Genomic DNA, 57,671 nt, shown 5'->3' with positions numbered 1-57,671 from the left:
CTCCCATACATCAAAGTTTCAACATCCGTCCGGGAGATAATCCGGTGGAAATGGAACTTCCGATGGGAAAAGAGTTTCTGACGTGGGATGAATTCAGTCCGGCACTTTATAAACTGACGGCAAAGCTGGTCAACGGCAAACAGTCTGATACGAAACAGGTACAATTCGGTATGCGTGATTTCAAGATCGAGGGAAAATGGTTCTATGTGAACGGTCGTAAGACAATGCTTCGCGGTACAGTGGAGAACTGTGATTTCCCGTTGACAGGCTATGCTCCGATGGATGTGGCTTCTTGGGAACGGGTATTCCGCATTTGCCGCAGCTACGGCTTGAATCATATGCGCTTCCACTCTTTCTGTCCGCCGGAGGCAGCTTTCATTGCTGCCGATCTGGTTGGTTTCTATCTGCAACCGGAAGGACCGAGCTGGCCGAACCACGGTCCGAGACTGGGTAACGGACAACCGATTGACAAATACCTGATGGACGAAACCATTGCACTGACCAAGGAATATGGGAATTACGCTTCATACTGTATGCTGGCTTGCGGCAATGAGCCTTCCGGTCGTTGGGTGGCATGGGTCAGCAAGTTCGTGGATTATTGGAAAGCAACCGATTCGCGTCGTGTATACACAGGAGCTTCCGTTGGAAACAGTTGGCAATGGCAACCTCACAATGAGTATCATGTGAAAGCAGGTGCACGCGGATTAAGCTGGGCAGGTGCGCAACCGGAAAGTGAATCGGATTATCGTACAAGGATTGACACGGTGAAACAACCGTATGTATCACACGAAACGGGTCAATGGTGCGTATTCCCGAATTTCAATGAAATCCGTAAATATACGGGAGTTAACAAAGCGAAGAACTTTGAAATCTTCCGGGATATTCTGAACGATAACCACATGGGAAGCCAAAGCTACGATTTCATGATGGCTTCGGGCAAATTGCAGGCACTCTGCTACAAACATGAGATTGAAAAGACCTTGCGTACTCCGGACTATGCGGGATTCCAGTTGCTGGCTCTCAATGATTATTCCGGTCAGGGAACTGCATTAGTCGGTGTACTGGACGTGTTCTTTGAAGAAAAAGGATATATCAACGCAGAGCAATTCAGACGCTTTTGCAGTCCGACCGTACCTTTGGCACGTATTCCCAAATTTGTATATACCAACAATGAAACATTCCATGCCGACATCGAAGTATCCCATTTCGGAGCTGCTCCCTTAGAAAGCGCAAAAACAGTTTATACCATTAAGGATAAATTCGGAAAGGTATATGCTCATGGAACTGTCGGTACCCATCGCATTCCCATCGGTAATCTTTATTCCTTAGGTAGTGTAGATATGACTCTGGAAGGAATCGATACACCGCAGAAACTAAATCTGGAAGTGCGTATCGAAGGCAGTGATGCCGTAAACGACTGGGATTTCTGGGTATATCCGGCACAAGTGGAACTGGTACAAGGAACAGTATATACCACCGACACCTTGGACGCCAAAGCATTGGCAGTGTTGCAGGACGGAGGAAATGTGCTGATTACGGCTGCCGGAAAGATACAATACGGCAAGGAAGTCAAACAATATTTTACTCCCGTATTTTGGAATACTTCCTGGTTCAAGATGCGTCCGCCACACACAACAGGTATTTTCCTGAATGAATATCACCCTCTTTTCCGTGAATTTCCTACTGAATATCATAGCAACCTGCAATGGTGGGAACTGCTGAACAAAGCGCAAGTGATGCAATTCACCGACTTCCCGGCAGAATTCCAACCTACGATTCAAAGTATTGATACCTGGTTTATCAGCCGGAAAATCGGAATGTTGTTCGAAGCAAAGGTGTTGAACGGCAAACTGATGATGACCAGTATGGATATTACCTCCCAACCGGAAAAACGGATTGTAGCCCGCCAGATGCACAAAGCAATCCTGGATTATATGAATTCGGATGCTTTCCGTCCGACAGAGAAGATAGCTCCGGAACTGATTCAGGCATTATTCACCAAAGTGGCGGGAGATGTGAAATCTTATACCAAAGATTCGCCTGACGAGCTCAAACCAAAAATTAACTAAATGGGAAATTATCAGGCACGGATTACACGGATTACGCTGTTACTCTATAGAAAGCGTAATTCTAAAAACCGTGAAATCCGTGTAATCCGTACCTAAATTCCATAATCAATATACTTTTATATTATTTACATGAAAACAACTATTATAGGTTTGCTAGTCCTGGCAACGGCAAATATCAACGCACAGGAGAAAGCCCAAACATACCAGTTGGCAGACGCTCCCCGTTACAGTGAGGAGACAGGATACGGATATGATCTCGTCGCTACTCCCGCAAAAGGCAGTAAGACACCCTTCTTCTTTTCTGTCCGTGTGCCGGATGGTAACTACCAAGTAACCGTTCGCCTGGGAAGCAAGAAACAGGCAGGGGTGACCACTGTAAGAGGCGAGTCACGCCGACTGTTCATTGATAACCTCGCGACCCAAAAGGGACAATTCGTAGATGAAACATTTATCATCAACAAACGCAATCCCCGCATTTCCGAGAAAGAATCCGTACGTATCAAACCCCGCGAAAAGACCAAACTGAACTGGGACGATAAACTGACGCTGGAATTTAACGGCGATGCACCCGTATGCCAGAGTATCAGTATCAAGCCTGCTGATCCGTCGGTGATTACCGTTTTTCTATGCGGCAACAGTACCGTAGTCGACCAAGACAACGAGCCATGGGCGAGCTGGGGACAAATGATACCTCATTTCTTCGGCACAGACGTTTGTATCGCCAATTATGCGGAATCGGGCGAATCAGCCAATACTTTTATTGCCGCAGGACGTTTGAAAAAAGCATTGAGCCAGATAAAGAAAGGAGATTATCTTTTCATGGAATTCGGACATAACGACCAAAAGCAGAAAGGGCCGGGCAAAGGAGCCTATTACTCTTTTATGACCAGCCTGAAAACATTTATTGATGAAGCCCGTGCACGGGGAGCATACCCCGTACTAGTCACTCCCACCCAACGCCGGAGTTTCGATGCCACCGGACATATCCGTGACACACACGAAGATTATCCGGAAGCCATGCGCTGGCTGGCAGCAAAGGAAAATGTTCCGTTGATCGACCTCAACGAAATGACCCGTACGCTTTATGAAGCCTTGGGGCCGGAAACGTCCAAACGCGCTTTCGTGCATTATCCGGCAGGCACTTATCCGGGACAGACCAAGGATTTTGCCGATAACACCCACTTTAATCCTTACGGAGCCTATCAAATAGCCCAATGTGTGATTGAAGGAATGAAAAAAGCCGTACCGGAACTGGCTAAACACCTGAAAATAGACCCATCCTATAACCCGGCACAACCGGACGATGTGAATGTTTTCCATTGGAACGAATCACCATTCACGGAAATAGAGAAACCGGACGGAAATTAGGAGATAAGTATTAGGTATCAAGTATCAAGTATTAAGTATCAGGCATTAGATAAATATGAAAACCAAAGGTATCTTTCCCCTGCTCCTACTAGCAGGCACACTTTTGACAGCAGCTTGCGCCACCCCAACGGCCAAACAGGCAGGAAACAACAGCTTCGAATGGGGGCAGGTTCCGCAGCAACCGGATTTGTCGTGGGCCGACAGTGTAGGCAGCCGGCAAATGCCCGGAAACAATGTAATTTTATCCGCTAATTCTTTTGGCGCAGTAGCAGACAGCACGGTGCTTAGCACGGAAGCTATCCAGAAAGCAATTGACAGTTGTGCCGTCAGCGGTGGAGGAACGGTAGTTCTCCAACCGGGATATTACCAGACAGGAGCACTGTTCGTAAAAAGCGGTGTCAACCTGCAACTGGACAAAGGGGTGACTTTATTGGCCAGCCCATCCATTCATCATTATCCCGAATTCCGTTCACGGATTGCAGGAATCGAGATGACATGGCCCGCGGCAGTTATCAACATTGTCAATGAAAAGAACGTTTCTGTCACCGGAGAAGGAACGCTGGACTGCCGGGGAAAAGTATTTTGGGATAAATATTGGGAAATGCGGAAAGAATACGAAGCAAAAGGATTGCGCTGGATTGTGGATTACGACTGCAAACGGGTACGGGGCATCCTCATAGAACGTAGCTCGGACATTACATTGAAAGGATTTACCCTGATGCGTACCGGTTTTTGGGGATGTCAGATTCTTTACTCCGATTATTGCACGATAGACGGACTGACAATCAACAACAATATAGGCGGACACGGTCCGAGCACGGACGGTATCGACATTGATTCTTCCTGCAATATCTTGGTCGAAAACTGCGATGTAGACTGTAACGATGATAATATCTGTATCAAATCGGGACGGGATGCAGACGGACTGCGGGTGAACCTTCCTACAGAAAATGTGGTCATACGGAATTGCATCGCCCGCAAAGGTGCCGGACTTATCACCTGCGGAAGCGAAACTTCCGGCAGCATACGGAATGTATTGGGATATAATCTGGAAGCAATCGGCACCTCCGCCGTACTACGGTTGAAAAGTGCCATGAACCGCGGAGGAACAATCGAAAACATTTATATGACTGAAGTAAAAGCGGAAAACGTCCGTCACGTACTGGCAGCAGACTTGAACTGGAACCCCAGTTACAGTTACAGCACTTTACCCAAAGAGTATGAAGGGAAAGAAATCCCGGAGCACTGGAGAGTCATGCTGACCCCGGTAACGCCTCCCGAAAAAGGTTATCCGCGTTTCCGCAATGTCTACGTATCAAAGGTAAAAGCGGAAAATGTGGACGAATTTATCTCCGCTTCGGGATGGAATGACTCGTTACGTCTGGAAAATTTCTATCTTTATGCCATCGAAGCGCAGACCGACAAACCGGGCAAAATCTGCTATACGAAGAATTTCAACTTATCTGAAATCACGTTAAAGACAGAAGAAAAGAATGTCATTGAACTAAAAGAGAATGAACAAAGTAATATCAACTTCAACTATGTTAAAACATCTCCTGACCATCGCACTGCTGGGAATCTTGCTCATTAAGGCGCAAGCACAAGCACTGACGCCACCTGCCGGCACTTTCCGGTTGGGTGTATCGAAGAAAGGAAACGAAAGCCACTGGCTAAAACCTGAAGAAAAGATACAGGGAGTGTCCTTCCAATGGAAAGCACTGCCCGATAGTCGTGGATTTATCCTGGAAGTAGAAGTCGCCTCTGCTCCGGAAGCCGATGCCCTATTTTGGAGTTTCGGCGATTGCCAACCGGATTCGGACATCAATGTATTCAGCGTGGAGGGACAAACCTTCACTTGCTACTACGGAGAAAGCATGAAGTTGAAAACGCTGCAGGCTGTCACTCCTACCGATGATATCCGCTTGAGCGACGGACATAAGGATGCAACTCCCCTGATGCTTTACGAATCGGGCAAACAAACCGACCGCCCTGTATTGGCCGGACGTTGCAGTCTCTCCCCGGCTTCTTCCCGAAACGAAGGAAACAAGCCTTTCCGGCTTTATTTCTGTTTCTACGAACAGAATGAAAAAGCGGATTACAACTACTATATGTTACCGGATATTTTTGCCAAAATCGACAAAAAATGAAAAGGATCTATTTATTATTCAGTCTGTTAATAGGTTGCATTTATCTACATGCAGCCATTTATAATGTAATGGACTTCGGAGCCAAAGCGGATGGGGAAACAATTGATTCGCCTGCCATCAATCGTGCGATTGAAGCGGCCGCACAGGCCGGAGGAGGCACAGTATATCTACCTGCGGGAGAATATGCGTGTTATTCCATCCGGTTAAAAAGTAACATTCATATCTATCTGGAACAGGGCACCCGCATCATTGCCGCCTTTCCCGGAAAAGAGGAAGGATATGATACCGCCGAACCGAATGAACATAACAAGTATCAGGATTTCGGTCACAGCCATTGGAAAAACTCTTTAATTTGGGGAATCGGACTGGAGAATATTACGATCAGTGGTCCCGGCTTAATCTACGGTAAAGGCTTGACCCGTGAAGAGAGCCGCCTGCCGGGTGTAGGCAATAAGGCGATCAGCCTGAAAGATTGCAGAAATGTGACCCTGAAAGATTTATCCATGCTGCATTGCGGGCATTTCGCCCTGTTGGCTACCGGAGTGGATCATCTGACGATTCTGAATCTGAAAGTAGACACCAACCGGGACGGCTTCGATATTGATTGCTGCCGGAACGTACGTATCAGCCAATGCACGGTGAACTCCCCCTGGGATGATGCCATTGTCTTGAAAGCCTCTTATGGATTAGGACGCTTCCAAGACACGGAAAATGTGACGATCAGTGATTGTTATGTCAGCGGCTTTGACAAAGGCAGTGTAATGGACGGCACTTGGCAGTTGGACGAACCACAGGCTCCCGATCATGGTTTCCGTACGGGACGCATCAAATTCGGCACAGAAAGTAGTGGAGGTTTCCGCAATATTGCGATTACGAACTGTATCTTTGAACATTGCCGTGGGCTGGCATTGGAAACGGTAGACGGAGGACATCTGGAAGATATTGTAATCAGCAACATCACAATGAGAAATATAGTCAACGCGCCTATTTTCCTCCGGTTGGGTGCACGTATGCGCAGTCCTGAAGGTACTCCTGTAGGCACCATGAAACGTATTCTTATCAGCGATATCAATGTATGGAATGCCGACAGCCGGTATGCTTCTATCATCAGCGGCGTACCGGGAGCCTGTATCGAGGACGTGACTTTCCGTAATATTCACCTTTATTATAAAGGTGGCTACAGTGAAGAGGATGGCAAACGCGTTCCGCCCGAACAGGAAAAAATATATCCCGAACCGTGGATGTTCGGCACGATTCCCGCCAAAGGATTTTATATCCGTCATGCACGGAATATTACCTTCGACGGCATTCGTTTCCACTTTGAACAGCCGGACGGACGACCGCTTTTTGTTACTGATGATGCAGAAAACATAGAATATTATAATACGCCGAACGAATGATGAATAAAAGACAATGGATAGTCCTTTGCCTGCTTGCCGCAGGTGGAGTAATGCAAGCACAGCAATGGCCGGATACTCCGGTGGAAGCACGTCCCGGTACCAGATGGTGGTGGTTGGGAAGTGCCGTAGATGAAAAGAACCTGACATACAATCTGCAAGAATATGCACGCACCGGAATGGGGGCGGTAGAAATTACTCCCATCTATGGTGTGCAGGGCAATGATACGAACGAGATTCAATTTCTCTCTCCCCGCTGGATGGAAGTTCTCAAACATACACAGGCGGAAGGAAAGCGCACCGGTATCGAGATTGACATGAATACCGGAACCGGATGGCCTTTCGGCGGACCGGAAGTCAGTATTGAAGATGCAGCCACTAAGGCTATCTTCCAGACATACAACCTAGAGGGAGGCAAAGAGATTGAACAAGATATCAACGTGACCGACCCTAAGCAACAGGCTTATTCCGTACTAAGCCGGGTGATGGCTTACGATGAGAAAGGTAAATGTATCAACCTGACCGCCCACGTAAAAAAAGACAAACTACAATGGAAAGCACCTGCGGGCAAATGGAAAATCGTAGCTCTTTATATTGGTAAGACACGACAGAAAGTGAAACGTGCCGCTCCCGGAGGTGAGGGATATGTGATGAACCACCTCTCAAAGAAAGCTGTAAAGAACTATCTTTCCCGTTTTGACCGTGCTTTCAAAAGCAGCAAGACGAGCTATCCCCATACATTCTTCAACGACTCTTACGAAGTGTATCAGGCAGATTGGACAGACGATTTCCTGGAACAATTCACTCGTCGACGGGGGTACAAACTGGAAGAACATTTCCCTGAATTTCTGGACGAAAGCCGTCCGGAAGTCAGCAGACGTATCGTATCCGATTACCGGGAAACGATTTCCGATTTATTATTGGAGAACTTTACCTGTCAGTGGACGGACTGGGCACACAAAAACGGTAGCATTACCCGCAATCAGGCACACGGTTCCCCCGCTAACCTGATTGATATTTATGCCGCCGTAGATATTCCCGAATGTGAGGGTTTCGGACTGTCGCAATTCCATATCGAAGGATTGCGTCAGGACTCCTTGACCAAAAAGAATGATTCCGACCTGTCTATGCTGAAATACGCCTCTTCGGCCGCTCACATTGCAGGAAAAACATATACTTCTTCCGAAACATTCACGTGGCTGACGGAACATTTCCGCACTTCTTTGTCGCAGTGCAAACCGGATATGGATCTGATGTTCGTTTCCGGTGTCAATCATATGTTTTTCCACGGCACTCCGTATTCTCCGAAAGAAGCCGAATGGCCCGGATGGTTGTTCTACGCTTCTATCAATATGAGTCCGACAAACAGTATTTGGCGTGATGCTCCTTCGTTCTTCAACTATATCACCCGTTGCCAGAGCTTTCTGCAAATGGGACGGCCGGATAATGATTTCCTGATTTATCTTCCGGTATATGATATGTGGAATGAGCAGCCGGGACGATTGTTATTATTCACGATACACCACATGGATAAACTGGCTCCTAAGTTTATCGACGCTATCCATCGCATCAACAACAGCGGCTATGACGGGGATTATATTTCCGATAACTTTATTCGCAGTACACGTTTCAAAGACGGCCAGTTGGTTACTTCGGGCGGAACGGGCTACAAAGCATTGGTAGTGCCTGCTGCGCACCTAATGCCGAGTGATGTATTGGCACATCTTTATGAACTTGCCAAACAGGGAGCTACTATCGTATTCCTCGAAAATTATCCGACAGATGTACCGGGATACGGTCAGTTGGAACAAAAACGCCAAAGCTACCAGCGTACGCTCCGGCAACTTCCGGCTGTTTCTTTCTCGGAAACAACCGTTACTCCAATCGGAAAGGGGAAGATTATCACAGGAACGGATTATGCACGCACATTGGCCAGCTGCAATATCTCTCCCGAAGAAATGAAAACCAAATTCGGACTACAAGCGATCCGGAGAGTGAATGATACGGGACACCACTATTTCATCTCTTCCTTGCAAAATAAAGGAGTGGACGGTTGGATCACATTGGGAACGAATGCAGCCGCAGCCGCTCTCTTCAATCCCATGACCGGAGAATGTGGTGAAGCTAAAGTGAGACAGGCAGACGGCAAAACACAAGTCTATTTGCAATTAAAATCCGGTGAATCGATTATTCTGCAAACGTATCAACAATCTTTGCAGACATCCAAACCGTGGAAGTATGTAAAAGAACAACCTTTCAGCCTTCGTCTGGATCATGGTTGGAAGTTGCACTTCACCGAAAGCAAACCGGAAATTCAAGGAACATTTGATATAGATCGCCCCTGTTCATGGACCCATATCAATCATCCGGCAGCCCAAACGAACATGGGAACCGGTGTTTATTCCTTAGACATCGAATTGCCGGCTTTGCAAGCTGACGACTGGATTCTTGATTTGGGAGATGTACGCGAAAGTGCCCGTGTCCGCATCAACGGACAGGAAGCGGGATGCGCATGGGCAGTGCCTTATCAACTAAAGGTAGGCGAGTTCTTAAAACCCGGAAAAAACCACATCGAGATAGAAGTCACGAATCTCCCTGCGAATCGAATTGCAGAATTAGACAGGCAGGGAGTGCAGTGGCGCAAATTCAAAGAAATCAATATTGTTGATTTGAACTATCGTCCGGCCAATTATGGGCATTGGAGTCCGTTACCCTCCGGCTTGAATAGTGAGGTACGGCTGATTCCGGTAAATGTGATACCATAGTTGAGGCATTGTCATATCATCATACTGCAACAAACTATTTTTTCAATCTTGTACTTAAGACTTTTCAGTGCAAAGATTAAGGGTTTTCAGTGCAGAGATTAGTAGTTTTTTATGCAGTCGGTAAGTCGTCCCGTTACAACGGGACAATAGGCACATTACAAAGTGACCAATATCACCTTATAAGATGATATTGGTCACTTTGTAATATGATTACCTGTCTTTGGAAAGATGGGAAGCACTAAAGATACAAAATTAAATAGTAAAAAGCAAGAGTGAGACAGGAAATATAGCTTTATCCCCTGAACGGATTGATTTCATTTCCGAACCGGGGAATGGAATAAAAAGACTACTTTAAATCCATTACAGCCTGCTCCAACTGTTTCAATGCTCTTTCCAGCGTAGCACGTGGACAAGCAACGTTCAACCGCATAAATCCCTCTCCTTCCTTACCGAATGTTGTTCCATCATTCAGTGCCAGATGAGCATCTTCTACAAAAAGACGATTCAGTTCTTCCTGATTGAGTCCCAATGCGCGGCAATCCAGGAAGATCAAGTAAGAGGCTTGCGGACGGATCATCTTGATAGCAGGAATATGTTCTTTCAAATACGTTTCAGTGAAATCCACATTTCCTTTAATATATGCTATCACTTGGTCCAGCCATTCTGTTCCATGACTGTAAGCAGCTGCAACACTTAAATAAGCAAAGAGATGTCCTTCGCTAAACTCGCTTGCTTCCATATATGTCCGGAAACGGTGACGAAGTTCGTCGTTCTCAATAATTGCATAAGAGCTAGCCAATCCCGGCATATTGAATGCTTTGCTGGGAGACATAAAGACAAGAGAGTTCATCCGTGCCTTCTCTGAAATCAAAGCAAAGGTAGGATGTTTGTATGGAGGCAGCGTTAAGTCAGCATGAATCTCGTCAGAGATAACCAATGTGCCGCTTTCATAGCAGATGTCAGCTATTTGAGACAGTTCTTCTTTCGTCCATACACGTCCACCCGGGTTATGAGGGTTGCTTAAAATAAGCAATTTGCATCCTTGAATATCTTGACGGAAGCGGTCAAAATCAATATAATATTGTTCATCTTTCAGGACTAACGGGCTGAATACCACTTCGCGCTCATTCTTTTGAGTGACCAAAAAGAAAGGATGATAAACAGGGGGCATTACCATTATCTTATCTCCTTTCTGCGTAAAACAGTGGATCACAAAAGCTAAGCCGCGGACAATACCGGGAGTGAAAGTCAACATCTCTTCATGGATAGTCCAGCCATGACGCTCCTTCACCCAGTTAATAATAGACTCCGACCATTCTTTGCAAGCAAATGTATATCCGAGTACTTCATGTTCCAGGCGTTTTTTCAAAGCCTCTATGACAAAAGGAGCTGTGCGGAAATCCATATCAGCTACCCACATTGGAATCAGGTCATCGCGTCCCCAACGATTCTCTACTGCATCCCATTTTACGGAATCTGTACCGTTACGGTTTATTATTTCATCAAAATTATAGTTCATACTGCATAATGTTTTTATGTTATGTGAGACAAAAGTAGTACATTTGTATTCAATTCAAAAAAGAATTTATGACGAAAGCTTTATTTTTTGATATAGACGGAACGCTGGTCAGTTTTGAAACTCACCGTATACCGTCTTCTACCATCGAGGCACTGGAAGCTGCCCGTGCAAAAGGGCTGAAGATATTTATCGCCACCGGGCGCCCGAAAGCCATTATCAATAACCTTTCCGAATTGCAGGACCGGAACCTGATCGATGGATATATAACCATGAACGGAGCCTATTGTTTCGTTGGTGAGAAAGTTATTTATAAAAGCGCTATCCCACAGGAGGAAGTGAAAGCAATGGGAGCTTTCTGCGAGAAGAAAGGTGTTCCCTGCATTTTTGTAGAAGAACATAATATCTCTGTCTGCCAACCTGATGAAATGGTGAAAAAGATATTCTATGACTTCCTTCATGTGAATGTAATCCCGACTGTGTCTTTCGAGGAAGCAACAAGCAAAGAAATCATTCAGATGACACCCTTTATCACGGAAGAGGAGGAAAAGGAAATCCGCCCGTCTATCCCCACCTGCGAAATTGGACGCTGGTATCCTGCCTTTGCAGACATTACGGCAAAAGGAGATACCAAACAGAAAGGGATTGATGAAATCATCCGTTATTTTGATATCAAACTGGAAGAAACGATGGCATTCGGAGATGGAGGAAATGATATCAGCATGCTCCGCCATGCGGCTATTGGAGTAGCCATGGGACAAGCTAAGGAAGATGTGAAAGCCGCTGCCGATTATGTTACAGATTCAATAGATGAGGACGGAATCAGCAAAGCAATGAAGCATTTCGGAATTATTTAATCAATATGCTAATATGAGCGTAGATACTAATAACGCCGCATTTCAGGATGCATTGAACCTAATTCAATATACCCGTCAATCGGTCTTTCTAACAGGAAAGGCCGGTACAGGAAAATCTACATTCTTGCGTTATGTCTGCGAGCATACCAAGAAGAAGCATGTCGTACTTGCACCAACCGGGATTGCCGCGATTAACGCCGGAGGAAGTACGATGCACAGTTTCTTCAAACTCCCTTTCTATCCGCTGCTGCCGGATGACCCGAACTTGAGTCTCCAGCGTGGTCGTATCCATGAATTTTTCAAATACACCAAGCCTCACCGGAAACTGTTGGAACAAATAGAACTGGTCATCATCGACGAGATTTCAATGGTACGGGCGGACATCATTGATGCCATCGACCGCATCCTACGTGTATACTCTCACAATCTGCGCGAACCTTTCGGAGGAAAACAACTGTTATTAGTAGGCGACGTATTCCAACTGGAACCCGTCGTAAAGAACGACGAACGGGAAATATTGAATCGCTTCTATCCCACTCCCTACTTTTTCTCTGCCAGAGTATTCGGACAGATAGATCTGGTATCCATCGAACTTCAAAAAGTATACCGTCAAACAGACCCCGTTTTTGTCGGTGTCCTCGACCATATCCGGAACAATACAGCCGGAGCGGCCGATCTGCAACTACTGAACACCCGTTATGGAAGTCAGATAGAAGAATCGGAAGCTGATATGTATATCACTTTGGCCACCCGCAGAGATACGGTAGACTCTATCAACGAAAAGAAACTGGCAGAACTTCCCGGCGACTCCATTACTTTTGAAGGAGTCATCGAAGGAGATTTCCCCGAAAGCAGTTTGCCCACTTCACAAGAACTCGTACTGAAACCTGGTGCACAAATCATCTTTATTAAAAATGATTTCGACCGCAGGTGGGTAAACGGTACAATTGGTGTCATTGCCGGAATTGATGAGGAAGAAGAAACGATCTATGTTATCACCGACGATGGAAAAGAATGTGACGTAAAGCGTGAGTCATGGCGCAATATCCGTTATCGCTACAACGAAAAGACCAAAGAAATAGAAGAAGAAGTCTTAGGCAGCTTCACCCAATACCCCATCCGGTTAGCTTGGGCCATCACTGTCCATAAGAGTCAGGGACTGACTTTCAGCCGCGTAGTCATCGACTTCACAGGTGGTGTATTTGCAGGTGGACAAGCATACGTGGCACTAAGCCGTTGTACCTCACTGGACGGTATTCAGCTCAAAAAACCTATTAACCGTGCTGACGTCTTCGTCCGCCCCGAAATCGTAAACTTTGCCGGACGCTTCAACGACCGCCAGGCCATCGACAAAGCTCTGAAACAAGCACAGGCCGATGTGCAATACGCCGCCGCTTCACGCGCTTTCGATAAAGGAGACATGGAAGAATGCTTGGAACAGTTTTTTCGTGCTATCCATTCCCGCTACGATATTGAAAAACCTGTTCCCCGCCGTTTAATCCGCCGCAAGCTCGGTATCATCAATACACTAAAAGAGCAAAATAAAAAACTCAAAGAACAAATGCGTGAACAACAGGAACGCATACGACAATATGCCCATGAATATCTATTAATGGGTAACGAATGTATTACCCAAGCCCACGATATACGCGCTGCCCTCGCCAACTACGATAAAGCCCTTAGCCTCGACCCTAATTATGTGGACGCCTGGGTGAGAAAAGGCATCACCCTCTTCAACAATAAAGAATATTTTGACGCTGAAAACTGCTTCAACATCGCAGTCAACCTCCATCCCGCAAACTTCAAGGCTGTTTATAATCGGGGAAAACTTCGATTAAAAACGGAAGATACAGAAGGAGCAATTGCAGATTTGGACAAAGCAACAAGTCTGAAACCGGAACATGCCGGAGCACATGAACTATTCGGGGATGCCCTGTTGAAGGTAGGTAAAGAAGGGGAAGCTGCTTTGCAATGGAGAATTGCGGAAGAACTCAAAAAGAAAAAAGGGAAATAAAACAGCCCCTTTGGCGAAGTTAATTCAATACCGAAATGAGGTAAATGCTCATTTATGAGTTCACCACAGAGGACACGGAGGACACAGAGGTTTAATATTTTTTATTCACTATAGAGTAACACAGCTTCTCACGTATTTATCGCTCTGTTTTACTTGTAGAAAGAGAGAAAAGAACTCTGTGTCCTCCGTGTCCTCTGTGGTGAAATTATTTAGCGAAGAGATATGCATTCATTATTTTTCTTTATATCCAAATCTTATTGTTGTTTAATAATGACATGTTTTTCAAGAGCGAGGTACTATTAATCAAAAACTTTTATTAGTTTTGTTCTTTGTAATATCTCAAACTCTTAAAATAGAAGCAAATGAAAAAAGGTTTGAAAATCGCAGCTATCACAGTAGGAGTCATCATCATTCTGATGTTCCTTCTTCCTTTCGCCTTCCAGGGAAAGATAGCCGACATTGTAAAAACAGAAGGCAACAAAATGCTTAATGCACAATTTGACTTTAAGAACCTTAACATTAGCCTGTTCCGTAACTTTCCACAGGCTTCTGTCACTCTCGAAGATTTCTGGTTGAAAGGTACTGGTGAATTCGCCAATGACACCCTTGTACAGGCCGGAGAAGTTACTGCCGCAGTCAACTTATTCTCTCTTTTCGGAGATAGCGGTTACGATATTTCTAAAATATTTATTGAAGATACACGGTTACATGCCATTGTATTGCCGGACGGACGTGCCAACTGGGATATCATGAAACCGGATACAACAGCAACTGCCGAAACTCCTGTTTCAGAAGAAGAAGCATCTTCTCCTTTCAAAGTAAAGCTACAACGGTTTGTTATCAAAAACATGAACCTGATTTATGACGATCAACAAGGGAAGATGTATGCTGATATCCGCGACTTTAATGCAATCTGCGCCGGAGACTTAGGAAGTGACCGTACTACTCTGAAACTGGAGGCGGAAACCCAATCACTTACTTACAAGATGAATGGAATCCCTTTCCTTGCCAATGCCAATATCTCCGCAACAATGGATGTGGATGCCGACCTTGCCAATAACAAATACACATTAAAAGACAACACTATCCGCCTCAACGCCATTCAGGCAGGTATCGACGGTTGGGTAGCCTTGAAAGATCCGGCTATCGACATGGACTTGAAACTTAACACGAACGATATCGGGTTTAAGGAAATCCTGTCACTGATCCCAGCCATTTATGCTACGGAATTCTCCAGTCTGAAAACAGACGGAACCGCTACGCTTACCGCAACGGCGAAAGGTATCTTGCAAGGCGACACCGTTCCTGCATTCAACATTGATATGCAAGTCAAGAATTCCATGTTCCGCTATCCGGCTTTACCGGCAGGAGTGGATCAAATCAATATCAGTGCCAACGTCCAGAACCCGGGAGGAAATATCGACCTGACTACGGTCAATATCAATCCTTTCAGTTTCCGTCTTGCCGGAAATCCGTTTAGTCTGACGGCTAATGTGAAAACGCCGGTCAGCGATCCGGACTTTAAAGCTGAAGCTAAAGGGATTCTCAACTTAGGCATGATCAAACAAGTCTATCCACTTGGAGACATGGAGTTGAACGGTACCATTGATGCTGATATGCAAATGTCGGGACGACTTTCCTATATCGAAAAAGAGGAATACGAACGTATGCAAGCTTCGGGCACTATCGGACTGACGGGTATGAAACTCAAAATGAAAGATATGCCGGACGTAGAAATCAAGAAGTCCCTCTTCACTTTCACCCCAAAATACCTCCAGTTGAGCGAAACAACCGTCAACATCGGGAAGAATGATATCACAGCCGACAGCAGGTTTGAAAACTATATCGGTTACGCATTGAAGGGTACTACATTGAAAGGGAACCTGAATATCCGTTCCAACTATTTTAATCTGAACGACTTCATGACCGCTTCTGCGGATGAAACGACTGCATCAGAAACTGCGTCTACCGACTCCGTAGCTACAGCTGCCACGGGTATTATGGAAGTTCCCCGCAACATCGACTTCCAAATGGACGCTAACCTGAAACAGGTGTTATTCGATAAGATGTCTTTCAATAATATGAACGGTAAGCTTGTGATAAAAGATGGCAAAGTGGATATGAAAAATCTCTCCATGAACACCATGGGTGGCAACGTGGTCATGAACGGCTACTACTCCACTGCCAACGTAAAGAAGCCGGAAATGAAAGCCGGATTCAAACTCTCCAATATCGGTTTCGCACAAGCTTACAAAGAGTTGGATATGGTGCAGAAGATGGCTCCTATCTTCGAAAACCTGAAAGGTAATTTCTCCGGAAGTATCAATGTACTGACAGATCTGGATGCAACCATGAGCCCTGTACTGAATACAATGCAAGGTGATGGCAGCCTTTCCACCCGTGATCTTAGTTTAAGCGGAGTGAAAGCAATCGACGAGATAGCCGATGCCGTTAAACAGCCAAGCCTGAAAGACATGAAGGTAAAAGATATGACACTGGATTTCACCATCAAAGACGGACGCGTAGAAACCAAACCGTTCGATATCAAGATGGGAGACTACACTTTGAATCTTTCCGGTAGCACAGGCCTCGATCAAACCATCGACTATTCCGGAAAAGTGAAGCTGCCCGCATCTGTAGGCAATATCTCTAAACTAATGACTCTTGACTTGAAGATCGGAGGTTCATTTACCTCTCCGAAAGTCAGCGTCGATACTAAAAGCATGACCAACCAAGCTGTCGAAGCTGTAGCCGATGAAGCTATCAGCAAACTCGGACAGAAACTGGGACTGGACTCTGCCGCTACCGCCAATAAGGACTCAATCAAACAAAAAGTGACAGAGAAGGCTGCAGAAAAGGCACTGGATTTCTTAAAAAAGAAACTCAAATAAGAAAGAAGGAGAATGAATTATGCTTCTGAAGCTATATGACAAAAATAATAACCCGCAGGATTTACAACGAATCATCGACATCCTGAATGACGGCGGACTGATTATCTATCCCACTGATACGATGTACGCCATCGGCTGTCATGGTTTGAAGGAACGTGCCATAGAAAGGATATGCCGGATCAAAGAGATAGACCCTCGAAAGAACAACCTGTCTATCATCTGTTATGACTTGAGTAGCATCAGCGAATATGCGAAAGTAGACAATAATATCTTCAAGCTGATGAAGCATAATCTTCCGGGGCCATTTACTTTTATTTTGAACGGAACCAATCGGTTGCCCAAAATCTTCCGCAACCGGAAAGAAGTGGGTATCCGTATGCCGGATAATAACATCATCCGCGAAATCGCACGCCTGTTGGATGCTCCCATTATGACTACCACACTGCCCTACGAAGAGCATGAGGACTTGGAATATATGACAGATCCCGAACTGATAGATGAGAAGTTCGGTGGCATCGTTGATCTGGTCATTGACGGAGGTATCGGAGGTATAGAACCTTCTACCGTAGTGAAATGTACCAACGACGAGCCGGAAATCATCCGGCAAGGGAAAGGATGGCTGGAAGAGAATTAATATCTTTCCACCGGAATAATCTTTCTATCAAAAAAAGGGCTGCCCTCCGTTCGATACGGAAGCAGCCCATTCTTTTGATGGAATCCATTCAGAGGATAGAATCTTACTTAATCAATGATTCCGGATCCAAATGAGCAGATTCGATATCTTTAAAGTAACGGTAAGTACCCACTTTCAATTCCGCCGTAGCAGCATCATCACAAACGATAATACCCTTTTCATGCATTTGCAATGCACTGATTGTCCACATCTGTGTGATAGCACCTTCTACAGCGTGATACAAAGCACGAGCTTTGTTATGACCATTTACAATAATCATCACTTCTTTTGCAGAAAGCACAGTACCCACTCCCACTGTCAAAGAAGTCTTAGGAACTTTGTTGATGTCATTATCAAAGAAACGGGAGTTAGCAATGATGGTATCCATTGTTAACGTTTTCTGACGAGTGCGTGAAGTCAATGAAGATCCCGGTTCGTTGAACGCAATATGTCCGTCAGGACCGATACCGCCCATAAACAGGTCAATGCCACCATATGACTTGATCTTTTCTTCGTAACGAGCACATTCTGCATCCAAATCAGGAGCATTACCATTCAGAATATTCGTATTCTCCGGTTTGATATCGATATGACCGAAAAAGTTATTCCACATGAAAGAATAATAGCTTTCCGGATGTTCTTTCGGCAATCCTACATATTCGTCCATGTTGAATGTTACCACATTCCGGAAGGAAACGATTCCTTTCTTATTCAGGTCAATCAAAGCTTTATACATGCCCAGAGGAGATGATCCGGTAGGACAGCCCAACACAAATGGTTTTTCGAGGGTTGGATTGGCAGCTTTTATTTTAGCGGCAACATAATGTGCAGCCCACAGAGATACGGACTGATAGTCCGGCTGAATAATAAGTCTCATAAGTCGATTGTTTTATAGGTTAGTTAATAAATTATCTCATTCACTGTTTTAACGATCTTTCTTCAAACGGTCTGCCATGGCACGTGCCAGATTTTCGCACTGGGTATAAGTCAGGTCTTTCATCGCCTGCTTCATCTCCACCGGATCACCGATCAATTCGAATTTACTCTTTTCAGCAAACTCCGCCAGACGTTTCACCGCTGCACCTGCCCATGCGAAAGAACCGAAGTAACCCAAATAGCGTCCCTTCACCTCACGCAGCAGAATCTTTGAAAGCAGCGCTTCCACCTCCGGGAATATCTGATTACTATACGTAGGAGAACCGATAATCAATCCCTTATAACGGAAAATATCCGCTATAATATAAGAAGGATGACTCTTTGTCACGTTATGCATAACGATATTCTTAACCCCCTGTGCAGAAAGCTCTTCAGCAATAGCTTCCGCCATCTGCTCCGTATTTCCATACATGCTTCCGTAAGCAATAACAACACCTTCATCCGCATCATAACGGCTCAAACGATCATATATACCGATCACCTTTGCAATATTCTCCGTCCATACCGGTCCGTGAGTAGAACAAATGGCAGAAATGGGAAGTCCGCCCAATTTCTGCAAAGCCTTTTGCACGGGGCTTCCGTATTTACCAACGATATTAGAGTAATAACGGACCATTTCTCCCCAATACTTATCTACATTGATCCGAGTATCCAGGAATCCGCCATCCACCGTACCAAAACATCCGAATCCGTCGCCGGAGAAAAGAACTCCATCCGTTTCATCAAAAGTCATCATCGTTTCCGGCCAATGCACCATCGGAGTCATATAAAAACGCAGTTTGTGACGTCCCAAAGCAAGGAAATCACCATCCTTTACCAGATATTGTTCACCGGTTACCCCATAGAAACCTTCAATCATACCGAATGTCTGCTTATTACCCACAATGATAATTTCCGGATAATGTTGTTTAATCAATCGGATAGATCCCGAATGATCCGGTTCCATGTGATTTATAATCAAATAATTAATGGGACGTTCTCCAATCACTTGCTTGATTTTACGCAAGTAGACTTCAAAATAACAGATATCTACCGTATCTACCAATGCCACCATTTCATCATCAATCAGATAAGAGTTATATGAAACTCCATAGGGCAATGGCCACATCGCTTCAAATCTGTGCTTGTTACGGTCATTTACTCCCACATAGTGGACATTTCCTTTAATTCTTGTTTTACTTTCCATCTTTCAAATCCATTAAATATTTCTTCCACTATTCTATACTCCGCAAAACAGCTGTTTATTAAGTGGTAAGTTTATCGTCTGCAAAAATAATCCTTTTTTCCGAATCCCTATACTTCTTACCTTGATAAGCACCTCTTTCTTTCATTCTTTTTTGTAAACGAGCTACAAATTCATAATTTTTCAATCCCCAGTCAGGAGCTATTAATAAATCTTTAGGAGATTGGGAAACAAAGCGTTCCACAACCATATCCGGACGGAGATGCTCTACATAATCAATCACCAGATCAATGTATTCCTCAACCTCACTAAACAAATGAAAGTCAGCAGGAGTTACGTCATACTCATGTGCCATTCGCGTACCACGGATCAACTGTAACTGATGAATTTTTAGCGTAGCTAAAGGCAGATCGGAAAGAATTTCCGCTTGCGCCACCATTGTATCATGCGTTTCTCCCGGAAGCCCGAGGATGATATGTCCACCTGTCAGGATACCACAGGCCGCTGTCTGGCACACAGCTTCTACTGTATCTGCATAAGTATGCCCCCGGTTAATACGTCTCAAGGTTTCATCACAAGTGCTTTCGATCCCATATTCTACCATGAGAAACGTATGTTTGTTCAATTCTTCCAGATAACGCAACAAGCTTTCCGGCATACAATCGGGACGCGTACCAATCACCAGCCCGACTACTCCATCCACCGCCAATGCTTCCTCATACTTACGCTTCAAGCCTTCCAACTCCGCATACGTATTGGTATAAGCCTGAAAGTAGGCTAAATATTTCATTTCCGGATATTTATGGGCAAAAAAACATTTGCCTTCTTCCAACTGGGTAGTAACAGATTTCTCTGTCCGACAATAATCCGGATTAAAAGTCTGGTTATTACAATACGTACATCCGCCCCATCCTTTTGTTCCATCACGATTAGGGCAAGTGAAACCTGCATTCAATGAAATCTTTTGTACTTTGTAAGGAAAATATTTCCGCAGAAAAGTAGGGAAATCATTATATAATAGCTGCGTAGACATATTCATTCACTTTTTTTCTTTATTTTACCTACAAACATAAGCAAAATCAACGAGTTACGGAAAGTTGGCACAAAATATCTTCAATATATTAAAAAAATCATAATTACTATAAGATAAATTAATAAATATTGCAATACGAAAAACTATTTAATTAGCTTTGCTATGATTTTAGGCATTGACAGGAGGATACTTGTGAAAGTCTTGTGCAATTTATTCCCCAATTATGATTTCATCTCACCATACCCCATGCAACTCTTGTCAATAAAATTATCCTCTTTATAATCTGAATTAAGATTATAAAGAGGATTTTTTACTAATATGATTCCTTGACTTTATCTAAAACACAAAATAGAAATCAGAGCTATATAGCAAGAAGAGGAAAAAATAGGCAAAAACGAGTATTATTCGTTCAAACCACCTATCTATCTTTCTATTCTGCTTTGTTTTCTCTATTTTTGCTACAAACATTAAAACAACTACTATGAAACGGCTCCATATTCTATTTCTTTTTCTGACAATAACAATCATTCTAACCGCTCAACCCATCTGTCAGGTTAAGCACTTTTCGGTAAGTGACGGTCTCGCTCAAGGAGTAGTGATGAGCATATTACAGGATCAGAAAGGGCTTGTTTGGTTTAGTACCTGGAACGGGCTTAACAAGTTTGACGGATACACTTTTAAGACATATAAAACTTCGCAAGAGAGTAAATATGCATTTGGAAGCAATCGCATGGGGACTATTTCAGAAAGCAAATACGGAGATATATGGTGTCCCACTTACGATGGACAAGCTTGTCTTTTTGATGTGGAAACCGAGAAGTTTATCGATGTCCTCCAACCTATTGAGCTTGCCACGAAACAAACAAATGATGTCACGCGTATTTATTCGCTGGAGAAAGGGATCGCCTGGATTCTCTGTAAAAACGGATATGCTTTCAGAGTAGACGAACAACGATGTAAAAAAGGAGAAGGTATCACTCTTTATTCAACTTCCAACCACAATCTGAAAGGAGATCAGATATTGAGCGTTTATCAAGACTCTGAAGAAGATGAATGGATATTGACGGACAAAGGTGTTTCTATCATAGGAAAGAAAACACTGGATACTGACTTTCCTTTCCAGTTTATCACTCAAATAAAAGAAACCATCTATCTGATTGCAGAAAATGACAAGTTAGCCAGATATAACTTCCACACTAAAAAACTGAAATTCGTAGACATTCCTTATCCCCATCATAAAATAAACAATGTCACTGCCATAGGAAAAGATATGCTGGCATTGGGAACGGACAATGGACTCATTTTATATTCTATCCCGAAGAATAGTTTCCAGCAAATAGACATCCGTACAGCTACCCAAACTTCCAACGATGTGGAATCTGTCTATCAAGACCACTTGGGAGATATCTGGATCTTTTCAAAAGATCCGGGGATTGTTCATCTTAACCTCGCGACCCATGAAAAAGAGCATCTGTTCACTCCCAAAGATGAGATTATCAAGCATGGGCGTAAAAGTCGCAAACTTATTTTTGAAGACAATGCGAAAAACCTATGGCTACTCCCCACGGAAGGAAACTTTTGCTACTATGACCGGAAAGAAAGAACTCTCAAACCGCTTCTTACGGATATCAATAATCCCAAGTCTATTTTCAGTCCGTTAGTCAGGTCTTATACATTGGATAATCAGGGAAACTGCTGGTTTGCAACAGCACGCGGCGTAGAAAAACTATGCTTCTTTCCACAGAGTTATCAATTTAACTTGACTGATTACGAGGCGGAAACACGTGCCTTCCTGCAAGACAGCAATCAACGTCTATGGACAGCATCGAAATCTAATTATATCCAGATATTTGCACCGGATGGTAGCTTGGCGGGATATTTATCCAAACAAGGAAATATCATTAAAGAAAAACAGTCGTTCTATAATGGAGTATATTCCATTCTGGAAGATAAAGATGGAAATATCTGGTTGGGGACTAAAGATATCGGACTTTTCCAACTCAAAAAGACAGGAGTAAATCATTATTCTATTCACCATTTTGAACACCAGCCAAACGATCCTTATAGTTTAAGCAGCAATAGCATTTATGCCATCTTTCAGGACAGTCGCAACAACATTTGGGTGGGATGTTATGGGGGCGGTTTAAATATGCTGACACAGGATAAAGATGGAAAAACATCCTTTATTCATAGTAATAATGAATTAAGAAACTATCCCATAGCTTACGGTATGAAAGTACGCAATATTGCAGAAGCTCCGGGAGGAGTGATTTTGGTGGGAACGACTAACGGGCTGCTTACATTCTCAAACAACTTCGAACGTCTGGAAGAAATTAAATTCTACCGGAATATCCATAGGCCGGGAGATAAAAACAGTCTTAGTGCCAATGATATCATGCATATCTATACAGACAAGAATAAAACCACTTATGTCATCAGTTTTACCGGAGGTGTAAACAAAGTGATATCTCCCAACCTACTTAGCGATCATATCCAATTCAAGAACTACGACAAGAACAACGGGTTGGCCTCCGACTTGGCACTATCAATCATTGAAGATGCACAGAATCAATTATGGGTTGTTTCGGAGATTGCGCTCTCCAAGTTCGATCCGGCCAAAGAAACTTTTGAGAACTATGAATTAAGTTCCATCTATCAGGAGTTCAATTTCTCCGAAGCTCTTCCTATCATCAATGCCCGTAACCAAATTGTATTGGGAACTGATAAAGGCTTTCTGGAAGTTTCTCCGGAGAAGATGCGGAAGAGTAGCTATGTTCCTCCTATTGTGTTTACAGGACTCAAGATTCAAGGACACCTTACCGATCACTCCATTGACAATCTGGAAGAATTGGAACTGGAACCGTCGCAAAGGAATGTAACTTTCCAGTTTGCTGCGCTTGATTATGTCAATCCGAAAGGGATTCTATATGCTTATCGCCTGCAAGGATTAGAGGAAGAATGGAATGAAGCAGATAATAACCGTTCCGCTAGCTACATCAACTTACCTGCAGGCAAATATCAGTTGCAGATAAAGTCAACAAACAGTGACGGGGTCTGGGTGGACAATGTACGGACTCTATCTATACATGTACTCCCCACCTTTTGGGAAACCTACTGGGCATGGCTGCTCTATTTCATTCTATTCATACTCTTTACGGCAAGCATCGTATATGTATTATTTTACATCTACCGGTTACGTCACAGAGTGGATATGGAACAACAATTAGCAAATATCAAACTGCGATTTTTTACGGACATATCTCATGAGTTACGCACTCCGCTGACTTTAATCAGTAGTCCTGTGACAGAGGTATTAGAGAATGAACCTCTTTCTCCTTCTGCCCGTGAGCACTTGACTTTGGTACATCAGAACACAGAGCGCATGCTCCGACTGATGAATCAGATTCTGGATTTCCGCAAGATTCAGAATCAGAAAATGAAACTACTGATTGAAGAAACCGATTTGATTCCACTTCTGCAAAAGGTGATGAGTAGCTTCAAACTGATAGCCGAAGAAAAGAACATAAACTATCAGCTGACTTCTACCATCCAATCGGTGTATAGCTGGGTGGACAGAGACAAGTTTGAAAAGATATTCTTCAATCTGCTTTCCAATGCATTCAAGTATACACCTGCCGACAAATCGATCACCGTTCATATCACAACGAAAGAGAAGACGGTAGAGATAGAGGTTGCAGACGAAGGAATCGGAATTGCAGTAGAAAAGCAACATTCCTTGTTCCAACGTTTCGAGTCATTGGTAAAACAGAATATTCTGCAACCATCTTCCGGAATCGGACTGTCTCTCGTGAAAGAGATGGTGGAAATGCATCATGGCACTATTACAGTAAATAGTCAACCCGGAGTAGGCAGCCGTTTTACAGTAAGCTTGCCTTTACAACGGGAAATTTTCGAAGAGGATGTACAGGTCGAATTTATCCTGAATGATAGTCAGAGTTCAGCGCCTCATCCCGTCGATAGCATGAAAGCACCGGAAGAGGTGGAAGAAAAAGAAGACCTTGAGAATAATTCGGATGGTTTCTCCATATTGGTGGTAGAAGATAATGAAGAGTTAAAGGCTTTTCTGAAAAGTATTTTGTCGGAAAATTATACGGTAATCACAGCTTCCAATGGTGAAGAAGGACTGCAACATGCTGTTGACGATCTGCCCGATCTTATTATCAGCGATGTTATGATGCCGGTGATGGACGGTTTAGAAATGATCAGACAAATCAAAGAGAACAACAATATTTGCCATATCCCCATCATCGTATTATCAGCCAAAGCCTCTCTGGACGACCGTATCGCCGGACTGGAACAAGGCATTGACGATTATATCACCAAACCTTTCAGTGCTACTTATCTAAAGACCCGTGTAGCCTCCTTGTTACGACAACGCAAAGCATTGCAAGAGCTCTATATGAATAGACTGATGGAAGGAAAGAATACCTCTACTCCCGATCCTCTGACTCCTTCACAACCACAGATTACTCCATACGACGAGCAATTTATGGAAAAAGTAATGGCATACATGGAAGAACAGATGGACAATGCCGAACTAACGATTGACGAATTTGCAGAACAGTTGATGCTTAGCCGTACAATCTTCTACCGGAAATTAAAATCAATCGTCGGACTGACACCTGTTGACTTTATACGGGAAATACGTATCAAACGTGCCGTACAACTGATTGACAGCGACGAATATAACTTCTCCCAGGTAGCATATATGACGGGATTCAACGATCCGAAATATTTCAGCAAGTGCTTCAAGAAAGTGATAGGAATTACCCCGTCAGAATACAAAGAGAGAAAAAAATAACTCTTTGATAAGAATATAAAAAGTCCCTTTATACCCGGTTGTCTCATTATTCGATCAATCAAAATTCGATAGAGTAAACTGATATAAAGGGACTTTTCATACAAGATGAAGAGATTTGCCTGTCAACAACACATCAATATCCAAACTTACATTGACAAACAAACACCTGTTTTTCCGAATCATCATTAAATACTTCTTCTTCAAATCCTCCATATTTATGAATAATACTAAAACCATTCCATTCCAAATATGAATCCAACTCTTGAGGGAAAAACATTCTCATATCCAGATTTTGAATAGAATTGAATTCACCATTGATAAAATAATGCCATTCGATCCGATTAATCTGGGTTTTATTTTCATATCGCATTGTCTGCTTTATCGAGACTTCTCTTCCATCGCCAGTTGTATACGTGGCTATTTCCTGCTGCTCTTCCTCACCTTCAACTATATACCGAATATTCGGATTAAAACAATCCAACAGAAACAAGCCTCCGTCTTTGAGGTGATTTTTAACGACATGAAGTACCTTAAATAAATCTTCATTCTCATATAAATGATGGATCGAATTAAATGGAATAAAAATAAGGTCGTACTTCTCCTGTAAATCCAGCGTCCTGATATCCGCCTGAATGAAATTGATTTTTAGTCCAGCCTCGGAAGCTTTCATCTTTGCCTGGTGGAGCATTGAAGCAGTGTAATCAACCCCGCTTATATCATATCCATCCTTTGCAATAGGAAGAGTAAGTCTGCCAGTTCCACAGCAAAGCTCAAGAATTCGGGCATCCTTGTTTTTGGGTAGCCACCGCTTATAAAATCGCAAATCATCCATGCTGGTATTCATTCCATCATAAATATCTGCATCATAAATTAAATCGCCAACTTTATAATCACTATTCATTTGCCTCCTCCAATATCCATTATTTATTATTTCTTATACAAACAGGAATATCCCCAACGTACAATGTACAAAAAGGATATTCTATAAATAACCGGAAATATTACCGGTCGTTCGCAAATGTAGTAAATATCTATAAGCCAGCTATGATTATCTTTTAAAAACTCAAATTTCAACAAGACAGATCTCTGATATAAGCATTAAACCAACATTTTGGTATCATTCTATTTACATTGTAAAACTTATACTATATTCAACAAAATGTTTTTATCTTTGAACAGGTCAATGGATTTATCGGCTCCAAATAAGCCTTGCATAGGAAATCCTCCTTTTCTACCGGATATTCCCCACAAAAAGATTGAAAAGGGCGTACTATTGCAGTCTCAAATCTAAAAACCAAAAAAACTAGAAAATGAAAAAGCAATGGATCATTGCCTGTTTTATCGGAATTCAAGGGGTAAATGTACAGGCACAACAACCCAGCAAGTATCCCTATCAGGACACGAAGCTGACTGTGGAACAACGGGCGGATGATTTACTTCAACGCCTCACATTAGAAGAAAAAGTGGCGTTGATGCAAAACAATTCACCGGCTATTCCCCGGCTTGGCATTAAGCCGTATGAATGGTGGAACGAGGCCCTTCATGGCGTTGCCCGTGCCGGACTGGCTACTGTCTTTCCGCAAACCATAGGTATGGCCGCTTCTTTCAACGACGCATTACTATATGAAGTCTTTGATGCCGTATCCGATGAAGCACGTGCCAAGAACCGCCAATTCAATGAAAAAGGACATTATAAACGTTATCAGGGACTGACCATGTGGACTCCCAACGTCAATATCTTCCGCGACCCCCGCTGGGGACGGGGACAGGAAACCTATGGCGAAGACCCTTACTTGAGCGGTCGGATGGGAATGGCAGTAGTCAGAGGCCTGCAAGGACCGGAAGATGCCGAATATGACAAACTTCATGCCTGCGCCAAACACTTTGCCGTGCACTCGGGTCCCGAATGGAACCGTCACAGCTTCAACGCAGAAAACATCGCACCCAGAGATTTATGGGAAACCTATCTGCCTGCCTTCAAGGAACTGGTACAAAAAGCAGGAGTTAAAGAAGTGATGTGCGCCTACAATCGTTTCGAAGGCGATCCCTGCTGCGGCAGCAACCGTCTGTTAACCCAAATTCTCCGCAACGACTGGGGATTCAAAGGAATCGTAGTCTCCGACTGCGGAGCAATCGGAGACTTCTTCCAACGCAAGAAACATGAAACGCATCCCGATGCCACCCATGCCTCTGCCGACGCTGTTTTAAGCGGAACGGATCTCGAATGTGGCGGCAACTTCAAAAGCATCACCGATGCTGTGAAAAAAGGGCTGATTTCGGAAGAGAAAATCAACACATCAGTCAAAAGACTACTGAAGGCCCGCTTTGAACTGGGAGAAATGAATCCGACTCATCCTTGGAGTAACATTCCATTTTCTGTTATCGACTGTCCCAAACACAAAGAACTGGCACTGAAAATGGCACATGAGAGTCTGGTATTGCTCCAAAACAAAAACAATATCCTTCCATTAAACCGCCAGATGAAAGTGGCAGTCATCGGCCCCAATGCCAATGACTCGGTCATGCAATGGGGCAACTACAACGGCTTCCCTTCACATACCGTTACTTTACTGGAAGGAATACGCGCCAAACTGCCCGACGCACAAATCATCTACGAACCTGTATGCGGATATACAAACGACACCACCCTGCACAGCCTGTTCAACCAGTGCAGTATCGACGGAGAAGCCGGATTCAACGCCACCTACTGGAATAACCGCGAATACAAAGGCAAGATTGCCGCAACCGACCGCCTAACCACTCCTTTCCATTTCAGTGCCGAAGGTTCTACCGTATTTGCTCCCGGTGTAGGATTGAAAAACTTCACCGCCATCTATCGTTCCACTTTCCGCCCGGTGGATTCCGGTGCCGCCACTTTCCGCGTGATGACGAACGGAGGAGTCACTTTATTCCTCAACGGCAAGCAAATAGCTGAAGCCACCAACATCAAGAATCATACCAATCTGTATTCTTTCAACTACGAAGCAGGAAAGAGTTACGACATTGAGTTGCATTTTATTCAAGTAAAAGACAATCCTGCACTGAACTTCGACCTGGCGAAACAAACTCCTATGGATGCCCGTGAAATCCTGAACAAGTTGCAAAGCGCAGATGTAGTTATCTTTGCCGGAGGTATCTCTCCCCTGTTGGAAGGAGAATCCATGCGGGTATCCGATCCCGGATTCAAAGGTGGCGACCGTACAGAAATCGAATTACCCGCCATCCAGCGCGAAGTTCTTGCTCTTCTGAAAAAGAATGGAAAGAAAACAGTATTCGTCAATTTCTCCGGTTCGGCGATGGCCATCGTGCCCGAAACGCTGAATTGCGATGCTATCCTGCAAGCATGGTATCCCGGACAGGCAGGTGGAACAGCCGTTGCTGATGTTCTTTTCGGAGATTACAATCCTGCCGGACGTCTGCCTATCACTTTCTATAAAGGTTTGCAGCAATTACCGGACTATGAAGATTATTCGATGAAGGGACGTACTTATCGTTTCATGGCGGAAACTCCTCTTTATCCATTCGGCTACGGTTTAAGTTATACCCATTTCTCTTATGGGAAAGCCACACTGAACCAGTCGAAACTAGCCAAAGGCGAAAAAGCCATCCTTACTATCCCGGTAAGTAACGTCGGACAGAGAGACGGTGAAGAAGTGGTTCAAGTATACATCTGCCGTCCTGACGACAAAGAAGGTCCGCAAAAAACTCTTCGTGGTTTCCAACGGGTCAACATATCCAAAAGCAAGACCGAAAATGTAACAATCGAGCTTCCCTACGAATCATTCGAGTGGTTTGATACCGCCACTAATACGATGCGTCCTTTGACCGGAACATACAAGGTACTTTATGGTAGCAGTTCATCCGCCGACGATTTGCAATCACTCTCTATAACGATTTTATAATTTTACCCTCATGCCCTCATAAGCTACTTTAATCCCTTTATTCATCGGGGATATAGCTATGAGGGCAGACTATAACAGCAAGTAATGGCGAAAATTAACCGCCGTGAAATTAACCATCGTTATTTTTAGGAGGCATTATTAGATTTTATAACAGAACCAAATGATTGGAATAACTTGGAATAGATCGGCCTAGGAATTAAACACCATTTTTTCTGTCAACTTTCGCTTCCTCCTGCAAAAGATTTTTCATTTTCATTTCTCATATTCTCATAGTATTCATATAAAGCAAAGACTGTCAAACAGATAGTCTATGAGAAATGATTTCTAAATAGGCATTTCTCATAGTTTTTTGGCCAAACGCCCCGGATTTTACCTCATTTCTCATACTTACTGGAGGCATTTCTCATAGTGTATCCGGAGGATTGATTTCCCATCAACAGAACTTATTGCTTCTTTTCGTGTGTACTGCTTTTATTCCTACAGCAATGACATTTTACAAACAATTCATTGTTTGTTTATATGAAATGTACTCGTTAATAAGTTATTAATCAATGGATAATACCGTTTTTTCTAAGGAGGAAACCAATCGTTGCACTCCAGTGAACAGATCCTTGCACTCTAGTGGAAAGAACCGTTCACTGGAATGCACAGGGCAGACGCATTATATTTTTTACTATCCTACTCCTGTTTTCATTCTATTTATATAATTGATTATTAACTTATTAATTCTTTCTTATTTCGACTATTTTCCTTATCTTTATAAGATATTATAAAACATAAACTAACATGAAAATAGGGATAATTGACCTTTGTAAACAAATAGAAGATCCTAGAATGAACCGTAAAAAAGTCCATAAAATGGAAACCATCGTCTATATATCCATTGCTGCTGTAATTTGTGGTGCCCAATCCTGGAATGAGATTGAGGAATTTGGCAATGCCAAAATTGCTTTTTTCAAAAGTCGCATACCTAATCTGGAGTTCATACCCAGCCATGATACTTTTAATAGATTCTTTAGCATCATAAAGCCCGAATATTTTGAGTTGATCTTCCGTAATTGGGTCAAACAAGTCTGTCAGGAGGTGAAAGGGGTTATAGCTATAGATGGCAAACTTATGCGTGGTCCAAGTAAATGTGACGGAGAACATACGACGGGAAAGGAAGGATTCAAATTATGGATGGTTTCCGCATGGTCCGCTGCCAATGGAATTTCTTTAGGACAAGTGAAGGTGGATGATAAAAGTAATGAAATTACCGCTATTCCATTGTTACTAAACTCTTTGGATCTCAATGATTGCATTGTCACAATTGACGCGATGGGCTGCCAGACAGATATAACACGGACCATCATTGAGCGTGACGCAAATTATATTATAGCTATAAAGGATAACAAGAAGAAAAACTATCAACTGACCAAACAGATCATTGAAGATTATCAGGATAAAGACGAAATAATCAATAGAGTCACCAGGCATGTGTCTCAAAATACCGGACATGGAAGGATAGAGACAAGAACTTGTACTGTAGTTAGTTATGGACCTATAATGGAAAAAATGTTTAAAAAGAAACTTGTGGGACTGAAGTCTGTTGTTGGGATAAAATCGGAAAGAACAATAGTGGCAACAGGAGAATATACACAAGAGGTAAGATACTATGTAACTTCAATGGATAATACCAAACCGGACGAAATTTCCTCTGCCATCAGACAGCATTGGTCTATTGAAAATAATCTGCATTGGCAACTGGATGTTACCTTTCGAGAAGACTATAGTAAAAAGGTCAAAAATGCAGCCAGAAACTTTTCCGCAGCAACAAAAATGGCACTTACTATCCTGAAGAAGGATAAAACAACTAAAGGAAGTATGAATCTAAAAAGGCTAAAAGCTGGGTGGGATGAAAAATATTTATCAAAACTTTTACAGGATAATGATTTTTAATGCGTCTGCCCTGCTGGAATGCAACGATCTGTTCACTAGAGTGCAACAAACCGGATAGTGGTAAGAAAAAACGGTTATGATGAAGGAAAAACAGATAAGTATACGGTAAATAATACACAGAAAAGCTATAAACAACAGAAAGTTGCCAATTAAACTGAAGAAGGAAAGGAGTATGAGAATAAGATGAGAAACACCTCGGAACCTATGAGAAAAGGGTTGGACAAGCTGTTATCCAACCCTTAATTTGAACTCTATTAATTCTTTGTAAGCAGCCGTTTTTCTGAAATTGTCCCATATTCTTTGCCATTGATAGTAATACCTGTTGTATTCTCTATCTGTATCATCGAATCATCGGGAGTTTCTATATCCACATTCTCTATGCTAATCTTTGCAACTTTATTAATTACGATACCTTGCTTCGCGCCCGTTACCACCATATTCTTTATGGAAATGTTCTCAATCGGCATTTCGGGAAGTCCGTTCAGATACACCGCCCGTCCGGCTCCCTTGCAGAACACGTCCGAGATATGTATGTTCCTGAATGCCGGAGTTTCTTCGGTAACATCCGGCACAGGCCCGCCCGGAGCACCTTTGGTGGCATAATACAAGTCGGCAATCAAGGCATCATTCGGAATGTCTATCATATTGATATGGTTGATATAGATATTCTCCACAACACCGCCACGACCGCGGACACTCTTGAACCGCAGCCCTACATCCGTACCGATAAACGAACATTCGGATACATACACATTCTTCACGCCGCCGGACATTTCGCTACCAATGACGAATCCGCCATGACCGTGCAACACGGTATTGTTTTTCACAATCACATTCTCGCAAGGCTCTCCACGCCTGCGCCCGTCTTTATCCTTTCCCGATTTCAGACAGATTGCATCGTCACCCGCGTCGAAGAAACAGTTCGTTATCAGTACATTCTTGCAGGATTCCACATCGAGCGCATCCCCATTCTGCGAGTACCACGGATTGAACACCTTTACATCATTCAACGTCAGGGATTCGCAAGACAAAGGATGAAGGCACCAATTCGGAGAATTTTTAAAAGTCACGCCTTCCAGAAGCACCTTTCTGCTCTTCACAATGCTTAGCAGAACAGGGCGCAACCAGCTTTTCATTTTTTCCCATTCTTTTATATCCATGTCCGGACGCTTATTTCCCCAGTCTGCCATAAGCACGGAAGCCTTTAAAGCACCTTCATCAGGATACCACACCTTGCCGCTTTCATCTACCTTACCACCGGATTGAAGCAACTTTTTCCATTGTCTATCCGTCATCTTATCCTTTTTGACGGGACGCCACCGGTCTCCCGCCCCATCGAAAACACCGTAGCCGGTGATGGCTATGTTTTCCGCATTTATTGCCGAGATAGGCGACTGGCAACGTCGCGTATCCAATCCTTCAAACGAAGTCGTGACGATTGGATATAAAGAAGTATCACTACTGAATACAATCAAAGCATTCTTTTCAGCGTGCAAATTGACGTTACTCTGCAAAACAATGGGACCTGTCAGCCACAAGCCTTCCGGAATGATCACTTTGCCCCCGCCTTTGTCGTGAACCGCTTTGATAGCCTTATTAATAGCCTCTGTATTCAGCGTCACACCATTGCTTTTTGCTCCAAAATCACAGATACTCACCTGATAATCGGGGAAAACGGGACGTTCCACTTTAGGCATGGAGAAAGGAAGGTCTTTATATAAATCTTCCATTTCTATCGTTTGATCCTCCGAGTTTGAATATGCCTGACAAGATGCCAATAACAAGAGTCCCATCAGCATTACTCTGAAATCCTTTTTCAAAAATCTATTCATACTTATCTTTATTATGTATCAAAACCTATTGAAATATACTATTTATTTTCAACGGGAAAGAATCGCCTTATTTCCCAAAGAACCATACTGATTCACGGCACAAACTTGCAATATCATCACCGGATATTCAGGAAGAGTCAGATACATTCCACGTGTCATACCTACTACCCTGTCTCCACTGAAAACAATATACCCCGTCGCATCCTTCACACTTTTCCACTCCAGTCTCCGGCCTTTTCTTTTAAGCCCCTTCGGAGCAGGAAGTTTTTCCATCATCACGCGGGGATTCCACTGATCTGTTCCGGGAATTATATTCTCATAAGTATAAGTAGCAGCCTCTTCTGCCGTAATCACCGCACGACTGGTTCCTTTCGGAGCATTCTCACCACGTCCCTCATATTCCGTCTTACGCTGATCCAGTTGCAGGACATTACCCGCGGCATCCCGACTGTCATATTCGGCAAACAAAGCAGGGATTGCACCCATATTTGCCCAACCTTCAGGAGAAATGGGAATATTCATAGTAGTGTGAATATAAACCGTCTTTGGCGAATTATGCCACGGACGTCCCAGTTTCACCCCCCACTTCTTTACATTAGCCGCCGCTTCGTTACCATCTATCGTACAGTCTCTGAAAACATACCCCCATTTCGCTTCCTTATGACAAGGAGCTACAATAATAGCACCGCTACGAGTATTATAGAAAGTACAATTTTCCGCCAGTACATTTCCTCCGCCATAGAAATAATCTACCGCTCCTTCAATCCAACAATCTTTGACGTAATGTCGTGCAGTATCATTGCCTGTAGTCATCCATGTATCCTGAAAAGAACGGAAGTTACAATTATTAAATGCGATACGATCCGCCTGACTGCTCATTGCCAAAGCTTGCGGCCCTTTCTGGCTATCCACTCCCCAATCGTTAACATAAGAGATGTTTTCCGAATAGAAATCAGGCGCTTCAATCTTCACTACACTGCCATCGTATTTATAGACATCCGATTCCGGATTATGAACAGAATGCCTCCAATAGTCCGTATCTGTCGAAGTAGCCTCAGGTTTGCCACCCACATTCAGACTGTGGTGAATGATGGTTTTATCTTTGTCCTGTCCTATCAAATGGATGAATGTTTTTGTCTTTGGTATAAATAGGTACTCTCGATAAGACCCATTCTTCACAAATATACACCAAGGCGTCTTTGAATTTTCGGGTGCGACATCAATAGCCTCTTGCACCGTTCTGTAATCACCACTGCCATCTCTTGCCACTACAGCCTGAAAAGGAGAATTACTTTCACCGGAATGATTCCTATCTATAAGCCCCCTCCCATCAGCACCCCAGACTGGGGAACACAAGGAGAACAGCAAGATGACTCCCTGTAAAATGCATTGTATCTTCTTCATACTTCAATTATGTAAATTTTATATAGAGGAAAAAAACAGCCCCCGGTTTCTTTTCCCAAGGGCCATTTGTTTTCAGAAAAACGATTACCTGTTCATAACCAGTATGGTCCTGACAATGATCCGGTTATGGAATCCAACGAGTATCACCGGAACGATTAGTGACAATCGGAGAATTCGAATCCTTGATTGTCAGATCGCCCTTTTCCGGGTCAACAAACAGTTCGGCAGCAGTCATATCCAAATCGGTTGCATTGATCTTACTACCACCCAACGCATAATCTTTCGTTGTATAATTGTTAGAGAAGCTAGTGGTAGTATTGGCACCGATTGAATAAATTTCACCACACGGTGAAGCCAAGACTACTCCTTCCAACACCAATTCCGAACCAACAGCAGACTGTATATTAATCATACGCTGATTGCGACAGAAGCTGTAGAAGGTTACATTTTTATATTCCAGATGAATAGGTTTGTCCAGATTGGGAGCATAGAAGATGTTACCCCAGCCCCAGCCGTCTGTACTGTTGTTATCTCTACTGAATGTGCAGTTTCTGAAAATAACTCTTTCCAGATGATCATAAGAGTTACCTTCCTTGTCTGTCGATCCAAGATGGAACGTACCGTATGCACCTGTCTGCCAACCGCATTGTTCAAACTTGCAGCCTTCCATTTCGAAGTTCATCAGATGTTTATTGTTAGCTCCCTGATGACGCCAGAATCCACGTCCGAATCCATAGAAGTCGCAATTAACGAAACTGATATTCTCCAGCGTGTATGCATTACCACTATTAAAGAAATAACTATTCAATATCTCCTGCCGGAATTCGACATTTACAAACTCTATACCGGAAATATAAGATCCGGCAACCACATTCCATGAAGATTCCATAGTGACAATAGGCTTAATGCCTTCCGTGCTACCGACCAGCCGGAAACCTTTCTTTATTGCAAATGGACTCAAACGATAAGAAGAACCAGCCGGCAAGAAATATTCGGTACCCTCCGGAATCTCCGCATTATCATTATTATCAGTCAGAAGTTTCGTCAAATCATCATCCCAACCTACCGTAATAGATTCGGCAGCCGGTCCCGCTGTACGGAAAGTAGCCTGATTATAAGGTTTGTCATATTTCCTCGGCTTACTTGTATCGTAAATATTAACCGCATACAGTGTATTCTTATCCAGACCAGTCACTTCGGCACGTCCCTGTGCTTTTTCCTCTTCAGTCAGATAACGGGATACATTCGCTAAAGTTTTGTCCATCATCGGCATCACGCTGATACTGTCCACCGGATTCTGTACATCTACTTTCCAACGAATGATAGCAGAGTTTTCTGTTATCTCTGTTTTTGATACGTCTTCCAATAACTTCGCATATTCCGGTCTGGCCTCTGTAGAAGCATTCGTATAAGTCCATTGAGAATTATTGACTGCATTTGCCGCATTCGAACGCACACGAATATAGAACGTTGTTCCATAAGGGATATCGTCCAGAAAGACAAATGGCTCAGTTGTATCTACCGACATAAACAAACTTTTGTAATACGTATCCTGATGCAACTCTACCGTATAGGATGATGCATCATTTACTTTATACCACACCAAAGTAATAGAATTACTCTTCACCTCCGGTTTCTCCAATACGAATCTGGGCTGAAACAGATCGTCTATTTTGTTATATTGGTCGTCTTGGCAACTTGTGAAAAGCGCTCCCCACAACAAAGCAGGCAATAAGACTGTTGTCAATCTATATAGTAACTTCATCATAACATTCATTTTTACTGGTTAATATCCATAATAGTTTTGAATAGCCCCTCTATGGTCTGTAATTACTTGTGAAGGATAAGGACACAAATATCTCAACGGATCAGAAGGTTTCACACTCTTGTCGTTATTCAGATTGATAAATCCTCTGAAACTCCAGGAAATCTCTTTCAAGGTCTCAAATTGCTGCGTTTCCGAGTTCAGGACTCTCCATCCAATAGCGTATGCCAACGTTTGATAACCGGCAGGTTTACCCGTTCCGAATTCTTCTTTCTCAATGCCGACTATATCCAGAATGGTTCTGTCCGGATGTTCCGGATCAGGGACTGACTTATAATAAATATTTTCAGGTACTTTATCAATACCCGGTATATAGGTACCATTGGCAACCAACCCCCAATTAATCATTTCAAAATAGAGATTATAGATCACCTCACTGTACTTATTCCAACGGGCCAAGTCATATTTACGGATACTTTCACCCCCAAATTCCCATTTTCGTTCGTCCATGATCGCTTTAAAGAAATCGTCTTCACTATTCAGGCTTTCTACGTAAGATTCTACTTTCGAAGCCCACAAAGAAGAATCAAACGCACGCCGCCTTACCCTCTTCATCGCTTCCTTTGCATCATCACGCGGTCCGAACCGCTCGTTCACCGCTTCAGCATACATCAACAACACATCTGCAAACCTCATGCGTATGCTATTGATACCCGTTCCCGCACCACTGGAAGAGCCTAACGGAGACTTCATTTTAAGTTTCGACCATTTACCTACTCCCATGCCGGCGATTCCCATATCCATCTCCTGATTCAGGTTCTTATCGTATTTGTAAGGAGCACACGTAACGTCACGACGCAAATCATCCCCATCAAATGTAAACATATACGTACCACAATAATGCAGATAGTTGCTGGCACTTCCATACTCGTGCTTGTCACCGGCAATCGTTACACCTACATTATACCCGTAACGGCTGGTCACACTTTTCAGCATAGGGATAGCAAAAATCACATCGTCATTATTCGCCGTCGTCCAATTGCATTCATTGTACCAAAGTTCTTCGTAACTCTGTTTCAAATCATGCTTGTTTTCCTTGATTACTTTACCCAGATAGGTGATAGCGATATCATAATAATGCTCGAAATTGTCACCACGTTCCATATATCCCACGTTGTCCGGATTCTCTTTATCGGGACGTAAAGACCATCCTCCACGATACAAAGCCAGTTGTCCGATAAGTGCCTGGCAATATTCGCGGGAAGCACGCTCTACTCCGTAATCCAGATCGGCGGCATATTTCATCATCGGCTCTACATCAATCAACTCGTCAATCAGGTATTCCAGTATCTTGTTCCGTTCCGTCACACCGACTGAAAAGAAATCATCTGTGGATTTCGAAGGTTCGGTCACAAAGACGACATCTCCCCATGTACGAATCAAATCCAGATAAAGCATCGCACGAAGTGTTTTCACCTCTCCGTACATCTGTTGTATTTCAGTCGGTCCCTCCTCTTTTATCTGTAAGGAGAACAAAGAGGAATTTTCCATTTCATGCAGGAAGTCGTTCGCATAATTGATCACGGAATACATATTGTTCCATGTACTATTCAACGTATTCCAGTAGGGTTTGGAATCGAAACAACCGATATCCGCACCGGTGGCCGCTACGGTATTATTCTTAAAGGAAGACATTTCTACATCCGTATTCGTATTCAGGCTGTTGGCAAGCGTACTGCCATACATACCGTCTTCTGTCATTGCAGAATACATTTTAGTCATCAATGCTTTAGCTTCCTCTTCTGAAGTAAAAACGTATCCGGGGGTAAATCCTGAAGGAGGCTCCACATCCAAAAAGTCATTACAAGATGTGAAAGAGAGCATCGCGCAGGCTATGGTTGAATATAATAACTTCTTATTCATTGTTCTTTCATTTTAGTTAGTTTATTAAAAGGTCAATTGCACACCGAACGTGTATGTGCGGCTTCTCGGATATCTGTTATTATCGATATTCGGCGTTAATCCGGTAGCAATGTCTACCTCCGGATCATAACCGCTATATCCGGTAATCGTAAACAGGTTGTAACCTGACGCATAGAAACGTACTTTGCTCAAACCCACTTTATTGGTCCATACACGTGGCAGTGTATAGCCGATAGTAATCGTATTGAGACGCAGGAAAGAACCGTCTTCCACTGCATACGACATCGCAATGGGACGTCCGATAGAAGTCGGATTCCACATCGTCGCATTCTTATTAAACTCTGCAAGAATTTCCGGACTGTAACGAATTTCATTACCCATATCGTCAAAATTACGCCAACGCTTCGAAGCAGAGATATCCATGCTGAAGTTGTTATAATTATTGCTTGACCATGTAGTCATCATTACTTTATTGGCATTGAACACATCGAAATCATACATAAAATTAAAGAACGTGCTTACATCAAAACCTTTAAAAGTTGCATTGAGTCCAAATCCTCCCGAGAACTTCGGAGTCGTATTACCGATCACCGTACGGTCGTCATCCGTCAACGTATACGGATTGGCACTATTTTCATCCACCGGAGTCAGTTTTTTAAATTTGGCATTACCCGGACGCGGGTCACCGGACAACGGGCTGGAGTTTACGACTCCGTCTTTCAATGTCCATGTTCTGGATTTTGAATCAAATGGCTTGAAATCATCCACTGTATAGAAACCGTCATTCACAAATCCATAGATCAAACCGGTAGTACCTCCTACGTAGGCACGATAATCATCTGAATTCAAGAGTTGAGAGCCTGCCCAGCCAGAAGAAAGCACCATTTCCTTTTCACCACTAGCCAGCTTGTCGATCTTGTTTTTATTACGACCGATATTAAACGTCGCGTTCAATGTAAAGTCCGGACGGTCGATGATATAACCGGTCAGAGACAATTCCACCCCTCGGTTCGAAGTCTGTCCCACATTCTCCATAAGATGTGTGTAGCCTGTATAGCCGGGAATAGTAGAAGAAAGCAGTAAGTCTTTCACCGTGTTCCAATAGAATTCCAATGATCCGCTTAACCGTTCTCTGAAAAAGCCGAAGTCAACGGCAAGGTTACGGGTAATGGTAGTCTCCCATTTTACATGGGGATTATATAGTTCTTTCGTGTTATAAAATTGATAATAGTACCGGCTCGTTTCTCCCCAACCCGCAGGCCGGCTGCTGCTGATACCATACAATTTCTGATAAATATCGGAAGAGATACGGTCATTTCCAGAAGCACCATAACTTACTCTCAATTTAAGGTTCGACACCACTTCACTCTCTTTCAAAAAGTCCTCATTAGACATACGCCATGCAACAGCTGCTGCCGGAAAAAATCCCCAGCGATTGCCTGAAGCAAACTTCGATGAACCATCGGCACGCAAGGTCACGGTAGCGAGATATTTATCCTTATATCCATAGTAAGCACGACCGAAAAAAGAAGAAATGCGTGTGGGCGAACCGGCAGAAGACTTATTCTCGTAAGGAGTACCCAAAGACAGGTTATCAAATGCCTTTTCCGCAGTTGTATTCACTGGAAAATAGCGGGTAGTATAGGTCTTACGGCTGGATTGGGAACTCTTCATTTCTTGTCCGACCATCAATTGAATATCATGCGCGTCATCCAACATAAAGTTATAGTTAAACACATTGGACAATTGCCATTTGGAACCTTGAGACATACTCCACTCAGCCATTGGCTGGTTATTATTATTCTTGGCGTTAGGTGTATCAGTGCCCCAAAAACTTCGAGACTCCTCTGTATTATTTTCAAAGCCGAATTCCGTACGAAAAGTCATGCCTTTCATTATATTCCAAGTCAGAGCACCTATCGTATTGAGAGACTTATTAATTCTTTTCTTATAATTCTTTTCAGATTCTTCTTTCGGGTTAAAGCGGGTTTTCTCATCCAATAAATCAGGATCATAATAAGTATCATCTTCCGGCAACTTCATATATTCATCCAATCCTTCAGTGGGTGCCTGACGGAGTGCATCCAAAAGACTCACCCCATCCGTACCGGAACCGTCCACTTCTTTATGCAACAAACGGGTGCGATACTCAAAAGTCAGGAATTTAAAGAGCTGGGTATTCAGACTCACATTCAGGTTGTTCTGTTTCAACCCGTTCCCCATCATTACACTAGGACGGTCCTGATGGATAAATGCCACTTTATACTTCGTTTTCTCTGTACCACCATTGATACTAAGGTCTACATATTTAGATACCGGATTTGTTCCAAAAATTTCATCCTGCCAGTCCGTTCCTTTATCTCCCTGATAAATATAGAATTCATATGCTTGTCCATACTTATTAAAGAAATCGTCGGGTATGGAATTCTTTTGACGGGCATTCTCATATTGCATCAAAACATATTCGTAGGGATCCATCACGTCCAGCTTGTTTGACAATGTGCTTGTTTGCAAGTAAGTATTTAAATTGATAGATACGCGTCCCTCCTTAGCTTGTTTAGTAGTCACCAGAATGACACCATTAGCACCGCGAGCTCCATAAACTGCCGTAGAAGCAGCATCTTTCAAGACATCGATGGACTCTACATCTGTCGGTGGAATATCATTTAAACTTCCCACTTCAAATCCGTCTACCAAGATCAGCGGACTGTTGTCCTGCGTGATCGAACCTCCACCACGCACCAATATTTTAATTTCCGCATCCGGTGATCCATCCACTGCCGTCACCTGCACACCCGGCATTTTACCGACAATAGCCTCTGCAACGGAAGCAGTCGGTACTTTTTCGAGAACCTTGCCCGATACACTCGATACCGAACCAGTCAGATTTCCTCTTTTCTGTGTACCATAACCGATTACGACCACATCATCCAGTTGTCCGACGGCTTCCGTCATCTGAATATGAATTCCGGAAGTACGTCCTTTCAACGGTTCTTTCACTTCATTCATTCCGACATAACGGATAGTCAACACAGCTTTATTCACATCAGGAACATTGGTCAGTGTAAAGTTTCCGTCCATATCGGTAGTAGTACCTATTTTTGTGCCTTGCACCATTACTGCGGCACCTATTACCGGCCCGTAGTTATCTGTCACCGTACCGGTTACGGTCTGTGCAAAACCACTGACCGCCACCAATAACAGGGTGAATATACTTATAATTAGTTTATTCATTATACTAAAGTTTTTTGTTACAAAATATACGGTTTACTATTTCTTCTCGATAACCTGACCGCCCAGATTCTGATTGTAAACAATATGCTGAACCAGGTTATGAAAATAAACTTCCAGATTGGAATAACGCCCGTTGGGATCTACTGACGTACTTATCTGTGCAGCATCATCCGGATTATTCGGATCAAGTCCGTAAGCTTCTTCCCAAATATCAGGAATTCCATCGCCATCCGTATCAGGCCAGGCTTTCAACGATTTAACTTCAGGATATCCTTCTGTATCTCCTACCGTATCAATAATTCCAGGACGCGGTTTTTCATCCTTCGAACCAGTCCATGTAGAAGTACCTCCTCTGACCTCTTTCACGATACGTTGATCAATAATATCTCTGCGCAAAGAGGCGCCGGCATATTGCAATACCTTTTCATAGGCTTGCTCGGGTGTATGGCTGGTCACCTTACTAAATGGCTGCGGTTCCGCCATTCTCATTGCATGCATTTCTTCTTCTGTAGGATGCAAATCGCGCCAAAATTGACTCCAGATTCCATTCGTCCAGTTATCTGCCGTAACTTCTGCACTGGCAGTCACATGGTTGCCCTCGATATATGCTCTGGCGGTAGGATCACTTGACAGAACTCTCCACGACATACTTCCTGTTCCGGTAGCCGGTCCTGCTTTATAATAGCAGTTGACAATATTGAACGTTCCATATTTTCCACCATAACAGCCAAATCCGGCTTCACTCCAGTTATAATAGACATTGTTTCGTACATCAAAATATCCGATATGGTCACCGGCTCCTTGGGTTCCGGGTTCCGGCATATCAGAAATTCGGGGAGCACGGCTACTATGATGTGCCATCAGAATATGATGGTAAGAAGCATTATCACCACTAAACATCGCTCCATACCCATGAGCTCCTTTGGCATGATTGGAATTATTCAAGCTCTCTGTTGACATACACCACTGCGCAGTAAAATTCTGACAACCATAGAAAGACAGAGTTTCATCAACTCCCCAACTGGCAGTAACATGATCGACAATCGCATTCGTGAAATATCTTCCTCCAATAGCATCTTCGGCATAATCCTCGTATCTGTCACCGGGACGGCAACGTAAGAAACGAATAATTGCATTCATTTCTTTGCTGTCTGCCGACAGATTAAAAGAGAAATTATAGTTCTTCAACGTGATACCATCGCCCGGAGCTGTCTGTCCCAAGATACTTACATTGGGATGATCTACTAAAAACAATCCACGCTTCAGTTCTATGATACCCGAAACATCAAAGATGATATTCCGAGGCTGGTCGGACTTCTCGATTCCATAACGCAGACTTCCTTTGATGGGAGTTTCATTTTTGCCATAATCTTCCAGATTAGTAACCCGATAGATTTCACCGCCACGGCCTCCGGTTGTAAAACGTCCACCTCCCTCCGCACCGGGGAAAGCCAAAAGTTGTCCGGCCGATGGGTCGTCACCAATACTCGTATCAGGTTTACCATACTGAAATACCTCTATCTTCTGTTCCAACACGCTGTTCTTTATGGTCACAGAAGAAGTGCGTGGAAAACGATCTGTATTATCTTGTATTTTCAGTACGATTGCATCTTCTGTCGAAGCTTCCTTATCCAAAGTAATCCAGGGTTCGGTTGAAGTCATCGTATATTCTATTGCATATTCTTGAGTGACGGGAATAGTTAGTGCCTTACACTTATAAGGAATAATATATTCATCCTGCTCTACTTCCAGAGTCGTTTTGACTCCTTCCTGAACAATCTCCACAGTCTTACTCATGATGTAATCACCCACTGTCTTAAATACGATATTCCCTCTTCTCTCCGCTGCCACGTTCAATGCAATAGCAAAGTGAACATTATCCGTCACAAAACTACGGCTCTCCTGTGCAGACTGATCGACTTCCTTGATCCAGTCGGTTTGATCGTCAATCTCTATTTTCCATGCCACATTGGATACAACCTGACAAATCAGAGTAGTTCCTAAAAATGGAATCACTTCTTTTGAATAATCCAGCAAAATATCCGGATCAGTACCCAGTTGTTCTACAGAGATTTCCTGTTCAATCGTCGTATTAACATTCGTCAAAGTAACCTTAATCTTACTTTCACGCTTCGCGTCATCTGTGTTTTCAGTGAAGAATAAACGAAGATCGCCGTTTCCATTTCCACTTTCTTTCGAAAGAGTCAGCCAGCTACCATTACTTTCTGTGACTTTAGCTGTCCAATCGCCGGTTGCAGTCACATTGATAGTAAAAGAACCTCCTACATTGGTGAGTTTCACCTCATTCTTTGATACTTCCAAGTTATTAGCTAATGCTGCTTCGTTCTTTTCGTCATCCGAACTACAAGCCCCAAGCAATCCTGCCAATAATATGATTAGAAATGATCTCATATCCTATATAATTTATTCGTTTATACTTTAACTATTTTCTAATCCAATGCGGATCACCGATTCCTTTGGTATATACTTCCGAACTCTTGTCCTTAATAGTCAGATCCCTTCCCTCAACATCCGTAAAGAGTGCACTCATTGAAGTTGTTTCAGCCGGAAGTTCATTATCGTTTACTCCCCAAGTATTCATGACGAAACCTTGCGTATGATAATTGTCTGCGAATGTTCTGTCTGTTACATTTCTCAAATTAAACCAAGTACCACTGCCTTCTCCGGATATACCACTGAACAGATTATTCTTAACTGTCAATGTGAAACTGCTGGTATTCTTCGGCGACAAGTCAAAGAATGTCATACCTACAGGTGCCATTCCGATGAATGTACAATTCTCTATGGTTATACTCAAATCACCGGTCATGGAACTCAGGCCTGTTATCAATGCTTTAGTCAGATTATTTGCATGGAATGTAGAATTTCTGAACACAATATTGTAAATAGGAGCATCCTGTTTAGTAGACAACCCGAACAATCCGCTGCTACCAGAATTTAATCCGAAGAAACGGCAATCTTCAATAATAAGGTTATCAACAGTTTGCGCCAGTTTGGCATTTACTTCCTGATACCACATCGTGCGTCCCAAATCATTAATATCACATCCTTTCAGCGAAATCTCTTTCACATGGAAATGTTGATTCTTCAACTTGAAGAAATCCGAGTCTGTCGTTTTTATACTCAGGTTTTCAAAATGAACAGCATCAATTTTGTTATCACCGGTAGATATGCTCATATTACCCATTTCCATATAGGCCAGTTTTTGTCCATTTGTCGGTTTCTGCCCTACAATATAGAGGCTCTTTCCGAAATCAGTCTGTCTTCCCAACTTATACTCTCCCCCTGCTTTCAAGAACAGCTTCACTTCAGTTACAGTCACATCCGCCATCAACGCTTTGCATATCTGTTCCAGATTCTCTTCCGGATTCACATATCTATATCCATCCGGTATTCTCATCGGAGCTTCCGGATTTATTTCTTCTTCATCCCATCCTTCCGACGCTATCGTCACTTTATAATCCTGAATCATCGGTTCGTCGGCGTTATTAAGAGCAAAAGCCACCTGTGTAGTGTCATCGGGCAATATAGGGAATGTACCATCAATAGTTTTCGACTGCACCACATTATTATGCTGATCCAAATAATCAATGCGAATACCTATCTCTTTTCCTATCGTCCGCGTCTCAAACAACACCATATCATCTGTATAATTCACACCACCACTGCTGGTAGCTTTATCGCGGATTATTTCTATCGGTGTTTCTATGAATCTGGCATCCGACACTTTATAACCGGAAATCGGACATGAAAGCACAGCGCGTACCGTAGAATATCTCTTATCCGCTTTTTTATCCGTAGCTTTCAGACGGATCACTCCTGTCCGGTTATACATACGAATACTCAACGGATCCTTGAACGGAGAACTGTATTCCACAGGTGCTGAAATAGCATACTTCGTTTTTGCCGCCAGATCTTGCCGAATAATAATATCATTCAAATTACTCGGACAAGGAATCGAATCTGTCTGTGTTGTTGACAGAATCCTATATTTTCCATTAGGTAACTGGAAACGATAATGTGAGGTATAATTAGCAAAATACTCTCCGTTATCTTTATATATAAAAAGAGGTTTGGTTGATAATCCCGTATTCACTGCCCACGGTTCATCATCCAAGAATAATTCGATTTGATTTACTACTGAAGTCGAATACTTATCATCATCAGAGCAAGCATACGTACCCAGTAGAAGTGCCAATCCCACTAAAGAATAAATTATATTTTTTCTCATAAGACTCCTGTTTTAAAATTCAGATTCTTCTATTGTAAATGGTTGGGGTAACATATCAGTTTTACTCATGACCAGACTACGAGTCCACGAATTTTGTAAATACGCTTCCTCTAATATAGGCATATAGACTATAGAATGTTTGGACGGTTCAAAGGCAATGCCTGTATCAAGCGGACTATTTGTGCGGTTTACTTCTTCTCCGCCTTTCAAATATACCACATCTACCGACGTTCTTAAGTCTGCATTGATTGTTGGAAATGAATAAACAGATGCACTAAAGCCTGCAGCCCGATCCACACTAATCGTTATATCCTGTTGAACACATGCTCCGGTTTTTACTTTATAGGCAACACCTACATTCGTAAAAGTGACATTCAACTGGTCAAACCGAGTAATAGCATTGAGTTCATCTGCAGTTTCTCTAGGTTGGAATGTAGCTTGTCCAACCAAACGTTTCAGTTCCAGACTTAGATTACTGACAGAATAGTCTGAAGTCAGATCTACAACATTGGAAATATACACCTGTTTTTGTGCATAGATATCTTGATACACTACCACTTTAGAGAGGCTGTCTACATCGGTCAGATGATCCGCATTCGCTACAGCGAAAGTTTGCAGATTTTCTCCGAGAGGAAGATCTATTTGCAAATTCCCATCGTTTAAAGGTAGATTCTTTCCGTATACCATAGAATCTTTCAGATACGCATAAATGCCAATCTCCGTTATGCCTTGTTCGGTAAAGGTTTCAAGACTTGCCCGGCTAAAACTAACGCTTACAGGATGCGTTTCGGGCTCTTGAGGTAACTCGCCAGATTCCCATCCCTCCTCTATCTGCTGTGAGCAAGAGAAGAAAGTGAGAAATAGTAAAATTGAAAATTTCGTTAGATGTCTCATAAATATTAGTTTATACAGTTTTAAAATACAACAACCATTATAGTGTTCTTTTCCCCAAGGGACAGGGGGGCTTTTTAAGGAGAATTCATACTCCGGAATAATAGATTCATGTTTCTCATTTGTTTAGATTTTCATTATACATTAAGATGTTTTTCGCTAAAGTGAATTCTTTGTTCTTTCACCAGTGCAAATTTGAAGATTAAACAAGAGAAGATAGAGTAAGATTTAGTAGAAAAGGAGTAAAAAACGGACTAGGGCAAAAAGTGCCCCTCAAGTATAGCTATGCACAAAAAAGATATGCCCTTCAAGTGTTATCATAAAACACCTGAAAGGCATATCATCTAAATTCACCGCATTGAACGGAGAATTACTGATTACCTATTTGTTCTGTGCATCGACTATATTTTGCACCAAACTATTCAAATATACCTCAAGATTCGTATATTGTCCATTCGGATCTTTCGTTTTTGTATTTCCATCTGCGGGATTATTCGGATCAAGTCCGTTTTTTATTTCCCACTCATCAGGTATGCCATCACCGTCTGAATCCACCGGTGCCGAAAGACCTGCCATTGACAACTCCGGCCAGGGAGAATCGCCTGTGTCTTTGGGGCTATTGATAAATCCGGGTTTATTTCCTTCTCCTGTGAAAGTTGCCGTTCCTTTCCGGGTGTCAGAGATGATACGTTTGTCTACTTCATCACGATAATTACAACAACCCGCATAGTTCATTACCTGTTCATAAGCCTTATCAGCCGAATAGGTAGTGATTACTCCAAAATCAAGAGGTTCTTTCAGACGGATAGATTCTTTGGCTTCTTCTGTCCAGAGGAAGTCTACTTTTTCATCATTCTTCAACTGGGCATAGACCCCATCCGTCCAGTTATCGGCAGTCACTCTGTTGTTACCTTCTATCTTATTTCCATCAATATAGAAAGTTCCCCATTTCTGCAGGTAAGGTTGAAAAGCTAAGTTCTTTTTGGGTTCTCCATCAACGTAAACATAAGCCTGCGGATAAACTCCGACTTTGGCGATACGATATTGCACCTGTTTGGAGGCCTGTTTGGTTGCCGGTCCCGGTTTATAATAGTTATTGACGATATTGACATGCTGATCTTCTCCGCCATAGCAACCGTTTCCAGCCCAGTTGTAGAAAACATTATTCCGAATATCAACACATTCGCCAAGAGCTAATGTAGAAGGACGAGGGCCCAGACGCGGCACGCGACTTTCACAGTGAGCGATCAAGTTATGATGATAGGAAGCTTTATGGCCTCCCCAATTACCGCCATATCCGTGTGCCCCTTTTACATGAGTCGCTTTTCTTAATGCTTCAGAGCCAATACACCATTGTACCGTGGAGTTTTCCATACCATAAACGGAAAGACATTCATCCACACTCCAACTAACGGAGCAATGGTCTACCATAATATCTTTTTTATCACAGCCGCCCAATCCATCGGGTTCTTTTCCACTGGCTTCTCCGGGGCGGAAACGAAGAAAACGGATAATTACATTATTAGAATTAATAGAAAAGCCATAATCAGCCAGACAGATTCCTCCGGGAGAAGTCTGTCCTGCAATGGTGAGATGATCTTTCCCTGTTCGTAACTCCGATTTCAGATGAATCGTGCCAGCCACATCAAAGACAATCGTTTTAGGTCCATTTTGTTTCAAAGCCCATCGTAAAGTCCCTTGCGAACCATCGTCTTCCAAAGAAGTCACATGATACACTTTACCACCACGGCCGCCCGTCGTGTATCTACCGTGTCCTTCAGCTCCGGGAAAAGAGATCACTCGATCTTCCCGGACGCCTGTCTCCTGTTTTTCGGGTATGTCATAGGAAAAAGACATCGTTCCTCCCACGACCATTGCCAGCAGACAGACATTAACTAATATTCTTCTCATTTCCTTATTCACATTATTAGATGATGGAAACAAAAGTAGTGGAAGCTTTTCATTCTGACATTCATTTTTTGACCGATATGGGGGAAAAATCAGTTTTTATGATAAGATTGAACCAATTTTAGATCCCCAGCCGCTCTTTTAATAACCGGTAACCGGAAAGACTCACTTTTAGTTTCACGCCAGTTTTCAATAACAACTGATAAGTTTCTTTTCCAAAAAGCTCCACCCGCGAAATTTGTGTTACGTTGACAATCGTAGAACGATGTACACGCACAAATGTATCAGGAGACAGATGGGTCTCAAAATACTTCATTGTTTGTTCTTTCAGATATTCTCCGGTAGGGGTTATCAGCATCACATAATCTCCACACGCTTGTATGTAGATCAGTTCATCTGCCTTTACCAGATGAATTCGGGAACCGTCTTTCACCGTAATGCGATCTATTAATTCTACCTGTGGTTCTCCTTGTTGTTCGGTCACACTTAGCTGATGTGCAGCCAATTCTTTATCCAGTTCCTGATTCTGTACTTCCTCCTTAGTTACGATCAGGCGATACCATAAAGTAATGGCAATCAAGGTTGGTAGTCCGAATAATAACCGGAAAGGTATGGTCTGCACAAAAGGAATATAGGATACGCCTACAATCCTCACCATGATATCACAGATCATAAAACTACCCGCCAGCCATAACAGGCTTCCAACGATTATCATGATTATATCCGTCTGGAACAACGAAACAAGACCGACTACAAACCAGGCCAAATAGGCTATGGCTGCCAGCCAACCAATTGTTGCGACTCCATCTACCAGAGCAGGAAGATAGTCGGTTCCGGTATATCCACAGACTAAAGCCACCTGTGTTGCAACCAGAATCAACGCCAGCACCAGCATCGGAACCCAGCGGAATGGATAATCTATTATCGGATGTGCTTTCATACGCTAGTCTTTAACTTCCAAGCCTCCGAAAGAAAGCGTTCCACGAATGACCAATATGCTCTCCTTGTTTACATTCCCATTTTGCCAGCGTTTGTCATCACATCCTCCAAAAAAAGCATTGCATTTGAACACGACTGTCCAATCCGACGGGACATAAATTTCGACTCCCCCCCAACTGCAATCCAAATCAATATAGGTTTCTCCCGGTGCAATATGGGTATGGCGAAGATCAATAGTTGTCCCCCCGAAAGAGGTACGAATGATGGCTCCTTTAAACAACTCATCAAGTACTACGTGGCGTGCAGCTCCCCAGACATTCTCCGAACGCAAAAAGCCATCTACTGATTCCGACTGTTGTTGTTCACTCTCAAAGTTCATGCCGGGTCTACCCTGATGCATCTTCATCCATTGCCGACGATGTTCCATTGTATGCTGGCGAGCCCATTGCGCCCTCTTATTTCTGCCGGGTTTGAAGATAAATAAAACGCCTGCTATTATCAGGGCGAGGGGCCACACCATTGCCTGTGAATTCTCCGGCAACCAGGAAAGTCCTCCTGTCAAAAAATAGGCACCCGCCAGAAAAAGGATGATTCCACCGATGAAATGGCGGCGAATCATAGCATATATACCTAATAATATAAGGAGTGAATGCCAGGATACGATTATATCAAATACTTCTGATGTAATCCATCCCATATTACGGGCAAACAGTAGAATCCCGGAAAGGATAAAAAGTGAAGCTATCAGTATTTTACCGGAAAAGCCTGTAGCACGGGGAAAATTTTGTTTCTCTTCCATTGTCTCTATTATTAATTGATTAATGGTTCAAAGATACATCATTTCCCTATGCTTCCACAGGCTTTTCTGTTGATTTACGGTATAAATTCCGATGAATGCCGGATAAAAACCGGTGAATACGATTATGATAAACGACCTCGCCCGACAAAGACAAATCTTATCTGTTTATAAATTATTTCTTTCCACCGTTATTCTGTTTTTCAACAATATCATGTACTAAACTATTCATATACATTTCTAGATTGGTATACTGACCATATTTATCTATCGTTTTTCCATTACAATCAGAAGCATCATTCGGATTTAATCCAAATTTTCTCTCCCATACATCAGGCATACCATCATTATCGGAATCAACCAAGACAGTTCCTTGTGGAAGAACAGGCCATGGAGAAACATTCTCCGGAGCATTTGAAGAAAGCAAATCATCCTGACTATCTATCAATCCGGGTTTCGGATATCCTTCACTTTTCCACATGCCCCCTTCTCCATTATGATTATTCAAACCTTTATATCCGGCTGTCCTGGTACGTGTTTCCTCCACAATACGTATATCAACATCATCTCGATGTAATGAACATCCCGCATAATCCAATACTCGTTTATAAGCATTGAAAGCTGTATGTGTCGTTACCGATGCAAACCCGTGAGGTTCATTCAGACGAATAGAATCTTTAGTCTTTTCTGTAATTACTTTTTTATAATTACTTGAGAATTGATTGTAAACTCCATATTCCCAATTATCAGCTGTAGCCTTCTGGCTGTTTTTATCATCTGCCCCTCCGTCTACAACATTACCATCAATATAATACTTTCCCCACAAATAACCTCCATTTCCATCTTCTGTTGCATCTATAGCAAAAATCCGCCCACGTTTAGATCCCGTCACTGTAGCAGGACCCGGTTTATAATAATTATTCACTAGATTAATATTCATCCTTTCCCCACCATACGAACTATTCATTCCCCAATTATAAATAACATTATTACGAAAATCGACATTATCACCATCACATTCTCCATGCTTACGAGCCTTGGCTCCTAAACCAAAACGAGGGTTACGACTATCATGATGGGCTAACAGATTATGATGATAAGAAGAGTGTTCACCTCCCCAGATTCCTCCATAACCATGAGGTCCTTTTGTATGTCCTCCCAATCTAAGGCTCTCCGAAATAATGCACCATTGCATAGTAAAATCATCATTTTCATAAAACGAAGCACATTCATCGGTACACCAACTTACAGAACAATGATCTATAATCACATTCTTCGCTCCTTTCCCTCCTAAAGCATCCGCGCCGTCAGGATGTACACACTCTTTATTACCCATACGAAAACGTAAAAAACGAAGAATTACATTACTTGCATAGTTTGTTACCGGATAACCCGCTATACAAATTCCTCCTCCTGGGGCAGTTTGTCCCGCAATGGTTAAATCCCCTTTCCGTATTTTCAAATCTTTAAGCAGAAATATCGTACCAGATACTTGGAAAATGATAGTACGAGGACCATCCAACTTTTCTATACCATATCGTAAAGTACCAGGTAATCCATTATCAGCCAATGAAGTAACAATATATACCTTACCACCACGTCCACCTGTAGTCATGCTCCCATATCCCTCTGCACCAGGAAAAGCAGCCAGCTCTCCAAAATCAAGAGTATTACCAACACCTGAAGAGGCAAAAATAACTTCACTCCCCATCATAGTTAAAAATACAACCAAACAACGAAAGATTAAATTCATATTCTTTTTATTTATCAAAATAATATCCCAATATAGCAGATTTGTCTATTGTATCCCTCCTTTATTCTGTCCTTCAACAATTTTTTGAACCAAACTATTCATATACATTTCCAAATTCGTATATTTCCCTTCTTCATCTACCGTTCTACCATTTCGATCTGAAGCATCATCCGGATTTAAACCATGCTTTCTTTCCCATTCATCAGGCATACCATCATTATCGGAATCTTTCAGCACAGTACCTTGTAACAATTCAGGCCATGCAGACAATGCTCCAATAGGAATCACGTCATCCTGGCTATCAACGATACCTTTCTTTGGATATCCCACACTTTTCCAGTCAATACCTTCAACAACTCCCTGACCATTGTGCTCATTCTTTCCCTGATAATTTGCAGTTCCAGTTCGAGTCTCTTGAACAATGCGTGCATCTATTTCATCTCTATTCAATGAACAACCCACATAATCCATTACACGCTCAAAGGCCGTACGGGCATCATGAGTTGTAACAGTACCTGTCTCTACAGGAATTGTCCGTCTAAGAGCTTTTTTTGTATCTTCATCCAAAGTTCCATACTTTTTATCAAACTGATTATAAACACCATACTCCCAATTATCCTCCGTGGCTTTCACACAACGGTCATAATCAGCCGCACCGTTAATTTTTCCATCATCCACTACATTTCCTTGAATGAAGAAATCTCCCCAAGTATCAAAAATAGCCGGATATGATTTCTTATCCGAATCACTCACTTTTTTATCAATAGCAATAATACGTCCACGCTTTGAAGTGCCGGTAGGGGTAGCAGGACCGGGTTTATAGAAATTATTTACAATATTTACATGCATGGCTTCTCCACCATAGCAAGAGTTCCCGCACCAGTTATAAATAACATTATTACGCATATCTACAATTTCATTCTCCTTTGTCGAATTAACTCCAGGACCTAAACGAGGATTACGGCTATCGTGATGCGCCAATAGATTATGATGAAAAGAAGCTTTCATTCCTCCCCAAATACCACCATAACCATGTGGACCTTTCGTATGACCACCTAAACGTAGACTTTCAGAAATGAGACACCATTGCAATGTGAAATTTTCATTTTGATAGAAAGAAACACATTCATCGGTACACCAACTCATGGAACAATGATCAATCATTATATTTTTATGATACCGACCACCAAAAGCATCTGCCCCATCTGCACTTACATCTTCTTTATTTCCCATTCGGAAACGTAGAAAACGGACAATTACGTTATCTGCCTCCAAAAAGACCGGATAGCCAGCTAAGCAAATACCATCACCCGGAGCTGTCTGACCTGCAATGGTTAAATCTCCATTTTTTATTTTTAAATCACTATTTAAATGAATAGTTCCTGATACTTGGAAAACAATCGTACGTTTTCCGCTTAATTTCTCTATACCATAACGTAAGGTTCCGTTTTGCTGTTTGTCTTCCAATGAAGTAACAATATATACATCGCCATCACGTCCTCCGGTCGTGTAGCGTCCATGTCCCTCCGCCCCAGGAAAAGCCGGTATCTTTTCATCTTGAACATCTCCAGTCCCTTCGGGTTCTTTCGGATTTTCATTGGTATCAACACTATCAGTACATGCCATGATTCCAAAAACAAACAAAACGGCCCAATACCATCTACTTAGAATTATATCCATTTTCATACATTATTAGATTAATGGGAGCAAAAGTAAGCAGGAAAAAGAATAGTCATGTTCAAATTTTGTTTTTCCCAAGTACTAAAATCGACAAAACAAGGCATTTCAAGCTATCATGTGTATTTTTTGTTTCAAAACTATCATAAAAATGCCTGTCAGCAATTAAAAAACAAAAAATACTAGGTGAAAAACAAATATTGCACATACCTATATTCACATTCCTATACTTTTGTACCGAGGAATTAACCCTAAATGTGAGTACAGAATCAAAAACAATAACCATTAATTAATAAACATGCAAAGAATGTCTAACAAAGTGAAAAACATGCGCAGTTGGCTGCTAATGCTATTTGCAGCGATATCGCTTGGCGTATCAGCGCAAACAATTACCGTAAAAGGTAATGTGAAAGACACAACAGGAGAACCGATCATCGGAGCTTCTATAGTTGAGAAAGGCAATACCACCAACGGTACAATTACCGATTTAGATGGTAACTATTCTATTAAAGTTCCTGCAAAAGCAACCCTTACATTTTCTTATATTGGAATGAAGACGCAGGATATTGCTATAAAAGGACAAGGCCCTATTAATGTCACCCTTTCTGATGACACACAAGCACTAGATGAGGTGGTAGTAATTGGTTATGGCACTGTTGCCAAAAAGGATTTGACTGGTTCAGTGTCTTCTGTTAGTGCAAAACAGATTGCTGCCATTCCAGTATCTTCCGCATCAGAAGCACTACAAGGAAAAATGGCCGGTGTATCTATTACGACTACTGAAGGATCTCCTGATGCAGACGTAAAAATCCGCGTACGTGGTGGTGGCTCTCTATCCCAAGATAACTCACCGCTTTATATTGTAGACGGATTTCCCGTATCAAGTATTTCTGATATTGCTCCAACAGATATTCAATCAGTAGATGTATTGAAAGATGCTTCTTCTACTGCTATTTATGGGGCCCGCGGTGCAAATGGTGTTATCATCATCACTACTAAATCCGGTCAGGAAGGTAAAATCCAGGTAAACTTGGGTGCCTCGTTTGGTGTTCGTAAAGTTACCAAAATGGTAGATGTATTAAACCCGTACGAATATGTATTATGGCAACAAGAAATAGATCAGGAAGGTATGAAATATGGTATCTTTGATGATTTGGATATTTACAAATCGATGAAAGGTACTGACTATCAGGATGAAATTTTTGGTCGCACAGGAAATCAGCAACAATACAATGTGAGTGTAAGTGGAGGCAATAAAGATACTAAGTTCAGCGTCAGCTACGCCCATAACGAAGAAAAAAGTATCATGCTTGGTTCAGGCTTCTCTAAAGAGAACATTAATGCTAAACTTAATACCAATATCAGCAAATGGTTAACGATGGACTTTAACGCCCGTTTTAGTTACCAAACGATTGATGGTATCAGTGGTGGAGCAGATGCAAATGAATCAAGCGCAGCCAATTCATTGATAGCACGTTCCGTTATCTATAAGCCAGTAGAAGAAATAAATACAACAAGTTCTGACAGCGATGATGATGAGAATGTGAATAATGCACAATATAATCCATTAGAACGTTTAAATGCAACTTACAAAAAACAGACTCGGCTACAACAAAACTATAATGTAGGACTTAATTGGAAACCAATCAAAGGATTGACTTTCAGAAGTGAGTTCGGTTATGGCTGGAGATATAACAATACGGACCAAGTATGGGGAGTGGAAGCTACAAGTAATTCTAAATATGGTTATTATGGACAACCACAAGCTCTATTAAACAAGGTTATTAACAAGAACTGGCGTAATGCAAATACAGTAACATATGATACCAAATTCTTGAATAACACGCACAAGTTAAATGTAATGTTGGGACATGAAGTTTCAAGCAGTTATGATCACGAGACAATCAACACTTCTGTTGCATTTTCCAAATATATGACCATTGATGATGTTCTTTCCGGTATGAGTAACGGAACAGCATTGCCAACCTCTACTTACATTGGCTTTAAAGATAATCTGCTATCGTTCTTCGGACGTGTCAACTACACAATACAAGACAAATATCTGATGACTTTCACCATGCGCGCTGACGGATCCAGTAAATTCTCCAAAGGAAACCAATGGGGATATTTCCCTTCATTAGCTCTGGCATGGAGAATATCTGACGAAGCATGGATGGAAAGAAGCAAGGAATGGTTATCCAACCTAAAACTACGTTTAAGTGTGGGTACTGCCGGTAATAACCGTATCAAATCTGGTGCCATCAATTCTACTTTCTCATTAGCGGAAACAAGTGATAAGAACATTTATTTCAATGAAATGAGTGCTGTTGTGCTACAACATGCTTCCAATCTTTCCAATCCTGATCTAAAATGGGAAACAACGCTTACCCGTAACTTAGGTATTGATTTCGGATTTTGGAATAACCGTTTATCAGGTAGCATTGATGCATATTGGAATACAACTAAAGACCTATTAATGAATGCAACAATTCCTTCAAGTACAGGTTTTTCCACCCAATATAAGAATTTTGGACAGACATCGAACAAAGGTATAGAATTAGCATTAGACGCAGTCATAGTAGATACTAAGGACTTCGGTTTAAATGCGAACTTCAACATTTCTTATAATAAAGCCAAAATTGACAAACTAGCCGGAGGACAAACTTGGCAAAGTAGTAACTGGGGAGGTAAGCCAGCCGGACAAAACGACTTCTTTATTGAAGAAGGAGGACGTCTGGGAGAAGTATATGGATATGAATTGGATGGTTTTTACACTACTGACGATTTCTCATGGGACGGCAGTAAATGGGTACTTAACGAAAACCTTACTGATCCAACGGAGCTGATTAAATATAACAATTTCGGTCCAGGTGCATTGAAACTGAAAGCTGATGAAGATGGTAAATTTACTAAAAAGCGTTTGGGCAATACAGTTCCAACTGTTACTGGTGGTTTCGGTATAAACATGCGCTACAAGAATTTTGATCTATCAGCCTTCTTTAACTACTCTCTTGGTAACAAGATCGTTAATGCGACCAAATTAGGTTCAGGCTACTATAATGATACTAAAAAGGGATGGAATTTAAATGACAACTTCACTTTAGCCAAACGTTATTCTTGGATTGATCCCACAACAGGAGAAAATATGTTAAAGAGTTCATATATCAAAAGTAATGGACTTGATTATACTATTAATCGTTTAAATGAAGTGAATGCCGGAGCTTCCATGTATAATCCGGGCTCAATTACAGAGATGCCATTGCTTGACTGGGCAGTAGAAGATGGTTCTTTCCTCCGCGTCAACAATATCTCAATTGGATACACATTGCCTAAAGCTTTTGTAAACAAAATATTTATGAAAAACGTACGTATCTATGTAACTGGTTACAACTTATACTGCTTTACCAAATATTCAGGAGCAGATCCGGAAGTAGATACACGCCGCAGTACTCCTATGACTCCAGGTGTAGATTACTCCGCATATCCCAAAAGCCGCTCATTTGTAGGGGGTATTAATGTTACATTCTAACCCATAAATAGAAAGGAAATACATATATGAAAACTTATATAAAATCAATATTATTAGGAACCGGACTGCTGGGATTGTTTTCATGCAGTGATTTTCTCGATCAGTCTTCCCCTTCGGAATTAAAAGGAGAAAACGTCTTTAACTCTGTTGTATATACAGAACAGGCGTTAAACAAGGTATATGCCGATTTGACATACGACCATACTTATGGTTCTCGTATCCCTATTAATTTTGGTAATAATACAGATATCGAACTG

At 42.4% G+C, this 57,671-nt stretch carries 33 protein-coding genes (2 of these 33 only partly in view); 15 read left to right on the top strand and 18 right to left on the bottom strand.

Translation table 11 applies throughout. From position 1 onward, the window contains the following. The 6 genes from AB3G73_RS22390 to AB3G73_RS22365 form a co-directional block, all read left to right on the top strand. A protein-coding gene (locus tag AB3G73_RS22390; RefSeq protein WP_367745641.1) for a sugar-binding domain-containing protein crosses the window boundary here: on the top strand, window positions 1–2,069 show its 3' portion. The gene continues 808 nt to the left of window position 1, outside the view; 2,069 of the gene's 2,877 nt are visible here — the last part of the coding sequence; its start codon lies off the left edge, out of view; its stop codon occupies window positions 2,067–2,069. A gap of 129 nt (window positions 2,070–2,198) precedes the next feature. Then, window positions 2,199–3,437 carry a rhamnogalacturonan acetylesterase gene (locus AB3G73_RS22385; protein ID WP_367745640.1) on the top strand — a complete coding sequence of 413 codons (1,239 nt, stop codon included), beginning with the start codon at window positions 2,199–2,201 and terminating at the stop codon, window positions 3,435–3,437. A 55-nt stretch (window positions 3,438–3,492) separates the two neighbouring features. Further along, window positions 3,493–5,028, top strand: coding sequence for a glycoside hydrolase family 28 protein (locus AB3G73_RS22380; protein ID WP_259022265.1), 1,536 nt, complete (start codon window positions 3,493–3,495; stop codon window positions 5,026–5,028). After that, a complete protein-coding gene (locus tag AB3G73_RS22375; protein WP_367745639.1) occupies window positions 4,979–5,584 on the top strand; it encodes a DUF4450 domain-containing protein in 606 nt (201 codons plus the stop codon). The genes AB3G73_RS22380 and AB3G73_RS22375 overlap by 50 nt, the downstream gene beginning before the upstream one ends. Continuing rightward, entirely contained in the window at window positions 5,581–6,984 is a 1,404-nt protein-coding gene (locus AB3G73_RS22370; RefSeq protein ID WP_367745638.1) for a glycoside hydrolase family 28 protein, read from the top strand. The genes AB3G73_RS22375 and AB3G73_RS22370 overlap by 4 nt, the downstream gene beginning before the upstream one ends. Next, window positions 6,981–9,746, top strand: a complete 2,766-nt coding sequence (locus tag AB3G73_RS22365; protein WP_367745637.1) for a glycosyl hydrolase — start codon at window positions 6,981–6,983, stop codon at window positions 9,744–9,746. Before AB3G73_RS22370 ends, AB3G73_RS22365 begins: the two co-directional genes overlap by 4 nt. 346 nt (window positions 9,747–10,092) lie before the next feature. Here AB3G73_RS22365 and AB3G73_RS22360 read toward each other — a convergent pair whose 3' ends face one another. Next, window positions 10,093–11,265, bottom strand: coding sequence for a MalY/PatB family protein (locus AB3G73_RS22360; protein ID WP_367745636.1), 1,173 nt, complete (start codon window positions 11,263–11,265; stop codon window positions 10,093–10,095). Window positions 11,266–11,333: 68 nt separating this feature from the next. On the opposite strand from AB3G73_RS22360, the gene AB3G73_RS22355 reads away from it, so the two are divergent. From AB3G73_RS22355 to AB3G73_RS22340, 4 genes are all read left to right on the top strand, one after another. After that, on the top strand, window positions 11,334–12,119 hold the full coding sequence (locus AB3G73_RS22355; protein WP_074638542.1) for a Cof-type HAD-IIB family hydrolase: 786 nt from the start codon (window positions 11,334–11,336) through the stop codon (window positions 12,117–12,119). 13 nt (window positions 12,120–12,132) lie between these two features. Then, window positions 12,133–14,133, top strand: coding sequence for a tetratricopeptide repeat protein (locus AB3G73_RS22350; protein ID WP_367745635.1), 2,001 nt, complete (start codon window positions 12,133–12,135; stop codon window positions 14,131–14,133). 362 nt (window positions 14,134–14,495) lie between these two features. Then, entirely contained in the window at window positions 14,496–17,024 is a 2,529-nt protein-coding gene (locus tag AB3G73_RS22345; RefSeq protein WP_367745634.1) for an AsmA-like C-terminal region-containing protein, read from the top strand. A 19-nt stretch (window positions 17,025–17,043) separates the two neighbouring features. Continuing rightward, window positions 17,044–17,658 carry an L-threonylcarbamoyladenylate synthase gene (locus AB3G73_RS22340; protein WP_367745633.1) on the top strand — a complete coding sequence of 205 codons (615 nt, stop codon included), beginning with the start codon at window positions 17,044–17,046 and terminating at the stop codon, window positions 17,656–17,658. 103 nt (window positions 17,659–17,761) lie between these two features. On the opposite strand, the gene nagB is transcribed toward AB3G73_RS22340, so the two are convergent. From nagB to AB3G73_RS22325, 3 genes are read right to left on the bottom strand one after another with little or no spacing between them, the layout of a single operon-like run. Next, the gene (nagB, locus tag AB3G73_RS22335) at window positions 17,762–18,574 is read right to left on the bottom strand and encodes a glucosamine-6-phosphate deaminase (RefSeq protein ID WP_321019818.1); all 813 of its coding nucleotides are present in this window, start codon (window positions 18,572–18,574) and stop codon (window positions 17,762–17,764) included. Between the two features lie 48 nt (window positions 18,575–18,622). Further along, window positions 18,623–19,819: an FprA family A-type flavoprotein gene (locus AB3G73_RS22330; RefSeq protein ID WP_004305272.1), complete on the bottom strand. Its 1,197-nt coding sequence runs from the start codon at window positions 19,817–19,819 to the stop codon at window positions 18,623–18,625. Window positions 19,820–19,877: 58 nt separating this feature from the next. Further along, window positions 19,878–20,855 (bottom strand): TIGR01212 family radical SAM protein, encoded by a 978-nt coding sequence (locus AB3G73_RS22325; RefSeq protein ID WP_195648520.1) that lies wholly within the window; start codon window positions 20,853–20,855, stop codon window positions 19,878–19,880. A gap of 475 nt (window positions 20,856–21,330) precedes the next feature. On the opposite strand from AB3G73_RS22325, the gene AB3G73_RS22320 reads away from it, so the two are divergent. Then, window positions 21,331–25,671: a two-component regulator propeller domain-containing protein gene (locus tag AB3G73_RS22320; protein ID WP_367745631.1), complete on the top strand. Its 4,341-nt coding sequence runs from the start codon at window positions 21,331–21,333 to the stop codon at window positions 25,669–25,671. A gap of 133 nt (window positions 25,672–25,804) precedes the next feature. Here AB3G73_RS22320 and AB3G73_RS22315 read toward each other — a convergent pair whose 3' ends face one another. After that, window positions 25,805–26,572 carry a class I SAM-dependent methyltransferase gene (locus AB3G73_RS22315; protein WP_367745630.1) on the bottom strand — a complete coding sequence of 256 codons (768 nt, stop codon included), beginning with the start codon at window positions 26,570–26,572 and terminating at the stop codon, window positions 25,805–25,807. Window positions 26,573–26,981: 409 nt separating this feature from the next. On the opposite strand from AB3G73_RS22315, the gene xyl3A reads away from it, so the two are divergent. Both xyl3A and AB3G73_RS22305 read left to right on the top strand, forming a co-directional pair. Then, on the top strand, window positions 26,982–29,573 hold the full coding sequence (gene xyl3A, locus AB3G73_RS22310) for a xylan 1,4-beta-xylosidase (protein WP_367745629.1): 2,592 nt from the start codon (window positions 26,982–26,984) through the stop codon (window positions 29,571–29,573). A gap of 786 nt (window positions 29,574–30,359) precedes the next feature. Continuing rightward, window positions 30,360–31,511: an ISAs1 family transposase gene (locus AB3G73_RS22305; protein WP_367744371.1), complete on the top strand. Its 1,152-nt coding sequence runs from the start codon at window positions 30,360–30,362 to the stop codon at window positions 31,509–31,511. A 254-nt stretch (window positions 31,512–31,765) separates the two neighbouring features. On the opposite strand, the gene AB3G73_RS22300 is transcribed toward AB3G73_RS22305, so the two are convergent. From AB3G73_RS22300 to AB3G73_RS22240, 13 genes are all read right to left on the bottom strand, one after another. Then, window positions 31,766–33,304: a glycoside hydrolase family 28 protein gene (locus tag AB3G73_RS22300; RefSeq protein ID WP_254883808.1), complete on the bottom strand. Its 1,539-nt coding sequence runs from the start codon at window positions 33,302–33,304 to the stop codon at window positions 31,766–31,768. Between the two features lie 87 nt (window positions 33,305–33,391). Beyond that, a complete protein-coding gene (locus tag AB3G73_RS22295; RefSeq protein WP_367745628.1) occupies window positions 33,392–34,747 on the bottom strand; it encodes a pectinesterase family protein in 1,356 nt (451 codons plus the stop codon). Window positions 34,748–34,871: 124 nt separating this feature from the next. Then, complete coding sequence (locus tag AB3G73_RS22290) at window positions 34,872–36,515, bottom strand: DUF5123 domain-containing protein (RefSeq protein ID WP_004309424.1); 1,644 nt, start codon at window positions 36,513–36,515, stop codon at window positions 34,872–34,874. Window positions 36,516–36,533: 18 nt separating this feature from the next. Further along, complete coding sequence (locus AB3G73_RS22285) at window positions 36,534–38,435, bottom strand: RagB/SusD family nutrient uptake outer membrane protein (RefSeq protein ID WP_004309423.1); 1,902 nt, start codon at window positions 38,433–38,435, stop codon at window positions 36,534–36,536. A 24-nt stretch (window positions 38,436–38,459) separates the two neighbouring features. After that, window positions 38,460–41,669, bottom strand: a complete 3,210-nt coding sequence (locus AB3G73_RS22280; RefSeq protein WP_367745627.1) for a SusC/RagA family TonB-linked outer membrane protein — start codon at window positions 41,667–41,669, stop codon at window positions 38,460–38,462. 36 nt (window positions 41,670–41,705) lie between these two features. After that, complete coding sequence (locus tag AB3G73_RS22275; RefSeq protein WP_367745625.1) at window positions 41,706–44,081, bottom strand: BACON domain-containing carbohydrate-binding protein; 2,376 nt, start codon at window positions 44,079–44,081, stop codon at window positions 41,706–41,708. 31 nt (window positions 44,082–44,112) lie between these two features. Then, window positions 44,113–45,921, bottom strand: coding sequence for a DUF5123 domain-containing protein (locus AB3G73_RS22270; protein WP_259022252.1), 1,809 nt, complete (start codon window positions 45,919–45,921; stop codon window positions 44,113–44,115). Window positions 45,922–45,933: 12 nt separating this feature from the next. After that, window positions 45,934–46,815, bottom strand: a complete 882-nt coding sequence (locus tag AB3G73_RS22265) for a hypothetical protein (protein WP_074636970.1) — start codon at window positions 46,813–46,815, stop codon at window positions 45,934–45,936. A 378-nt stretch (window positions 46,816–47,193) separates the two neighbouring features. After that, the gene (locus AB3G73_RS22260) at window positions 47,194–48,723 is read right to left on the bottom strand and encodes a pectate lyase (RefSeq protein WP_367745624.1); all 1,530 of its coding nucleotides are present in this window, start codon (window positions 48,721–48,723) and stop codon (window positions 47,194–47,196) included. Window positions 48,724–48,841: 118 nt separating this feature from the next. Beyond that, the gene (locus AB3G73_RS22255) at window positions 48,842–49,660 is read right to left on the bottom strand and encodes a LytTR family DNA-binding domain-containing protein (RefSeq protein ID WP_259022251.1); all 819 of its coding nucleotides are present in this window, start codon (window positions 49,658–49,660) and stop codon (window positions 48,842–48,844) included. Window positions 49,661–49,663: 3 nt separating this feature from the next. Then, complete coding sequence (locus AB3G73_RS22250; protein ID WP_148366409.1) at window positions 49,664–50,458, bottom strand: LiaF domain-containing protein; 795 nt, start codon at window positions 50,456–50,458, stop codon at window positions 49,664–49,666. A 172-nt stretch (window positions 50,459–50,630) separates the two neighbouring features. After that, window positions 50,631–52,208, bottom strand: a complete 1,578-nt coding sequence (locus AB3G73_RS22245; protein WP_320974898.1) for a pectate lyase — start codon at window positions 52,206–52,208, stop codon at window positions 50,631–50,633. Between the two features lie 45 nt (window positions 52,209–52,253). Beyond that, complete coding sequence (locus AB3G73_RS22240) at window positions 52,254–53,894, bottom strand: polysaccharide lyase family 1 protein (protein ID WP_367745623.1); 1,641 nt, start codon at window positions 53,892–53,894, stop codon at window positions 52,254–52,256. 298 nt (window positions 53,895–54,192) lie between these two features. Between AB3G73_RS22240 and AB3G73_RS22235 the strand changes: the two genes are divergently transcribed. Both AB3G73_RS22235 and AB3G73_RS22230 read left to right on the top strand, forming a co-directional pair. After that, complete coding sequence (locus AB3G73_RS22235; RefSeq protein ID WP_367745622.1) at window positions 54,193–57,414, top strand: SusC/RagA family TonB-linked outer membrane protein; 3,222 nt, start codon at window positions 54,193–54,195, stop codon at window positions 57,412–57,414. A gap of 26 nt (window positions 57,415–57,440) precedes the next feature. Continuing rightward, on the top strand, window positions 57,441–57,671 hold the beginning of the coding sequence (locus tag AB3G73_RS22230; protein ID WP_367745621.1) for a RagB/SusD family nutrient uptake outer membrane protein. The gene runs 1,767 nt beyond the window's last position; 231 of the gene's 1,998 nt are visible here — the first part of the coding sequence; its start codon is at window positions 57,441–57,443; its stop codon lies beyond the right edge, outside the window.

Source organism: Bacteroides sp. L008 (assembly GCF_040812255.1).
Lineage (GTDB): Bacteria > Bacteroidota > Bacteroidia > Bacteroidales > Bacteroidaceae > Bacteroides > Bacteroides vicugnae.
This window is presented reverse-complemented; position numbering and strand designations above follow the sequence as displayed.

What these genes read in the sequence shown, in the direction of transcription:
- AB3G73_RS22385 (WP_367745640.1), top strand. Translation starts at nt 2,199, where the DNA reads ATGAAAACAACTATTATAGGTTTGCTAGTCCTGGCAACGGCAAATATC.
- AB3G73_RS22370 (WP_367745638.1), top strand. Translation starts at nt 5,581, where the DNA reads ATGAAAAGGATCTATTTATTATTCAGTCTGTTAATAGGTTGCATTTAT.
- AB3G73_RS22235 (WP_367745622.1), top strand. Translation starts at nt 54,193, where the DNA reads ATGTCTAACAAAGTGAAAAACATGCGCAGTTGGCTGCTAATGCTATTT.
- AB3G73_RS22260 (WP_367745624.1), bottom strand. Translation starts at nt 48,723, where the DNA reads ATGAGAAGAATATTAGTTAATGTCTGTCTGCTGGCAATGGTCGTGGGA.
- AB3G73_RS22280 (WP_367745627.1), bottom strand. Translation starts at nt 41,669, where the DNA reads ATGAATAAACTAATTATAAGTATATTCACCCTGTTATTGGTGGCGGTC.
- xyl3A (WP_367745629.1), top strand. Translation starts at nt 26,982, where the DNA reads ATGAAAAAGCAATGGATCATTGCCTGTTTTATCGGAATTCAAGGGGTA.
- AB3G73_RS22375 (WP_367745639.1), top strand. Translation starts at nt 4,979, where the DNA reads ATGTTAAAACATCTCCTGACCATCGCACTGCTGGGAATCTTGCTCATT.
- AB3G73_RS22345 (WP_367745634.1), top strand. Translation starts at nt 14,496, where the DNA reads ATGAAAAAAGGTTTGAAAATCGCAGCTATCACAGTAGGAGTCATCATC.
- AB3G73_RS22250 (WP_148366409.1), bottom strand. Translation starts at nt 50,458, where the DNA reads ATGGAAGAGAAACAAAATTTTCCCCGTGCTACAGGCTTTTCCGGTAAA.
- AB3G73_RS22350 (WP_367745635.1), top strand. Translation starts at nt 12,133, where the DNA reads ATGAGCGTAGATACTAATAACGCCGCATTTCAGGATGCATTGAACCTA.
- AB3G73_RS22240 (WP_367745623.1), bottom strand. Translation starts at nt 53,894, where the DNA reads ATGAAAATGGATATAATTCTAAGTAGATGGTATTGGGCCGTTTTGTTT.
- AB3G73_RS22305 (WP_367744371.1), top strand. Translation starts at nt 30,360, where the DNA reads ATGAAAATAGGGATAATTGACCTTTGTAAACAAATAGAAGATCCTAGA.
- AB3G73_RS22270 (WP_259022252.1), bottom strand. Translation starts at nt 45,921, where the DNA reads ATGAGAAAAAATATAATTTATTCTTTAGTGGGATTGGCACTTCTACTG.
- AB3G73_RS22325 (WP_195648520.1), bottom strand. Translation starts at nt 20,855, where the DNA reads ATGAATATGTCTACGCAGCTATTATATAATGATTTCCCTACTTTTCTG.
- AB3G73_RS22290 (WP_004309424.1), bottom strand. Translation starts at nt 36,515, where the DNA reads ATGATGAAGTTACTATATAGATTGACAACAGTCTTATTGCCTGCTTTG.
- AB3G73_RS22330 (WP_004305272.1), bottom strand. Translation starts at nt 19,819, where the DNA reads ATGGAAAGTAAAACAAGAATTAAAGGAAATGTCCACTATGTGGGAGTA.
- AB3G73_RS22245 (WP_320974898.1), bottom strand. Translation starts at nt 52,208, where the DNA reads ATGAATTTAATCTTTCGTTGTTTGGTTGTATTTTTAACTATGATGGGG.
- AB3G73_RS22355 (WP_074638542.1), top strand. Translation starts at nt 11,334, where the DNA reads ATGACGAAAGCTTTATTTTTTGATATAGACGGAACGCTGGTCAGTTTT.
- AB3G73_RS22315 (WP_367745630.1), bottom strand. Translation starts at nt 26,572, where the DNA reads ATGAATAGTGATTATAAAGTTGGCGATTTAATTTATGATGCAGATATT.
- nagB (WP_321019818.1), bottom strand. Translation starts at nt 18,574, where the DNA reads ATGAGACTTATTATTCAGCCGGACTATCAGTCCGTATCTCTGTGGGCT.
- AB3G73_RS22285 (WP_004309423.1), bottom strand. Translation starts at nt 38,435, where the DNA reads ATGAATAAGAAGTTATTATATTCAACCATAGCCTGCGCGATGCTCTCT.
- AB3G73_RS22255 (WP_259022251.1), bottom strand. Translation starts at nt 49,660, where the DNA reads ATGAAAGCACATCCGATAATAGATTATCCATTCCGCTGGGTTCCGATG.
- AB3G73_RS22320 (WP_367745631.1), top strand. Translation starts at nt 21,331, where the DNA reads ATGAAACGGCTCCATATTCTATTTCTTTTTCTGACAATAACAATCATT.
- AB3G73_RS22300 (WP_254883808.1), bottom strand. Translation starts at nt 33,304, where the DNA reads ATGGGACTCTTGTTATTGGCATCTTGTCAGGCATATTCAAACTCGGAG.
- AB3G73_RS22360 (WP_367745636.1), bottom strand. Translation starts at nt 11,265, where the DNA reads ATGAACTATAATTTTGATGAAATAATAAACCGTAACGGTACAGATTCC.
- AB3G73_RS22380 (WP_259022265.1), top strand. Translation starts at nt 3,493, where the DNA reads ATGAAAACCAAAGGTATCTTTCCCCTGCTCCTACTAGCAGGCACACTT.
- AB3G73_RS22340 (WP_367745633.1), top strand. Translation starts at nt 17,044, where the DNA reads ATGCTTCTGAAGCTATATGACAAAAATAATAACCCGCAGGATTTACAA.
- AB3G73_RS22295 (WP_367745628.1), bottom strand. Translation starts at nt 34,747, where the DNA reads ATGAAGAAGATACAATGCATTTTACAGGGAGTCATCTTGCTGTTCTCC.
- AB3G73_RS22365 (WP_367745637.1), top strand. Translation starts at nt 6,981, where the DNA reads ATGATGAATAAAAGACAATGGATAGTCCTTTGCCTGCTTGCCGCAGGT.
- AB3G73_RS22275 (WP_367745625.1), bottom strand. Translation starts at nt 44,081, where the DNA reads ATGAGATCATTTCTAATCATATTATTGGCAGGATTGCTTGGGGCTTGT.
- AB3G73_RS22265 (WP_074636970.1), bottom strand. Translation starts at nt 46,815, where the DNA reads ATGAGACATCTAACGAAATTTTCAATTTTACTATTTCTCACTTTCTTC.